Source organism: Treponema denticola, from assembly GCF_024181605.1.
Taxonomy (GTDB): Bacteria; Spirochaetota; Spirochaetia; order Treponematales; family Treponemataceae; genus Treponema_B; species Treponema_B denticola_B.
Map to the genome: position 1 here is coordinate 1,384,114 of NZ_CP054477.1, position 57,671 is coordinate 1,441,784.

51 protein-coding genes and 1 pseudogene (2 of these 52 only partly in view) are annotated in these 57,671 nt (G+C 37.8%); 26 read left to right on the forward strand and 26 right to left on the reverse strand.

All coding sequences use genetic code 11. The features are described from left to right. The 3 genes in view from pdxA to E4N80_RS06480 are tightly spaced (each overlapping or abutting the next) and all read right to left on the reverse strand, a layout consistent with a single transcriptional unit that may run on beyond the window. Positions 1-640, reverse strand: the 5' portion of a protein-coding gene (gene pdxA / locus E4N80_RS06470; RefSeq protein ID WP_253716067.1) for a 4-hydroxythreonine-4-phosphate dehydrogenase PdxA. 329 nt of this gene lie to the left of the window's left edge; 640 of the gene's 969 nt are visible here — the first part of the coding sequence; it begins with the start codon at positions 638-640; its stop codon lies beyond the left edge, outside the window. Next, positions 637-1,872 (reverse strand): four-carbon acid sugar kinase family protein, encoded by a 1,236-nt coding sequence (locus E4N80_RS06475; protein ID WP_253698350.1) that lies wholly within the window; start codon positions 1,870-1,872, stop codon positions 637-639. The genes pdxA and E4N80_RS06475 overlap by 4 nt, the downstream gene beginning before the upstream one ends. Then, positions 1,856-2,809, reverse strand: a complete 954-nt coding sequence (locus tag E4N80_RS06480; protein ID WP_253698351.1) for a 2-keto-3-deoxygluconate permease — start codon at positions 2,807-2,809, stop codon at positions 1,856-1,858. The genes E4N80_RS06475 and E4N80_RS06480 overlap by 17 nt, the downstream gene beginning before the upstream one ends. Before the next feature lie 186 nt (positions 2,810-2,995). Here E4N80_RS06480 and E4N80_RS06485 point away from each other — a divergent pair, with 186 nt between their 5' ends. After that, complete coding sequence (locus E4N80_RS06485; protein ID WP_253698352.1) at positions 2,996-3,697, forward strand: DNA alkylation repair protein; 702 nt, start codon at positions 2,996-2,998, stop codon at positions 3,695-3,697. Here the strand turns inward: E4N80_RS06485 and E4N80_RS06490 are convergent. After that, positions 3,694-5,313 carry a transglutaminase domain-containing protein gene (locus E4N80_RS06490; protein ID WP_253698353.1) on the reverse strand — a complete coding sequence of 540 codons (1,620 nt, stop codon included), beginning with the start codon at positions 5,311-5,313 and terminating at the stop codon, positions 3,694-3,696. The two genes, E4N80_RS06485 and E4N80_RS06490, sit on opposite strands and share 4 nt — an antisense overlap. Before the next feature lie 246 nt (positions 5,314-5,559). Between E4N80_RS06490 and purL the strand changes: the two genes are divergently transcribed. The 3 genes from purL to E4N80_RS06505 are packed head-to-tail and all read left to right on the forward strand — an operon-like array spanning position 5,560 to position 9,850. Then, entirely contained in the window at positions 5,560-8,406 is a 2,847-nt protein-coding gene (gene purL, locus E4N80_RS06495; RefSeq protein WP_253698354.1) for a phosphoribosylformylglycinamidine synthase subunit PurL, read from the forward strand. 26 nt (positions 8,407-8,432) lie between these two features. Next, positions 8,433-8,990 carry a TIGR01440 family protein gene (locus E4N80_RS06500; protein ID WP_253698355.1) on the forward strand — a complete coding sequence of 186 codons (558 nt, stop codon included), beginning with the start codon at positions 8,433-8,435 and terminating at the stop codon, positions 8,988-8,990. Beyond that, a complete protein-coding gene (locus E4N80_RS06505; protein WP_253698356.1) occupies positions 8,984-9,850 on the forward strand; it encodes a hypothetical protein in 867 nt (288 codons plus the stop codon). The genes E4N80_RS06500 and E4N80_RS06505 overlap by 7 nt, the downstream gene beginning before the upstream one ends. 32 nt (positions 9,851-9,882) lie before the next feature. On the opposite strand, the gene E4N80_RS06510 is transcribed toward E4N80_RS06505, so the two are convergent. Together E4N80_RS06510 and E4N80_RS06515 are read right to left on the reverse strand one after the other, a co-directional pair. Next, positions 9,883-11,490, reverse strand: coding sequence for an ATP-binding protein (locus tag E4N80_RS06510; RefSeq protein WP_253698357.1), 1,608 nt, complete (start codon positions 11,488-11,490; stop codon positions 9,883-9,885). Between the two features lie 55 nt (positions 11,491-11,545). Continuing rightward, positions 11,546-13,027, reverse strand: a complete 1,482-nt coding sequence (locus tag E4N80_RS06515; protein ID WP_253698358.1) for a 4Fe-4S dicluster domain-containing protein — start codon at positions 13,025-13,027, stop codon at positions 11,546-11,548. Between the two features lie 217 nt (positions 13,028-13,244). Between E4N80_RS06515 and E4N80_RS06520 the strand changes: the two genes are divergently transcribed. The 15 genes from E4N80_RS06520 to E4N80_RS06590 all read left to right on the forward strand — a co-directional run bounded on the left by E4N80_RS06520 (position 13,245) and on the right by E4N80_RS06590 (position 28,104). Continuing rightward, entirely contained in the window at positions 13,245-14,198 is a 954-nt protein-coding gene (locus E4N80_RS06520) for an ABC transporter permease (RefSeq protein WP_253698359.1), read from the forward strand. A gap of 9 nt (positions 14,199-14,207) precedes the next feature. After that, complete coding sequence (locus E4N80_RS06525) at positions 14,208-15,125, forward strand: ABC transporter permease (protein ID WP_253698360.1); 918 nt, start codon at positions 14,208-14,210, stop codon at positions 15,123-15,125. 17 nt (positions 15,126-15,142) lie between these two features. Then, complete coding sequence (locus E4N80_RS06530; RefSeq protein WP_253698361.1) at positions 15,143-16,738, forward strand: ABC transporter substrate-binding protein; 1,596 nt, start codon at positions 15,143-15,145, stop codon at positions 16,736-16,738. 52 nt (positions 16,739-16,790) lie between these two features. Further along, positions 16,791-17,777, forward strand: coding sequence for an ABC transporter ATP-binding protein (locus E4N80_RS06535; RefSeq protein ID WP_253698362.1), 987 nt, complete (start codon positions 16,791-16,793; stop codon positions 17,775-17,777). Beyond that, entirely contained in the window at positions 17,767-18,738 is a 972-nt protein-coding gene (locus E4N80_RS06540; protein WP_253698363.1) for an ABC transporter ATP-binding protein, read from the forward strand. Before E4N80_RS06535 ends, E4N80_RS06540 begins: the two co-directional genes overlap by 11 nt. A 17-nt stretch (positions 18,739-18,755) precedes the next feature. Next, positions 18,756-19,190, forward strand: a complete 435-nt coding sequence (locus tag E4N80_RS06545) for an OsmC family protein (protein WP_253698364.1) — start codon at positions 18,756-18,758, stop codon at positions 19,188-19,190. A 60-nt stretch (positions 19,191-19,250) separates the two neighbouring features. Then, the gene (locus E4N80_RS06550) at positions 19,251-19,940 is read left to right on the forward strand and encodes a hypothetical protein (RefSeq protein ID WP_253698365.1); all 690 of its coding nucleotides are present in this window, start codon (positions 19,251-19,253) and stop codon (positions 19,938-19,940) included. Between the two features lie 55 nt (positions 19,941-19,995). After that, positions 19,996-20,877 (forward strand): DNA adenine methylase, encoded by an 882-nt coding sequence (locus E4N80_RS06555; RefSeq protein WP_253698366.1) that lies wholly within the window; start codon positions 19,996-19,998, stop codon positions 20,875-20,877. A 14-nt stretch (positions 20,878-20,891) separates the two neighbouring features. Further along, positions 20,892-21,716 carry a type II restriction endonuclease gene (locus tag E4N80_RS06560; protein WP_253698367.1) on the forward strand — a complete coding sequence of 275 codons (825 nt, stop codon included), beginning with the start codon at positions 20,892-20,894 and terminating at the stop codon, positions 21,714-21,716. A 5-nt stretch (positions 21,717-21,721) separates the two neighbouring features. Next, positions 21,722-22,603: a DNA-methyltransferase gene (locus E4N80_RS06565; RefSeq protein WP_253698368.1), complete on the forward strand. Its 882-nt coding sequence runs from the start codon at positions 21,722-21,724 to the stop codon at positions 22,601-22,603. A gap of 136 nt (positions 22,604-22,739) precedes the next feature. After that, positions 22,740-23,141 carry a hypothetical protein gene (locus tag E4N80_RS06570; RefSeq protein WP_253698369.1) on the forward strand — a complete coding sequence of 134 codons (402 nt, stop codon included), beginning with the start codon at positions 22,740-22,742 and terminating at the stop codon, positions 23,139-23,141. A 153-nt stretch (positions 23,142-23,294) separates the two neighbouring features. Beyond that, on the forward strand, positions 23,295-24,608 hold the full coding sequence (gene purD / locus E4N80_RS06575; protein ID WP_253698370.1) for a phosphoribosylamine--glycine ligase: 1,314 nt from the start codon (positions 23,295-23,297) through the stop codon (positions 24,606-24,608). A gap of 26 nt (positions 24,609-24,634) precedes the next feature. Then, the gene (purM, locus tag E4N80_RS06580) at positions 24,635-25,735 is read left to right on the forward strand and encodes a phosphoribosylformylglycinamidine cyclo-ligase (protein WP_253698371.1); all 1,101 of its coding nucleotides are present in this window, start codon (positions 24,635-24,637) and stop codon (positions 25,733-25,735) included. Positions 25,736-25,822: 87 nt separating this feature from the next. Then, positions 25,823-26,986, forward strand: coding sequence for a (E)-4-hydroxy-3-methylbut-2-enyl-diphosphate synthase (ispG, locus tag E4N80_RS06585; protein ID WP_253698372.1), 1,164 nt, complete (start codon positions 25,823-25,825; stop codon positions 26,984-26,986). Continuing rightward, positions 26,983-28,104: a tetratricopeptide repeat protein gene (locus E4N80_RS06590; RefSeq protein ID WP_253698373.1), complete on the forward strand. Its 1,122-nt coding sequence runs from the start codon at positions 26,983-26,985 to the stop codon at positions 28,102-28,104. The genes ispG and E4N80_RS06590 overlap by 4 nt, the downstream gene beginning before the upstream one ends. A 35-nt stretch (positions 28,105-28,139) precedes the next feature. Here the strand turns inward: E4N80_RS06590 and E4N80_RS06595 are convergent, their stop codons facing one another. Genes E4N80_RS06595 through E4N80_RS06605 form a run of 3 tightly spaced genes read right to left on the reverse strand, consistent with a single transcriptional unit; the run spans position 28,140 to position 32,303 of the window. After that, the gene (locus tag E4N80_RS06595) at positions 28,140-28,943 is read right to left on the reverse strand and encodes a zinc dependent phospholipase C family protein (RefSeq protein ID WP_253698374.1); all 804 of its coding nucleotides are present in this window, start codon (positions 28,941-28,943) and stop codon (positions 28,140-28,142) included. Between the two features lie 4 nt (positions 28,944-28,947). Beyond that, a complete protein-coding gene (locus tag E4N80_RS06600; protein ID WP_253698375.1) occupies positions 28,948-30,516 on the reverse strand; it encodes a BCCT family transporter in 1,569 nt (522 codons plus the stop codon). Continuing rightward, the gene (locus tag E4N80_RS06605) at positions 30,516-32,303 is read right to left on the reverse strand and encodes a phosphotransferase (protein WP_253698376.1); all 1,788 of its coding nucleotides are present in this window, start codon (positions 32,301-32,303) and stop codon (positions 30,516-30,518) included. Before E4N80_RS06605 ends, E4N80_RS06600 begins: the two co-directional genes overlap by 1 nt. A 187-nt stretch (positions 32,304-32,490) precedes the next feature. On the opposite strand from E4N80_RS06605, the gene E4N80_RS06610 reads away from it, so the two are divergent. Beyond that, positions 32,491-33,915: an alanine/glycine:cation symporter family protein gene (locus E4N80_RS06610; RefSeq protein ID WP_253698377.1), complete on the forward strand. Its 1,425-nt coding sequence runs from the start codon at positions 32,491-32,493 to the stop codon at positions 33,913-33,915. Positions 33,916-33,983: 68 nt separating this feature from the next. Next, on the forward strand, positions 33,984-34,379 hold the full coding sequence (locus tag E4N80_RS06615) for a GrdX family protein (RefSeq protein WP_253698378.1): 396 nt from the start codon (positions 33,984-33,986) through the stop codon (positions 34,377-34,379). 41 nt (positions 34,380-34,420) lie between these two features. Here E4N80_RS06615 and E4N80_RS06620 read toward each other — a convergent pair. Further along, positions 34,421-35,232, reverse strand: a pseudogene (locus E4N80_RS06620) (hypothetical protein). A 49-nt stretch (positions 35,233-35,281) separates the two neighbouring features. On the opposite strand from E4N80_RS06620, the gene E4N80_RS06625 reads away from it, so the two are divergent. Then, positions 35,282-36,460 carry an HD-GYP domain-containing protein gene (locus E4N80_RS06625; protein WP_253698380.1) on the forward strand — a complete coding sequence of 393 codons (1,179 nt, stop codon included), beginning with the start codon at positions 35,282-35,284 and terminating at the stop codon, positions 36,458-36,460. Between the two features lie 44 nt (positions 36,461-36,504). Continuing rightward, on the forward strand, positions 36,505-37,185 hold the full coding sequence (locus E4N80_RS06630; RefSeq protein ID WP_253698381.1) for a hypothetical protein: 681 nt from the start codon (positions 36,505-36,507) through the stop codon (positions 37,183-37,185). 3 nt (positions 37,186-37,188) lie between these two features. On the opposite strand, the gene E4N80_RS06635 is transcribed toward E4N80_RS06630, so the two are convergent. The 8 genes from E4N80_RS06635 to E4N80_RS06670 all read right to left on the reverse strand — a co-directional run bounded on the left by E4N80_RS06635 (position 37,189) and on the right by E4N80_RS06670 (position 46,066). Then, positions 37,189-37,701, reverse strand: coding sequence for a Smr/MutS family protein (locus tag E4N80_RS06635; protein ID WP_253698382.1), 513 nt, complete (start codon positions 37,699-37,701; stop codon positions 37,189-37,191). A 17-nt stretch (positions 37,702-37,718) separates the two neighbouring features. Continuing rightward, positions 37,719-39,149, reverse strand: coding sequence for an SH3 domain-containing protein (locus tag E4N80_RS06640; RefSeq protein ID WP_253698383.1), 1,431 nt, complete (start codon positions 39,147-39,149; stop codon positions 37,719-37,721). After that, entirely contained in the window at positions 39,098-39,712 is a 615-nt protein-coding gene (locus E4N80_RS06645; protein ID WP_253698384.1) for a tetratricopeptide repeat protein, read from the reverse strand. Before E4N80_RS06645 ends, E4N80_RS06640 begins: the two co-directional genes overlap by 52 nt. Next, complete coding sequence (locus E4N80_RS06650; protein ID WP_253698385.1) at positions 39,696-40,664, reverse strand: vWA domain-containing protein; 969 nt, start codon at positions 40,662-40,664, stop codon at positions 39,696-39,698. Before E4N80_RS06650 ends, E4N80_RS06645 begins: the two co-directional genes overlap by 17 nt. Beyond that, positions 40,661-41,659 (reverse strand): VWA domain-containing protein, encoded by a 999-nt coding sequence (locus E4N80_RS06655; protein WP_253698386.1) that lies wholly within the window; start codon positions 41,657-41,659, stop codon positions 40,661-40,663. Before E4N80_RS06655 ends, E4N80_RS06650 begins: the two co-directional genes overlap by 4 nt. Continuing rightward, positions 41,652-42,587, reverse strand: coding sequence for a hypothetical protein (locus E4N80_RS06660; protein ID WP_253698387.1), 936 nt, complete (start codon positions 42,585-42,587; stop codon positions 41,652-41,654). The genes E4N80_RS06655 and E4N80_RS06660 overlap by 8 nt, the downstream gene beginning before the upstream one ends. Next, positions 42,572-43,516 carry a DUF58 domain-containing protein gene (locus E4N80_RS06665; protein ID WP_253698388.1) on the reverse strand — a complete coding sequence of 315 codons (945 nt, stop codon included), beginning with the start codon at positions 43,514-43,516 and terminating at the stop codon, positions 42,572-42,574. Before E4N80_RS06665 ends, E4N80_RS06660 begins: the two co-directional genes overlap by 16 nt. Positions 43,517-43,939: 423 nt before the next feature. After that, positions 43,940-46,066 (reverse strand): right-handed parallel beta-helix repeat-containing protein, encoded by a 2,127-nt coding sequence (locus E4N80_RS06670; RefSeq protein ID WP_253698389.1) that lies wholly within the window; start codon positions 46,064-46,066, stop codon positions 43,940-43,942. A gap of 191 nt (positions 46,067-46,257) precedes the next feature. Between E4N80_RS06670 and E4N80_RS06675 the strand changes: the two genes are divergently transcribed. After that, complete coding sequence (locus E4N80_RS06675; protein WP_253698390.1) at positions 46,258-47,247, forward strand: tetratricopeptide repeat protein; 990 nt, start codon at positions 46,258-46,260, stop codon at positions 47,245-47,247. A 56-nt stretch (positions 47,248-47,303) separates the two neighbouring features. On the opposite strand, the gene E4N80_RS06680 is transcribed toward E4N80_RS06675, so the two are convergent. The 8 genes from E4N80_RS06680 to tpiA all read right to left on the reverse strand — a co-directional run bounded on the left by E4N80_RS06680 (position 47,304) and on the right by tpiA (position 55,603). Next, positions 47,304-49,280 carry a tetratricopeptide repeat protein gene (locus E4N80_RS06680; RefSeq protein WP_253698391.1) on the reverse strand — a complete coding sequence of 659 codons (1,977 nt, stop codon included), beginning with the start codon at positions 49,278-49,280 and terminating at the stop codon, positions 47,304-47,306. 11 nt (positions 49,281-49,291) lie between these two features. Continuing rightward, positions 49,292-50,068, reverse strand: a complete 777-nt coding sequence (locus E4N80_RS06685) for a hemolysin family protein (protein ID WP_253698392.1) — start codon at positions 50,066-50,068, stop codon at positions 49,292-49,294. Positions 50,069-50,070: 2 nt separating this feature from the next. Next, a complete protein-coding gene (gene ybeY, locus E4N80_RS06690) occupies positions 50,071-50,538 on the reverse strand; it encodes an rRNA maturation RNase YbeY (RefSeq protein WP_253698393.1) in 468 nt (155 codons plus the stop codon). Then, complete coding sequence (locus E4N80_RS06695) at positions 50,531-52,834, reverse strand: HD family phosphohydrolase (protein WP_253698394.1); 2,304 nt, start codon at positions 52,832-52,834, stop codon at positions 50,531-50,533. The genes ybeY and E4N80_RS06695 overlap by 8 nt, the downstream gene beginning before the upstream one ends. Beyond that, complete coding sequence (locus tag E4N80_RS06700; RefSeq protein WP_253698395.1) at positions 52,821-53,762, reverse strand: PhoH family protein; 942 nt, start codon at positions 53,760-53,762, stop codon at positions 52,821-52,823. The genes E4N80_RS06695 and E4N80_RS06700 overlap by 14 nt, the downstream gene beginning before the upstream one ends. Before the next feature lie 144 nt (positions 53,763-53,906). Continuing rightward, complete coding sequence (gene secG, locus E4N80_RS06705) at positions 53,907-54,260, reverse strand: preprotein translocase subunit SecG (RefSeq protein ID WP_010696812.1); 354 nt, start codon at positions 54,258-54,260, stop codon at positions 53,907-53,909. Between the two features lie 78 nt (positions 54,261-54,338). Then, positions 54,339-54,707: a hypothetical protein gene (locus E4N80_RS06710; protein WP_253698396.1), complete on the reverse strand. Its 369-nt coding sequence runs from the start codon at positions 54,705-54,707 to the stop codon at positions 54,339-54,341. 143 nt (positions 54,708-54,850) lie between these two features. Beyond that, a complete protein-coding gene (gene tpiA, locus E4N80_RS06715; protein ID WP_253698397.1) occupies positions 54,851-55,603 on the reverse strand; it encodes a triose-phosphate isomerase in 753 nt (250 codons plus the stop codon). Between the two features lie 143 nt (positions 55,604-55,746). Here tpiA and E4N80_RS06720 point away from each other — a divergent pair, with 143 nt between their 5' ends. Next, positions 55,747-57,432 (forward strand): hypothetical protein, encoded by a 1,686-nt coding sequence (locus E4N80_RS06720; RefSeq protein WP_253698398.1) that lies wholly within the window; start codon positions 55,747-55,749, stop codon positions 57,430-57,432. Positions 57,433-57,607: 175 nt separating this feature from the next. Further along, on the forward strand, positions 57,608-57,671 hold the 5' portion of the coding sequence (locus tag E4N80_RS06725; protein WP_253698399.1) for a formylglycine-generating enzyme family protein. 2,036 nt of this gene lie beyond the right edge of the window; 64 of the gene's 2,100 nt are visible here — the first part of the coding sequence; it begins with the start codon at positions 57,608-57,610; its stop codon lies beyond the right edge, outside the window.

Here is a 57,671-nt window from a genome sequence, read left to right on the forward strand (position 1 = left end):
GGCCGGACTCACCGCTATGCGGATTTAATCCTGCCACGGCAATTCTTGGAGTTTTAACTCCCATCTTCTGTAAACCTTGCTGGGCCAACTCAATTGTATCAAAAACTCTTTCTTTTGTAGCTCTCTCACAAGCATTTTTTAATGAGCAATGAGTCGATACATGAATTACCGATAATTTTTCACTCCATAGCATCATTGCATATTTTTTAGTGTTTGTTAATTTAGCAAAGATTTCCGTATGACCCTCATAAGCATAGCCTCCTTTATTTAAAGCTTCTTTATTCAGCGGAGCAGTTACCACTGCTTTTATTCTACCATTCAATGCATCTTTAATGGCTTTCTCTACATACAAATAAGCACATCTTCCGCATATTTCAGACACATTTCCTATGGATATACTGTTTATATCCAAATCGACTACATTTATAATATTGATTTTTCCTTTTTGAAATTCATGCGGGTTTGTTATCAGAGAAAAATCAGAGGTAAGATTTAATATATTTTTATAATATTCGAGTATAGATATACTTCCATACAGAATAACCGAATCTTTGTACTCTTCATATTTATCCAATACTTTCAAAGATATTTCAGGCCCTATCCCTGCCGGATCACCTATGGTAATTCCCAAATAATTCAAATCATCACCTCTTTCATTTTAAACATACACCTATCGATAGTATCCTCTTCACCAAAGGAACCTGCTTTTGTCGTTATAACAAGCCCCTTGTATACCCCATCCAATAATCGTGAAACAATAACACCAGGTGAAACTTCATGTAAAATTTCAACACCTTGTGCATTTAAATTATGCATAATAGATATTGCAGTATCACCTCCCGTTAAAAAAAGACTTCCGATTTCTGAATCGGAAAGTATTTTTTTTGTAATCGCGCCCAATATGTTTCTAACAATACCTGCCATCTCTTGTTTAGTGATACCTTTCTTCATTCCATAATGGACAACCTCATCGAAAGATTTTTTAGAAAAACAAGATGTAATAATTAGATCCTGATTCTTCCGTAATACTGAAACGGCATTTTCACACACGGAATCATAAATACCTGATTCCAAAATCTTAGGAATATCAAGTTCTAATATATACCGCCCCTGTTTTTTTGCATAATTTAACTGTTCAATACTTTTTTGACTGGTACTGCCGACAATTAGCAGTGAAGGCTTTTGCGGATGTAAAACATTAAAAATTCCTTCAGCCAAACCTGCCGAACCGATCCATAATGTTTTTTTAATATTTGATAATCCGAGTTTTGCTATTTGCTCCATATCTTCAACAGTGTTTGCATCAAATGTATAATACGAGCAATCGTTATTTATAACCGTATCTTTTGAATACAGTTCGGTTAAACTTATATGCCGCACGGAACTCTTTGAAATTTCTTTTAATATATCAGTTATGTTATCGGATTTTATAGGATTTATAGGGTCTCTTACAAACTCGGTTTCCATAAGTCTTGTATCATTTATTTTCTGAATTCCATCTTGAGTAGTTCTACCCATTCTTGGAAGAGCCGGGGCAAACAAAACTATCTCAGGTTTATATACTTCCAATATAGCTAAAACCTCATCTACAATATTACCTCGTAACGCTGAATCTACTTTCTTATAAACTATATCAAATTTATATTTAGAAACTAATTCTGAAATATTATATTTTAGTTTTTTGTAAGCATCTTGTTTTGGTATGGCTCTAGTTTCAGTATCAAACACCAGACACTTATCGCCGTCATCAACGGAAGATGGAGAAAAAATAACTTTGGTTGCAAATCCTCTTTTTTTTAACTGAACTCCTGTATCGTTTGCGCCGGTAAAATCATCAGCAATGATTAAATATTTGCTATTCCTGTTTTTCATAATGTCTTTTTTCCCGTTTTGACAATATGGAAACTAACAATGGACATAAAATAGCTGTTACGATAATAGCAGCGGCAATCTGTGCAGTAGAAACTTCAACATACGGCAATAAATTAGAATCTGCTAAGGCCAAAACAGCAGGGGTTCCGACAGCGTTTCCGGCAGTAGTTCCTATTGCAGCTGAAACAGCCGTTCTTTTCCCTTTATTGTAAACAGCAGAAATAAAGTAGCCGCCTAAACCGGTCAGTAATGTGCAAACTACTCCAAGAACAATTCCAGGAAGTCCTGCTCCCACAATAGACTTAAGATCCAAACCGGCACCTAAAGGAAATGCAAAAAAGGGTATCAAAACAACAGTACCCTTAGCCAAAAATTTTCTCATATCTTCGTCTAAATTTCCCAAAATAAATCCGAAAACAATAGGAACCAAAACAGACACAAAAGCAATAAACGGAATATTAGCTATTCCCGTTATCCCAAAAGCTAGCATAGTAAAAAAGGGGCCGTCATTTAGTGATAAAATACTTACAGCACCTACATCGGATGAATCTCCATACTCACCGGCAAGAGCAGCGTACAGTCCTCCATTTGAATTTGTAAGAGCAGCAACGATAGCAAGCGGAGTGATACCTAAAATTCCTGTCATACCGAAAATCTTATTAATAATCCAGCCTATAAAAGCTCCCAAGAAAAATTTGACTGATGTCAAAGCAACCCCTTTTATAAGAGGCCTACCCACCTGCTTTACATTGATTTGAGCACCGTTACATAAAACAAAGAGTGCTATTAATGCTATAGCACCTTTTTTAAACAGTGCAGTTGTAAATCCCCCTATTTCAAGAGCACCTGGAACAAAAGTATTCATAACAGCCCCTATAAGCAAAGGAACAACCATTAAACCGCCTGGAATTTTTTGAATTGACGACAAAATTTTCATAATAACCTCCAAAATTTCACAAAAAAAATATTTGTGCTTTTATGTTCTTTTATGTGTTTTTATGTGCTTTAATTTATGCTAACACAGCTTTCCAGATCTGTCAAGTAAAATTTTAAAATTTTAAAATAATTTTCCCAAACATCCTTCTCCTCGACAAAAATAAAAAAAAGCGGTATAATAACTTCGATGAAAACTAAACAAACACTAATCCAAACTAAACTTTTTTCATTTGAAGATAAAAATTACAAAGACTTCAATAAAAAGCTGATTCCCAATATTGACGAAAATACGATGATAGGCATCAGAACTCCCGTCCTGCGTAAATTTGCAAAAGAGTTTTTTAAGACCGAGCCGGAACAAGTTTCGGACTTTATGAAGGATGTACCTCACAAATATTTTGAAGAAAACAACCTGCACGGCTTTTTTATCGAAAACATAAAAGATTTTAATGAAGTGCTAAAAGAGACCGAAAAATTTTTGCCCTACATCGACAACTGGGCAACCTGCGACAGCTTTTCTCCTAAGATATTCAAAAAGCACCATGAAGAAATTTACAAAAAAATTTTGGTATGGCTAAAATCGAAGCATACCTATACCATTAGGTACGCCATCGGACTTTTATTATCGAATTATCTCGATGAGCATTTTAGACCTGAAATGTTGGAGCTTGTTTCAAAAATCAGATCCGATGAGTACTATGTAAACATGATGATAGCTTGGTATTTTAGCTTTGCCCTCATCAAGCAATACAAAACGGCCCTCCCCTACATCAAAAACAAAAAGCTTGATACCTTTACCCACAACAAGGCTATCCAAAAAGCCATCGAAAGCTACCGCATTCCGAAGGAAGTAAAAGAGCTTTTAAGAGGGATGAAGGTGAAAAACTAATTTTTAGTTTTGCGTATTCGTAGACCTCGCAGTTCCGTATACAATTCCCTTGCTGCATGTGCATCCGGCTGAGCATTTTGTAACAGCTTCTCGGCTTTTTGTATGGCCGTAACAAAATTTCTTCTGTCAGGGTTTTCGGGAATAAAGTAATCTTCAGTTCCGTGATAGTACGCATCTTTCAGTTTTGACAGTAAAAGCTCTACCCGCAATGCAAAAGTTCCGGGCACCTCTCGTTCCGGTTTATCGATTTCATCCTTGAGCGGTTCTGACGGCAATGGAGCCGCACAGATTTTTTGTACGGACGAACCGTCATAACTCATTGCGTACAGGGTGTCAACATCGGTTCCATGGCTTTCGGCATAGTCTATAAAGTAGATTTTTTCTTTGCCGAATTCGATTCGGTGTAGTTTGGCATAATGATCTTTATAGAAAGCGCTATTTGTGTGATACATTTTTTGATACAGCCGTCTCTTATCGCTTCCGTCAAAGCGGCTGCGGTAAATACTCATATCCTCGTACGAAAAATAGTACCAATAGCCTTGATGATAAAACGGATCACTTTTTTTATCGCCGTTACGGAAAATACAATCGGTACTTTCATAGCGGACATCGTTTGCAGCCGGCACCGGAAGGTGTTTTTGATATATCAACGGATGATTTAACGCATCGGCGCCGTAAAAACGGCTGTCCGATGTTAAAAAATATTTTCCCTCGCAGTGTGAGCGCAGATATTGCCCTGCCCATTTGTAATCGTCCCATGTTGCATCTGCATTGTACCATTGACCGTCAAGGTTAATCCGGTTCCACATATGTGCAACGGTTGGTCCCGCATATACGGTTCGCTCTTTTCCTTCTACGCAAACCGTTTGAATCCCTGCGCCGTTCATCAGTTTTTTATAACTGAGACTGTAGTCCTCACATACGCCTTTGCCGTCCAAAAGCGCTCCTACAGCCGTCCTTTGGTATTGCGAACTTGAATTTACTTCATACACAATGTTTTTTTGCAGCTCGCGGTACAAGGCATAACTTATTTCCGCTTGCGACATACTTTCATGTACAACGCTATATAATTCTTCAAGAGCCTCGATAAGCCTTTGATAGTCTGCATCCGCTGCACCGCTTTCAATAAGAAAGGTAAGCTCATACGAAGCTGTTTCGTCTTCATTATCGTTTTTATATTTATATGCAATATCTTTTGACGGCGGCAAATGAAAAAGAAAGAGCGAATTTTCGTCCAGATAATCCAAAAAATCGGAATACAGCTTTTTACATTCGCTTTGTCCATTGCTGTCTGTTTTACAGCTTATGTGCAAATCGCAGACATCGACCGTTTTTTCAAAACGCAGAGCCGCATTTAAAAGGCGTTTAAAAAGTTCTTGTTTTTTTGCTTCGGCACCGGGTGTGCTTTCGGGCGGCGTATGGTTTTCTTCGCCTATTGGCGGAGTTGGAACTTCCGGCGGATTGGAAGGTTTTTGAGGGGGCTTGGGCTGTTGTAAAGCTTTGTCTTCGTTTTCGGGTAAAGCAAGCCTTCTATTTACATTATCCGAACAGGACATGGTGCATAGTATAAGCGCAGTTAAAAAAATATATGCTGTTTGTTTTAGTTGCTTTTTCATAAGTAATTTTAAATATACTGAAAAAACAGATTTTATTCAATATCTCTATCAACCACTCCATTCCTAATTAACCTTTGCTGTCTTGGCGAGCTTCGCTCTTAAATAAAATTATTGTTTGGTTACAACCTATCTGCAATCTCTCCCCAAAAAAATTCCCAAATTCAAGACCTTGAATTTTTCCCTCGCTTCAAGTATACTTAACAATATAGAATCGTTCAAAATCCATCGGAAGTTAAGGGGTTGTCTATGAATATTTACCGATTTTGTGTTAAAAGCAAAGAAGGCTTACACTTTCAAATACCCAAAAATGAAGAGCTCTTAAAGCAGGCCCATGTTCTCGGCTTTAAAACCGTTAAAGAAATAAATACCGAAGCTCTTTATTTTGTACGCGGAAATCTTTCAAATGAAGAAAAAAAGGTACTGGCCGACTTCTTGTTTTGCGATGAGCTTTATGAGTACAGCCAAACCGAAGGCTTTACAATGGAAGATAAAAAAAATATTTTCCATATCGAAACAGCTTTAAAGCCGGGAGTTACGGACTCATCTTCACGCGAAGCCTTGAGGGCGGTCAAAGAACTCGGTATTCTCGGCGTTGAAGAAATTACCAGCGGAAAAGCCTACGATATTCAGGGCGAACTAACCCAATCCGAAATAGAAAAGATTGCAAAAACCCTTTTATGCAATGACGTTATAGAACAGTATAAAATAGGCTTTGTAGAACCGGCATGGGCTCATGAACATGACGGAAAAAATGAACCTAACACAAAAGTTGAACTCATAGACATAGCCTCCATGAACGATGAGGAACTTTTAGCCCTTTCAAATGAAAGGCGGGCTACCTTGGATATTTACGAGATGAGGGCTATCAGGGAATTCTACAAGACGGAAAAACGGCCTTGTACCGATGCTGAATTTGAAACGATAGCCCAAACTTGGAGCGAGCACTGCGTTCATAAAACATTTAAGGCAAAAATAGACATTGACGGCACCTCTCTAACAGAGGAGCAAAAAAAAGCCTATCCCGGTCTTTGCGTAAACAGCATAATTAAAACCTATATCAAAAAGGCAACCGATGACATCAATGCTCCTTGGGTGCTTTCCTCCTTTGTGGACAATGCCGGTATTATCGAATTTGACGAAAAATACGAAGTTTCCTTTAAGGCGGAAACTCATAACCATCCTTCCGCCATTGAGCCCTTCGGAGGAGCCAACACTGGAGTCGGCGGCGTTATCAGAGATGTTATGGGCGTTTCAGCCCGTCCCTTCGCCGTAACCGATGTCCTTTGCTTCGGCCATCCCGACACTCCGGCAGAAAATGTTCCCAAGGGAACCCTTCATCCTAAACGCATAATCTCAGGCGTTATAGAAGGAGTTAAGGACTACGGAAACAAGATGGGCATTCCGACCGTAAACGGAGGCGTTCACTACCACGAGGCTTATGCTTCAAATCCTTTAGTCTACTGCGGATGTGCAGGCATTGCCCCCAGAGGCAAGCACCGCACAAAACCCTCGGCCGGAGATCACATTATTTCTTTAGGCGGAAAAACGGGACGGGACGGTCTTAGGGGAGCTACATTTTCTTCGATGGTAATGGATGCAAGCACCGGCGATGTTGCAGGCTCATCGGTTCAAATTGGAGAACCTATAATTCAAAAAAAGGTAGCGGAAGTTCTTATAGATGCCCGCGATCAAGGTCTTTATTCTGCAATTACCGACTGCGGAGCGGGAGGTTATTCTTCTGCCGTAGGCGAAATGGCTTCGACACTCGGCTGCGATGTAGACCTCGCAAAAATCCCCGTAAAATATCAGGGCCTTGCCCCATGGGAGCTCTGGCTTTCGGAGGCACAAGAAAGAATGGTTATCGCAGTTCCCAATGACAAACTTGAAGCCTTACAAAAACTTTGCGATGCCAACGATGTGGAATTAACAAACCTCGGCCGTTTTACCGGAGATGCCGTTTTAAGGGTACGCTTCGGTGAAAAGGAAATAATAAATCTTTCATGCGGCTTTTTACATTCAGGTCCGCCGCAGAGAAAACTAAAAGCGGCTCCTCCAAAAGATGGAAAACCTTTTATAAAATATCCTGAATATAAGGAACCCGATCTGAATGAGGCTCTAAAGGCTGTGATAAATCATCATGCCGTAAATTCAAAAGAAGACATAGTAAGACTTTACGACCATGAGGTTCAAGGCGGAACAATTCTACGCCCCTATGACGGCCCTGAAGGAAATGTGCCTCAGGACGCAGCCGTTATAAAGCCCATGGAAACGGAAGGAAAAAAAGCCGTTGCTATCTCAAATGCCTTAAATCCGAGGCAGGGGCTTTTGGATCCTTATGCAGCCGCAGCAAGTGCGATAGACGAAGCTGTCCGAAATGCCGTTGCAGCCGGAGCAGCCCCCGAAAAAACAGCCATCCTCGATAACTTTTGCTTAGGAGATCCCAACCGTCCCGAAACCATGTGGGCACTGATAGAGATGGCACGCTCTTGCTATGACACAGCCCTTGTCTTTAAAACTCCCTTTATTTCAGGGAAGGATTCCTTTAATAACGAATACCTAAGCTCGGAGGGAAAAAGAGTTTCCATTCCGCCGTCACTTTTAATATCGGCGATGGGGATAGTTCCCGACATCGGAAAGGTTCCGGGCTCGGACTTTAAAAAAGAAGGTTCGGCTATTTACCTCGTAGGTAAGCCTCAATTTTCTTTCGGCGGCTCGGTTTTTGCAGAACTTTTCGGCATTCCTTCAGGAGAAAGTGCTGCCGTTCCACCCTTTAAAAAAGAAGCGGCTGAGCTTTATAAAAAACTTCACTCCAATATAATGAAGGGCTTGGTACTTTCATGCCATGACCTAAGCGAAGGAGGCCTTGCTGCCGCTCTCTACGAAATGTGTTTAAGCGGCATAGGAGCCGAATTAAAAGAAGACTTCTACACAAAGCTGGGAGCTTCAAAGATTGCAAGCCTCTTTGGGGAAACCACAGGCTGTCTTCTTGTAGAAGTAAAAGAAGAAAACCGTTCTGCCTTTGAAAAGGCAATGGAAGGCGCTTCAATTTACGAGATAGGAAAAACCTGCGGAAAGACAGGATTAAAACTTTAACGAAGTTAATTTAAGGGCGAGAAAATATGAGCGGGATCGATTTAGAAAAAATAAAAGAAGAAACTATAGCCGCCTTAAATGAGCTTCTTGAAGCGGCGTCTTTAAAAGCCGGAGACATACTTGTCCTAGGCTGCAGCACCAGCGAGGTTTCGGGAGGAGTAATCGGTAAGGCATCAAATGAAGAAGCCGGAAGAACAATAGTCTCCGCCCTGCTTTCAGTCCTTGAACCGAAAGGAATTTTTTTGGCAGTTCAAGGCTGCGAACACATAAACCGAGCCCTCGTTATCGAAAAGGAATCTCAAGAAAAATACGGCTTTGAAGAGGTGTCCGTAGTTCCCGCCCTCCACGCAGGAGGAGCCGCTTCCCTCGCCGCCTACAATCTTTTTAAGTCTCCGGTTATGATAGAACATGTAAGAGCACATGCCGGCATGGACATAGGAGACACCGAAATCGGAATGCATGTAAAATTTGTGCAAGTACCCGTAAGGCTTAAAACCAAGTACATAGGCTCGGCGAGGCTCACAGCCCTAAAAAGCCGCCCCAAATTGATCGGCGGCGAAAGAGCCGTGTATGAAAAATGTTAGAACATCTCGATAAAAAAGATTTTGATAAATATTCGGACTTTGCTTATTCTCTGGCCTTGAATCAAAAAACTTCTTCATACCCAACTTACACCGATGGGATAAAAACAAAAAAAGATTTTATCTTACATGCAAAACGCGGAATAAACCATAAGACTCATCAAATCTTACTTTTTAAATATGAAAAAGAAATTACCGGCTGGATTCATTATTATGTTTTAGAAAAAGATAAACTCATAGCCTTTGAAGCTTTTAATATTCAACATCATTTTGAAACTGCTTTCGACGAGTTTATAAGGTATATAATTCATAAATATAAGGGGTATATGATTCATTTCGGATTTCCTGAAATAAATTATTCAGCAATCTCTTATTTAAAAAAATGCGAATTTAATTGTATCGAAAAAAGCTATGTAAATATTTTAAAGCTTAAAGACTATACAACAAAAGAAGAAGATAAAAATATTGTTCCTGTAAGCAAAGATAATTTTAATGAGTTTAAAAAACTTCATGATAATTATGATAATATGTACTGGAACTCCGAAAGGTTATATGATGCAATTATAAATCCAAATAAAAAACACAGGTGGTATATTTATCTTTATTATCAAAATCAAAAACTTACCGGAAATATTTATTTTATCTGCATAAATGATTTTATGGAAATATTCGGCATAGATTATGCGGATAAAAAATTTAATCCGGTTATTTTTAGAAACTTAACAATCAAAGCATTAAACAAAGCAAAGGAAATAAATGTTTTACACTTATATTTTTTTGCAGATAAAAATGAGCATTGTATTTTACAGGATTTAGGCTTCACTCATATCGGCAATTATGAATTATATGAAAAAGTATTATAAACAAAGCTGTAAAATAAAAACCTATACAAAATTTACCAAGATTCAACCAGCCAGTCTGCAATAGTCCTTTTTTCTTCATCAAAACTTGAACCGATTGCTATAATTTTTTTACCGCTGCCCGAATACTTGTCTGCATAACCTTTCTCTTTGATTTGTTTTACGGCATTTTCCGCCGTTTCATTTGAGGTAAGCTTAAATTCAAAGATATAAACCTTATCTTGAAATTCTACAACACAATCAGCCCGTCCGGTTGCACAATGCACTTCCGTATGCACAAACTGGTTCATAAGAGCAAACACAAGATAAACCGCTGTCTGATAGTTTTGTTCACGTAAGGCTAAATCTTTTTCGGTCAAATTGTCGTAGGGTATTCCTGAAATTATTCCCTTCATCTTTTGCATAAAGCCGTCTACATCTCCGGCTTCTATCTGCTCGTAGAATTCCCAAATCGAAAGCCCTGTTTTATCTGTTCTTATAGAAGTATAAGCCGGAAGCAAGTTATCCAAAAAGCCGTAACGCACTTCATCATTCGGAAAACCTAATCGGTAAAGCCTCGAAAAATCGTTATAATCTTTAATCGTCAAATACCCCGATTGAAAAAGAATGGGCAAAGGATTTATTGTATCTGCTCGGTAGGCTTCCAGACCGGACTCGTTCATCTTTACGTTTCCGTCAAGGTCGGGAATATTGTAATAAGCTTTTTTTAAGTACTCAACCAAAAAGGTCGGTGTACCTGTTGCAAACCAGTAGTCACGCATTCTTCCATCGGCAAAAACATTTAACAGGCTAAATGGATTGTACATATTTTTTCCGTCTTCGGAAAATTTATAGCCGTCATATCTTTGCTTTAATTTTGCAAGAGCTTCCTCATAAGTCAAGCTATTATTTTCTGCGAGGGCTTCAATCTCAGGCTTAAAATCGGTTTCAAGCTCTTCTTGAGAAATACCGCATACAGCAGAGTAATCCGACAATAGGCTTAAATCCCGTAAGTTATTTAAATCGCTGAATATGCTGACCTTACTGAATTTTGTAACCCCCGTCAAAAAGGCGAAGCGCAGGTATTGGTCTGCACTTTTTATAACGCCGAAAAAACCTTTGAGGATTGTGCGGTAGGTTTCGTTTAAAGCTTCATCCTTCCACATCGTTTGAAGGAGGGGTTTATCATATTCATCGATAAGAATAACAACCTGCCTGCCGGTTTTTTCATAAGAGCGGTTTATCACTCCGAAAAAACGCTCACTGAGAGTTTTTTCAGAATCCTTACTTCCGTAAAGCTCTTCCCACCTGCAAAGATGATTATTTAAAAGGCTTTCCAAGTCTTCTCTTGTTTCGTATTTTGCAAGGTTAAAATCCAAATAGAGTACAGGATACTCCTGCCAGATTTCACGTTTTTCCTTTTCGGCTTCTTCAAATTTCTCAATCGCTAAACCCTTGAAGAGTTCTTTTTGACCGAGGAAGTAAGCCTTTAATGTGGAAAGCAAAAGGCTTTTCCCGAAGCGGCGGGGACGGCTTAAAAAATATGGAGCCGGATTTTTAACAAGGTTCCACACATACTCGGTCTTATCAACATAAAAAAAACCGCTCGTTATAAGTTTTTCAAAACTTTGAATGCCGATGGGCATTTCTCTAATCGTACTCATGGTCATATTATATCAAAAAAATATAAAACCTGCAATCAAAAGCTGCGGGGAAAATCTACGTTAAATCTTTTTCTCTCGAATAAGAAAGTCCTTCATCTGCGTATTTTTTTAGTTGGCTTGCGGCAAGTTTTTGGTTTGTGATAACCGAAGGCCCGCCTATGCAGCCGCCTTCACATGACATAACTTCTACAAGGTTGGGCGTGGACGAATCATGAGGAAGCTCTCCGCTTTGAATTTTACCATAGGAGGCAAGCTGCTTCATTCCTTCTTTATTAAGGCCGTTTATAAGCACGGGCCGGAGGTTTTCAGGTTTTTTAAGACGAACTCTTACAGCTTCGGCAACACCGCCTGAGGCTGCAAAGCCCCTTCCAGAAGAGGTCGGCGTAATTTTTCCGGGCAAGGCTTCTTCCTTGGAAATATCTATTTCTTTGGCAGTAAGCAAGGCCCCCAATTCTTCTATCGACAAAACATAATCTACAAACTCATCTTCCAAGCCCTCCCTCCTCTTTGCAAGACAGGGGCCGATAAATACGGTAACACAGTCCGGATCTTCTTTTTTTGCCAATTCGGCCGTATAGTGCATTGGGCTTCTTGTATCCGAGATACAGGGAACAAGGGCCGGAACATGTTTTTTTACTGCCCTTACATAAGCAGGACAGCAGGAGGTAGTCATTAAGATATGGCCGTGTTCCATTCTCTCTTCAAACTCGGATGCTTCACGGTCAGCCGTTATGTCCGCACCTATAGCTACTTCCCAAACCTTATTGAAACCGGCCTTTTTTAAGGCAGACTCAAGCTGTCCAGGAACGGCCTTAAACTGAGCGGCAACCGCAGGGGCATAGAGGACGGAAACCTTTTTCCCGCTCATTAAATGTTTTATGACATCCACAATCTGCCCCTTATCCATCATGGCGCCAAAAGGACATTCCCTCATACAGTTTCCGCAAAAAATACATTTATGGTAATCGATTCTTTCTTTACCGTTTTCGTCTTTTGAAATGGCACCCACCGGACAGGCTTCTTCACACGGAACGGGAATTTTTATAACGGCATGGTAGGGGCAGTTTTTTAAACAGATACCGCAGTTTATACATTTTTCTTCATCAATGCGGGCTCTTCCTCCCGAAATCGCTATAGCGGTTTTAGGGCAGTTCATCATGCAGGGACGGGCAACACAGGCTTGACAAGCGTTTGTAATCATGTATTTGCTTTTTACGCAGGCATTACAGGCCTCATCCAAAACGGTGAGCATGGGCCATGTCGGTTTTTCTCTTTCTAAAGCTTCTTTTGCAAATTGAGCCAAGGTCTTTTCTTCATCATAATTTTCCAAAGAACAGCCGAGCCTTGCAATTACCCGATGCCTCATTATTTCCCTGTCATGAAAAATACAGCACCTTATAGGTGTACTGTTTCGCGGAACCATTTCTCTCGGAATATAGTGAACGCCTTCTTGAAGCTTACCTTCAAGTTGGAGCTTGGCAATGCGTACAAGAATTTCTCTTTTGATATTAGATGTGTTATTATTTATGTTAAGCATACTCTCCCCTAAAAAAACGGCACATTAAATATATATAAAAAAATATTTATGAAGTCAAGAGGGAGGAAGCAAAGGCGGGAAACAATCTGTAATTTTGTGAATTTAAAAATCAGTATTGACAAATACTAAAAATCCAGTTATCATAAAAAGCAGCGGTTTAAGAATAAAGATTCTATAAGCTTAGCACTTTTTAATATTTTTTAATAAAAGGCAAAATATGAAACTTAAATATGTCATTAAAAGATTACTCATAGCCATCCCCACTTTTTTAGGTATAACTTTTTTTACATATTTAATTCTTTCTATGGCCGGAAGTCCGCTTGATGCATACTTGGCAGATCCAAGAATAACGGTAATGGAGCTTGAAAGAAAAAGAAATTCCCTTGGGCTGGATCAACCAATAATCATTCAATATTTTATATGGTTAAAGAATTTTTTTAATATGGATCTTGGGTTTTCGTTTCAATCGCAAAGGCCCGTAACACAAATGATTTTTGAAAGAATGGGTATTACAGCTTTATTGGCAGGTTCTTCGCTGATTCTCTCCTTATTGATTTCCATTCCATTAGGAATATTCTCTGCATCTAAACCTAATAGCTTTAGAGACCATGCCGGCAGTGCATTTTCATTTATTTTAGTAGCTACACCTAATTTTTTTATGGGGTTAATATTAATATATTTTTTTGCAATTAAATTAAGACTTCTTCCTTCAGGAGGTTTGTTTGATGCAACCGGAAAGAAAACAGCCATTATGCTATTAAAACACATGATTTTGCCTACCTTAGTTCTATCATTCCAACAAATAGGTAGCTGGATGCGGTATATGCGGGGCAGTATGCTTGAAGTTTTACAAGAAGACTATATCACTACAGCAAGAGCAAAAGGTCTAAAAAGAAATCAAGTTTATTATACACATGCACTTAAAAATTCTCTTATACCTATTATAACGGTAGTAGGAATGTCAATCCCCTCATTGGTGGGAGGGGCCGTAGTTACAGAACAAGTTTTCGGATGGCCGGGGATAGGGACTTTAATGGTTCAAGCTATTAATGCTAAAGATTATCCTGTAATTATGGGAATTACAGTAAATATATCTATTGCCGTATTAGTAGCGAATTTAATAACGGATTTAGCTTATGGATTAGTCGATCCTAGAATTTCATATAAGTAGGTGTATACTATGGAAAACAATATGACAGATGACAAAACATATTTTTCAGAAAATGTGTCTGAAGAAAAAAAGAACACTTATTTTAATGAAGTTGTAGAAAAATTATTAAATAATAAATTAGCAATGGCAGGGTTAATATTTTTTTTACTTCTATCGCTTTTAGTAATTATTTTACCTTTTATTTTAAATTTAGATCCATATACATCAGATCCGGCGGCATTTAATTCTGCACCTACACATTCACATATTCTTGGCACTGATGCCATAGGCAGGGATTTGTTCGCAAGATTAATATACGGGGGCCGAACATCATTAATGGTCGGAGTTGTATCAACCCTCATATCTCTTGGCATAGGAGTTCCTTTAGGATTAATTGCAGGGTATTATAAAAAAATCTGGGAAGTATTTATTATGAGACTGGGAGATATATTTTTATCCTTTCCTTCAATAATTTTAATTTTAGTATTAGTATCCGTAATAGGCCCGTCAATATGGTCTGTTACCATTGTATTGGGAATTTTACAATGGACTGTATTTGCTCGATTAATATATGCAAATGTACTGAGTATAAAAGAAAAGGAATATATTGAAGCTGCAAAATCAATAGGCACTTCAAATTTTTCAATCATTTTAAAATATATTTTACCAAATGCTTTTCCGCCAATTTTAATAACCGTTACATTTAATGTTGCAAGAGCAATTTTAAGTGAGTCGGCTTTAAGTTTTCTTGGAATGGGTGTTCAACCGCCAAAAGCAAGTTGGGGTAATATGCTGTATGATGCTCAATCTATCACCGTCCTATCCAGATATTACTGGGTATGGCTTCCTCCGGGCTTGTGCATCGTCCTTACAGTATTAAGTATCAACTTCTTTGGAGATGGAATTAGGGACGCTTTGGATCCGCGTTTAAAGATCCAAGTAAAATAAAAAAGGAAGGTTTCAAAATGAAAAAAGAAATCAAGAAAATGAGATGGATTATGTATGCTACATTATTCATAATCACAATTATTTTATCTGCATGCGGGAACTCTGAAACTACAGATGTACAAACAAAAAAAATTGTTTCAGTAGCTATTACAAAGCCATGGGATTCAATGATGCCGCTTAATACAAACAGCAATTACAGCAGATTTGTTTATGATCAAATCTATGATAGACTGTTTATGTCAAAGGCAAACGGAGATTATGAACCTCGATTGGCAAAAAGTTGGAGTTTGAATGCAGACAGTTCTGCAATCACGTTTAAACTACAAGAGAATGTAAAGTGGCATGATGGAACACCATTTACGGCTGCAGATGTTGTTTTTAGTTTCCAAATGTACTCTAACCCCGAAGTAGATGCACTGAGCCGGTATCATTTGCAATATATCAAGGGTGTTGATTCATCAGGTGTTCAGATTTCAAATAAATCCATAGCAGTATTTGCAAATAGTGATTATGAAGTTACATTTGAATTTAAAAAGCCAATGTATTTCGGAAGTTTCATGAATGATTTAGACACAGTGTTTATTATTCCAAAGCATATTTTTGAAGGAAAAACTCCACAAGAAATAAATGCACCTGAATTATGGGCAAAAGCAATAGGCACAGGGCCATTTAAATATGAAAGCGAAATTAGCGGGGAAAGGATGGAGTTAGTCAGAAACGAAAACTATTTCCAAGGAGCACCCGATATTGAACGCTTAGTTATAAGAGTTGTAGATACTACAAGTTTGTTGGCTAACTTAATGAGTAAAGATATAGACATAAACGTATTAGGCTCTATCCCATTACAAGATTGGAGTGCCGCTGTAGAAGATAAAAATATCAACACAACTTCGGTTCCCACAACAAATTATACTATGCTCATTATCAACACCCAAAAACCATATATGACAAAACCGGTACGGCAAGCGATAAATATGGCTCTAAATAGGGGTATATATGTAAATTCTCTTTATCAGGGACAAGCTGTACCGATAGTAACGCCTATTTCACCTCTTAGCCCATATTACAACGAAAAGGTAAGTATTTGGTTTGATAAAGAAAAAGCAAAGCAAATTTTGATCCAAGAGAATTTTCCGTTTGATACAACATTAAAATTCTATACTTCAGCAGGAGGAGATAATCAACGGTTAGCTGCTTTAATTATTCAGGACTTAGAAGCAATTGGTTTAAAGGTAGAAATAATTCAAGCGGACTTTTCAAAGTTGATGGCTGATATGAGAAAAGGTACTCATGATTTCGGAACAATAGGCTCCGGAGGCTCAATGGATCCCGGAGAAAGCCGCGAAATGATTGCTATAGATAGTGCAGTAAACTTTTCACATGTTAAAGATACAAGGCTCAGCGATTTAATTGATGAAGGAAACGATAAGCTTGAGTTCAATGAAAGAAAGGTTATTTTTGATAAGTACCAAGAAACTGTAAAAGATGAGTCCGCTATTGCTTATTTGTTTACAAAAAATAGTCTGGTAGGTTATAATCCAAAATTGGATAATATTATCATTGAAGACTTTTCCAATCTTAACTGGAAAATTTGGACATGGAAAGTAAAATAATATTATGAATTAACAGACTTAAAAAGTCTGTTAATTCAACAAAAGGGAAAAAATGCCAAAACTTTTATCCGTAAAAGAATTAACTGTAAGATTTGCAGGAAAAAAAGGATATACTACAATTGTTGACAGAGTCTCGTTTGATGTTCAAAATGGGGAGATTCTTTGTGTTGTTGGGGAATCCGGATGCGGAAAAAGCACTATCGCAATGTCAATCTTACAGTTATTATCAATCAACGGGGAAATATCCGGAGGGCATATTATCATGGACGGACAAGAACTAACAAGTCTTACCGAAGATGAAATGTGCGAAATTCGTGGGAATAATATTTCCATGATTTTTCAAGATCCTATGTCCTCCTTAAACCCAACTAAAACAGTTGCATCACAGCTGATTGAGCCATATATGATACATAAGGGGATGAAAAGAAAGGCAGCCAGAGCTGAAGCTCTTAAAATGTTAAAAGATGTGGGGATTCCAAATCCGGAAAAAAGATTAGATGAATATCCGCACCAATTATCCGGCGGCATGAGGCAAAGGGTAATGATTGCAATGGCATTGGCCTGTCAGCCAAAACTATTGATTGCAGATGAACCGACTACAGCCTTAGATGTTACTATACAAGCTCAAATACTTGATTTGATGAGAACATTAAGAAAAGAAAGAGGAACTGCCATTGTTTTTATTACACATGACCTTGGTGTTGTAGCAGAAATGGCCGATAAGGTGCTTGTGTTGTATGCAGGCCATGCGGTTGAGTATAATACTGTAGAAAAAGTTTTTAACTCCCCAAAACATCCCTATACTATGGGATTACTAAAATCAGTACCTCCCGTAAACAAGCATATTGATTTTTTACCTTCGATTGAAGGAATTGTACCTACTCCGGGGAATATGCCTAAGGGTTGTAGATTTTATCCGAGATGTAAAAATAGAATGGATATCTGTAAAAACAGCGAGCCGAAAGAATATAATCTTGAAGATGGTTGGGTAAAATGTTTTTTATACGGTAATTTAAAAGAGGATAAAAATGAACTCTGAGTACCTACTGGAAACAATAAATTTAAGCAAGCATTTCTCTGAATCAAAAAGCCTTTTTAATTGGAATCCTAAATCAGTAAAGGCTGTAAACAACGTAAATATCAAAGTCAAACCTAAAGAGGTTCTTGGATTGGTTGGAGAATCAGGCTGCGGAAAAAGTACATTAGGCAGAACCATACTCCGTCTATTGCCTGCAACAAGCGGAAAAATATTATATAAGGGCAATGACATTCTAAAATATAATAATAAACAGATGTTTGAACTGAGAAAAAAAATGCAAATTATATTTCAAGATGTATACAGCTCTTTAAATCCGCGAATGACTGTCGGTGATATTGTTACAGCTCCCTTAAATGTTTTTAAAGAGGGAGATAAAAAATATAGGCAAAATAAAGTTATAGAAATGCTCGAAGAAGTAGGCCTTAGATCACAATATTTAAACCGATTCCCCCATGAATTTTCGGGAGGTCAGAGACAAAGGATTGTAATAGCCCGTTCTTTAATAATGAATCCGGAACTGGTGATTTGTGACGAGCCTGTTTCGGCACTTGATGTGTCGGTAAGAGCTCAGGTTTTAAATTTAATGAAAAAACTTAAAGAAGAAAAGGGGCTTACATATATTTTTATATCGCATGATTTAAGTGTAGTAAATCATATCAGTGATAGAATAGCAGTTATGTATCTTGGGAATGTAATTGAATTGGCAGAACGGGATGAGTTATTTAAAAATGCTTTTCATCCATATACTAAAGCTCTTTTATCTGCCGTTCCCATAGCAAGTACAGAAGCTAGAAAAAATAGAATTATTTTAAAAGGGGATATCCCTAACCCCTATGATCCGCCAAAAGGATGTTGTTTTAATACACGATGTCCAAAAGTTACTCAAAGGTGTAGAGAAGAAATTCCGGAATTAAAAACGCTGGCCAGTGATCATTTATGTGCCTGTTTTTATCCTGATTAAATATTTATGGAGGTTTTATGTCAACTTTTAGAGCGAAGGTAAGAAGAGAAGAAAAATTCAGAATGAAATGCGAATCCGGCAATCATACTATGCTGCTGGATGAACCGCTAAAAGCAGGAGGAACGGACTTGGCCATGAATCCTGTTGAAGCACTTTTATCAGCCCTTGGAGCCTGCAAATGTATAAATGCTTGGATTTTTGCCGACCAGTTCGGTATTAATCTTAAAGATATAGTTTTTGAAATGGAAGGTGATATAGGCGCACTGGAAAAGGTAGATAATTGCCTGCCTTTGATTTTTAAAAGCATTCATACTAAAATTACCGTGTTCTCAGATAATACGGAAGAAGAGATCAAAAAATTTATAGAATATATTGAACTTCGTTGTCCTGTAAGAAATACCATTATCAATCAAGTACCATGTACAAGTGAAATTGTAATAGGGAATCTCTAAACAATTGAAGTCTTCAGAGGTTCCCAATAAAACAATTTCCTTCACTAAGGAGTACTAAAAATGATTCTATTTAAAAATTATATAAAAAAAATAAGCTTTGTTTTATTTTTAAGCCTAGCCCTCTCCGCTTACGGATTTGACCTTAATTCTTATTGGTCCTTGGGAGATGCAAAACTTGGAGGCATCTTCCAAGCACAAAAACCTAAGGCTGCATGGGACTTAAATATTTCTGCCTTTAAGTTTTATTTTAAAGACTTGGATTCGGGGTTTAATTTATCTTTAAGTCCTTTTTATATGGATATAAAAGGAAACAATAAAGAAATAGAAAACATCAACGGAGAATCCAATCAAAGAACGGCTTTTTTTAAATACGGACTCTTTATTATGTCTTTTATAAATGCAGAATTAAGCTTCAATACTTTAAATTTTATATCCGACACTTTTGAACTTAATCTTTTTACAGGTATTCATGCTGTCGATCCTGTCATAATCTCAAGGTTTCAAATAAATGCAGGCTTGGAGTTTGCAATTACAAAAGAAATATATCCCTTCGCCGGAAGAAAATATCCTTTAAAATCAAAACTTTTAAGTGCAAGAACAGGATTCAGATACACCGACAATAAACCATTTTTCTTTTGCGACATAGGTTTTGACTTAGGTGCTATTTTATTTATTTTTAAAGGCGAGTACGAAAAAGCAAAAGAAAAGGCAGAAAAAGAAACCGTAAAGGATATTTTTGATAAGGATTAAATTTAAGATTAGTTGATTGGTAGAAAATTATTTGGGATTGTGGTAAAATCTACAAATGAATTACTTAACGGTAAAACCTTTTGTCAAATGGGCCGGAGGAAAAACTCAGCTACTAGAGAAGATTCGCACAAAATATCCTAAAACTATCGAAAAATATTGTGAGCCGTTTTTGGGAGGCGGAGCGGTACTTTTAGATGTTTTGGCTAATTTTACACCTAAAGAAGTACTTGTAAACGATATAAATAAAGACCTTATAAATACTTATAAACAAATTCAAAAAGAACCTGAACATATAATACAACAACTTTCAGAACTTCAAGAATTCTTCTGGAATGCAGAAGCTTCAGAACGAAAATCATTTTACCTTAAACAACGAGAAAAATTTAATACATTACAACTTGATACCGGAAAAAATATAGAAAAAGCAGCCTTATTCATTTTTTTAAATAAAACCTGCTTTAATGGTTTATACAGAGTCAATTCAAAAGGACTTTTCAATGTTCCTATTGGCTCATATAAATGGCCTCCAATCTGTGATGAAAAAAATATAAGATTATGCTCTCAATTATTACAAAATGTACAAATCAGTTGTGCGGATTTTTTTTCAGTCTTGGATTTCATTGATTCAAAAACATTCGTTTATTTGGATCCGCCATATCGTCCTATTTCGAAAACCTCTTTTTTTACAGCATATTCGGAATTCGGTTTTACCGACCAAGAACAACGAAAACTTAAAGACTTTGTCGATTCAATAACGAAAAAAGGAGCAAGGGCTGTTATAAGCAACTCTGATCCTAAAAATAACAATACTAACGATAATTTTTTTGACGATTTATATAAAATGTATAAAATAGATCGCATCGCAGCAAAAAGAATGATAAATAGCAGGGCCTCAAAACGAGGAAACATTAATGAGCTTTTAATTTATAACTTTTAAGTGGAGAAAATAAAATGATAAAAGGTTTCAAAAAATTTTTAGATACTTTAAGCGATACCAATGCAAGCTTAAATTCTTTTACCGACTTTTCTAAAGTAAGGGAAAATACTGCAAAAATAGAAATAAAATTAAACCAATTAAATTACTTAATAGGCAAAACCGACCTGCCAAAAGCAATAAAAGAAGTATATAATGAAAATCCTGCAGCATTTGAAGTGCTCGGTATACTCATTGCCGTCAGAGATAATAATAAAAAAGTTTTAAATGATGACGGAAAAACTGTCTTTTTAAAAACTTATTTTACATCACTTCAAAATATAATTGAATATATCGAGAAAACAGGATTAGCCTATATCCTAAAAAACAAATCGATTACCAATCTTGTTGACTATGTTTTCGGAATTGAAGTAGGCCTTGATACAAATGCAAGAAAAAACAGGGGCGGAGATAATATGGCAAATTTGGTTGCTCAAACCTTTATCAAATCGGGGATAACTTTTAAAAGAGAAGTAAACAGTTCTGAATTTGATGATATTAAAAGCCTTGGCCAAGATTTAAAAAGGTTTGATTTTGCCGTTTCATCAAAGAAAAAAACATATCTTATTGAAACAAATTTTTATAATGTAGGCGGTTCTAAATTAAACGAAGTAGCAAGATCCTATTCAGAGATTGCACCGAAAATAAATAAATATCCAAATTATGAATTTGTTTGGATCACTGATGGAACAGGCTGGCTCTCTGCAAAAAATAAATTGGAAGAAGCATATTCAATTATTCCAAGTATTTATAATCTTGCAAATATTAAGAATTTTATACAAAAACTAAAAAGTGAAATGTAAATATAATGTTAAAAGCCTTTTATAAATCAAAGAATCATGATTTTAATCTTCTACATGGAGACTGTATAGAACTGCTTAAGAACTTAGATTTTCAGTTTGACATGATTTTTGCCGATCCTCCTTATTTTTTATCCAATGACGGCATCTCTGTCCAAAGCGGAAAACAAGTCAGTGTAAATAAAGGACCTTGGGATAAATCACAAGGATTTTTCAAGGACAATGAATTCAATTATAAATGGATAAGTATTTGCAGAGAAAAATTAAAAGAAAACGGTACAATTTGGATTTCGGGTACATATCATAATATTTTTTCTGCCGCACAAGTACTTACAGAATTAAATTTTAGGATATTAAATTGTGTTACATGGGCAAAGACAAACCCTCCGCCTAACCTTTCCTGCAAATTCTTTACCCATTCTACAGAATTTATTCTTTGGGCAAGAAAAAATAAAAAAATTACTCATTTTTATAATTATGAGCTTATGAAGCAAATAAACGGCGGAACACAAATGAGGGATTTATGGAGCTTACCGGCTATAGCAAAATGGGAAAAATCATGCGGCAAACACCCCACACAAAAACCTCTTCATTTATTAGCAAGAATAATTCTTGCATCGACAACTCCTGCTGCATGGATTTTAGATCCGTTTACAGGGGCAAGCACGACAGGAATTGCATCAAGCCTATTGGATAGGCGGTTTTTAGGAATTGATAAAGAAATAGAATTTTTAGAAATTTCAAAAAAAAGAAGAGAAGAAATTGATGATGCTCAAATCAGAGAGGAATATAAAAAGAGGATTTACAAATACTCAAACAAGCCTATACAAAACATCATAGAAATAAAAAACAAAGAGCCGTATTACGGTATTGATTTACCTATAGTTTAAATTAATTACTGCTTTATCTAATGCTATATTATACATAAAATAATACCCCCATTAACATTAACCCTTGTATAAATATCCGTATTATGATACTATATATATAATAATAGCTGCAAGATTTTGCAGAAAGGAGTTTAATATGAACAAAAAAAGATTAGGTTTAATTCTCGGATTATTGGTTTTATTTACTCTTGTGCTCAGCCTGACAGGATGTGATCAAATTTACAAAGCATATAAAGGAGACTACGAAGGGATAATTCTGGGTGATTTATCAGGAACATGGTCAGGAACAATCGATAAAAAAGGTAATTTTTCCGGAACCTGTAAACTTTTACACGACACTGGACATGGAACAGAAACTTTAGTATATTCAATGTCGGGAAAAGTATCTAAAACAGGACAGCTTACTGGTACTGCAACCAGAACAGCAGCAAATTTTACCAAACTCGAATTTCAGGCTCAAATAAAACTTTCTCTCGTTACCGGCAAATGGAAAGAAAACGAAGGAGCAGAAGGTACCTTAACAGGAAAAAAGAAATAATCTTTTAAATTAAAACCTAAATTATTTAAAAAACGCATCTTTTGTGCTATGCCGCAAAGGATGCGTTTTTGCTTTCTCCCTCCCCTTGCCCCTCCCCCCTTATTTTGATATACTTAACACTCAAAACATCAGCACCTTATTTTGGAGGAAAAGATGAATATACTGCTTGTCGGATCAGGCGGAAGGGAACATGCAATAGCTTTAAAGCTAAAAGAATCACCTTCTCTCGGTAAACTTTTTATAGCACCCGGAAACGGAGGCACAGCCCTTTTGGGTGAAAACCTTCCCATAAAGGCCGACAATATCGAAGAACTTGCCGATTTTGCTCTTTCTGCCTCAATAGACCTTGTAATTGCAGGCCCCGAAATTCCTCTGTGTTTAGGCCTCGAAGACCTGATTAAAGAAAAAGCAAAAGCTCAAAACAAAAAAATAGCATTTTTCGGGCCGTCAAAGGCTTGTGCCCGATTGGAAGCCTCCAAAGATTTTTCCAAAGAGATGATGAGCCTTCTTTCCATTCCCACGGCAAGATATTCTTCTTTTACCGATTTTCAAAAAGCAAAAAAATATATTGAAGGCTTGGATTACCCATTTGTAATAAAGGCTGACGGCCTTGCGGCAGGGAAAGGTGTTATCCTGCCCGCCTCAAAAGAGGAAGGCATAGCCGAACTTAAAAATATAATGATCGAAAAACAGTTCGGAGCCTCAGGCGACAAGGTAGTCATAGAAGAACGCCTTGAAGGAGAAGAGGTTTCAATTCTTGCCTTTTCGGACGGAGAAAAAATAGCCGTAATGCCGCCCTCGCAAGATCACAAGAGGCTTAAAGACAATGATGAGGGACCCAACACCGGCGGCATGGGAGCCTACGCCCCCGCTCCGATTTGCTCATATGAAGAAGCCGAAAAATATGCCGCTCTTACGATTCTTCCCATTGTAAAAGAAATGAAAAAAAGAGGTACGCCCTACATCGGGGTTCTCTATGCAGGCCTCATGCTCACAAAGGACGGCAAGAGCTTTACCCCCAAGGTGCTTGAATATAACTGCCGCTTCGGAGATCCCGAAACCCAAGTCTTAATGCAGCTTTTTGATGGGGACTTAGCTCTAACCATGAGCTCTTGCGCAGAAGGAAGGCTCGAAGAAGCTATGCCTAAATGGAAGGAAGGCTATGCGGCAACCGTAGTGCTCGCAAGTGAAGGCTATCCTCTTTCTTCATCAAAACCGGTAGAATTGTCCGCTTCGGAATTGGAAGGTTCCCCTGAGGTGAGCGTAATACATGCAGGCACAGCCCTTAAAGACTCCAAAATTTTCGCATCGGGAGGAAGGGTTCTTTGTATAAGCTCAAATGATAAAAGCTTACAAAAAGCTATGGATAATATCTATGCAAAAATAAAAACCATACACTTTCCCGGAGTGCAGTACAGAAAGGACATTGCAAAACGCGGACTGGAACATCTAAATCAACTTAAATAAACATAAAACAAAAAGGAAGAAATAAAATGAACGAAATGAAAAATAAAAACCAAGAGCAGCCAAAGGGCAAGAGCGAAGAACTATCAAAAGATAAGAGCTCGGTATACAGTGCATCAGGCGTGAACATTGATGCAGGAAATGAGGCCGTCCGCTTAATGAGTGCAGCGGTTAAATCAACTTTTAATAAATCCGTTCTTTCGGATGTAGGCACCTTCGGAGGTCTTTTCGGCACCGAAGAGCTTTTTAAAATGAAAAAGCCCGTTCTTGTAGGTTCTACGGACGGGGTCGGAACAAAAGTAAAAATAGCGGCCGAAGCCGGTATATACACAACAATAGGCCAAGACATAGTAAACCACTGCATCGACGATATCCTAGTTCAAGGAGCCAAGCCCCTTTTCTTTTTGGACTATGTTGCAAGCTCAAAGTTGGATCCGCAAATGATTGCCGACATAGTAGGAGGCATGGCAAAGGCTTGTAAAGAATCGGGCTGTGCCCTCATAGGCGGCGAAACGGCGGAAATGCCGGACGTTTATATGGAAGGAGAATTCGACATAGCCGGAACCATTGTCGGGGCCGTCGATGAAGAAAAGATTCTTCCCAAAAAAAACATAAAAGAGGGAGACATCCTGATAGGCCTTGCCTCTGACAGTCCCCATACAAACGGATACTCATTGATTAGAACAGCCTTTAAAGGCGTAGACCTTAGTACCGTCTACCCCGAATTAAAAGCACCATTACATGAGGTTCTATTAAAACCGCACCGCTCCTATCTAAATGCAATCTATCCAATCTTGCAGGAGCATCCCGAAATCGTAAAAGCCCTAGCCCACATAACAGGCGGCGGTTTTATCGAAAACATTCCGCGCGTTATTCCTGCCGGCCTCGTCATCAAGGTAAAAAAAGGCTCGTGGCCCGTACCGCCTCTTTACCCCCTGATCCAAAAATTAACCGGTGCAAGCGGGGACGAAATGTACAGGGTCTTCAATATGGGTATCGGAATGATAGCCGTAGTTTCCCCCGACATGGCCGAAAAATACCGTGAGTTTGTCGGAGAAGAATCATGGATAATCGGCAAACTGGAAAAAGCCGACAATCAAACTCAAAAGCCTGTAACAATATTAGAGTGAAGGGTAAACCTCTAAAAACTGAAGTTTTTAGAAGTTCCCTATAATAAAACTTAGATTTTAAATAATTTATGCCGATAATGAACTGATATGAACTCGATAAAACTACCGCGGACAATTCAGATAGGCGGCAAAGGACAGGTTAAAAAACTTACTCTCGGAGGCACTTCACCGATTTTGCTTCAAACTATGTGGAAAGAAAGCCTATTGGGAGCTGATCTCCTTTCTATCGTAAAAAGCCTAAATGAATTGGAACAATTGGGCTGCGACATCGTGAGGTTTGCAGTTCCCGACATGGATTCTGCGGAGCAATTTGTCAAGCTCACCCGATTAACGGAGATGCCCCTCGTAGCCGATATCCATTTCGACTATAAACTGGCCCTGCGGTGCATGGACGGGGACACGGCAAAAATACGCATAAATCCCGGAAATATCGGTTCAAAAGAAAAAACTGAAGAAGTTATACGCAAGGCAAAGGATACGGTAACTGCTATCCGGATAGGGGTCAATTCGGGCTCTCTGCCTTCCGATCTAAAAAAGAAAATAGAAGAGGCAAATGCAAAAAGAAACTTAAGCGGCGACAAAAAGGCCTTAGATGATGAAATTTCCATTTTGAGAGCTGATGCTTTAACCGAGGCGGCGGCAAGAGAACTGGAAATTTTCGAAAAAGCCGATTTTAAAGATGCCGTAGTTTCTATGAAGGCCTCCGATGTGCAGGAAACGGTCATGGCAAACGAACTCTTTGCTAAAAAATTCGATAATCCCCTTCATTTAGGAGTTACTGAAGCGGGCCCCCTTATTCAAGGTATTGTAAAAAGCACAATAGCCTTTTACCGGCTTTTGGAACAAAACATAGGAAGCACCATAAGAGTGAGTCTCTCCGATTCTTGCGAAAATGAAGTTATAGCCGGAAGAGAAATATTAACCGAATGCGGTAAAAGGCAAGGCGGTATAAGGCTCATATCCTGCCCGCGATGCGGAAGAAAAGGCTTTGATGTTCAAGCCTTTGTAAAACGATGGCAGACAAAACTCTTATCCGAAAAGAAGGACATAAGCATTGCCGTTATGGGCTGCGTAGTCAATGGCCCCGGAGAAGGCAAACATGCAGACCTTGGAATTACCGGAGCAGAAGACTCCGTTATAATATTTAAACACGGAGCAATTACCAAACGCTTGGATTTAAAAAAATTAACCGAAGAAGAAAAAATTGAGGCAGTGGATAAAGCCTTTATAGAGGAGCTTCAAAGTCTATGAAAAAACAATTAAGAATTATTTTTATCGTACTATCTATTTTTTATTTTTACTCAAACCTTTTTTGTTTGGAAACTATTGATGAAAAAGAAAGGCCTTGGCATCTTTTAGAACAAGCAAAAATTCAAATGGAAAAAGGAGAGTTCGGCCTGGCCCTCCACTTAACAAATAAGGCACGGGATATTCATAAAGAACAAATGGAAGCAAAATATTCTTATATGTTTAATGCCTTAAAACCGAAAAGGGTAAAACTAGAGGGAGACAATATTTCGGAAGTCTATGCAATTTTAAATAAAAGAGAAGACCACGATGCTTGTAAAATTTTAGATGAAATCTTTTTAACTCATCCGCCCGTATTTTTTGATAAGTCTATTTCAAAATTAATGTCATGGCTCGAAAAACGCAAGGCCTTCCCTGAAACGGATTATTTGACAGGCCGAATTTATTTTGCAGAAGGAGATTATGAGCAAGCCATGCACTATTATAAGGAAGCATGGAATTCCCACAATTTCTTGGAAATCCCGGATGAAAGGTTCAATATAATTTACGCACTTGCCGACACATCAAAACTTTTGCGCAAATACGATGAACAGGAAAAATACCTCTTGCTTGTTTTAACCGAAGACCCCATATACGGAACTACAAATTTGGAAAGTGATGCTCTTCAGGCTATGATTAAAACAATAAGCTCGGAAAAAACAACCGAAAAATTCTTTTTGCTGTACCGAAACCGTAATCCGATAGCCTTAAAAGCCTACATGGATTTAACGGATATATATATGGAAGCGGGCAAAAACAGAAGAGCTCTTGCAACAGCTGTTTTAGCTTCCATAATAACTATAACGAACCTTGATGACCTTATCTCAAAAGACAATTACACTTATGAATACACCAACCTTTCCGACCTGCTCCATAGACTCAATAGAAAACAAGAAGTTATATTGTGGGCCGAAAAACAAAACTTTTGGAGAGCTTTTATGAATCTTGCAGATTGTCTTTCAAATAACGGTAATACGGAACAAGCTTCTTATCTCTATTCAAAACTGGCAGAATCAATTCCTTCGATTAAATATGCCCAAGAAGCTATATATAAAAAAGAGCAAATGATAAAAAATAAATAAAAGCATACCTGCATCTTTGATTGCTGATAAGATCTTTATGCAAAATTATAGCCGAACCTGTCTAAGAGCGGTTTATTTTCCGTAAGATTCTTATAAAAGTTATCCATAAGCTCAGCCGTTATTTCCACGGAATTATTATAAAGAGAAAAAAGTTTTTCGTTTGTTATTTTGCTCTTAGGATGATCGGAAGTCCTAATGATGTGTCCCTGCAAAAAATCATAAAGACCTAAGATTCTAATTAAAGAAAGTTTTAAAGTTTGAGATAATCTTGTAGGTGCATAGAAAAATTTTTTCCCCATTTTAAAACTACGAAAAGAACACAAAATATCTTCTTTTGTTATAGAAGGAAGAAGACATCTGTAGATATTGGCAACGGCTTCAGCTTCTTTTTCATTTATATCGATATAATTATGAGCCTTGTACTTAAGAGGATGGAGCCCGTCCTGCTTTAATAAAAATTTTTCAAATTCCATTTCGATCTCGGCATGGTCTCTTTTCATTTCCTCCACCATAGCATTTACATAAGGATGGCAAGAGCTATCCAAACCGAAGTGACCTATAAAGCCCATGATATATGAAAATTCATCGGTATTCGGCTCGATTTTTATCTTAGTTAATACGTCATTAAAAACATCGGTACAATTTGTATTATGAATATCCGTTGCAAGCTGCAAAACAGGATTATTATCCTTTTTAAAAGGTTTATGAAAATACAAAAAATCAGGTCCCTGTAAGCCGAGATTATATAAATTCTTATTTGAAATTCCGGCGGCAATTTCAGAAGACAATAGAGCAAAAACCCTTTGTCCATGCATATAATGTGCGTAAAAATCAGGCATAAGGCTACCTATACTCTCCGTTGTGTTTTAGTTCCTTAAAAAGACTTATAACTATCAGTATTATTATAATTCCTAAAGGAAAGGCGGCTATAATCGAAAGACTTTGAAGCTGATTTAAATTCGTTCCCACAAGGATTAAAGCTGCAGGAAGCATTACAAAGACTACCGCCCAAAATGCCCTTAAGCCCTTTTTAGGCTCCGAGTGTTTTTCAAGGTTCTTTTGAGAATAGGAAGCTATTACCAAAGTAATTGCATCAAAGGTACTGGAATAAAAGGCTATCATAGTAATTATTAAAATACCCAAAACAATTTTTGCGTAAGGAAGGGTGTTAAGAATTTGCAAGATAACTTGAGAGGCATCCGTTTCCTTTAAGGCGGAAGCTGCATCAAATATTCCGTGAGCCTGTAAATGGAGTCCGTAATTTCCAAGGATTATAAAAGAGCAATAAGTCCCCGCTATACCGCAAATAAGACCGCCGATTATGGTATTCTTTATTGTACGGCCTTCCGAAATTTTTCCTATAAAGAAAGGCGTTGCAACAAACCATGCTATCCAATAAGCCCAATAAAATATTGTCCAGTTTTGAGGGAAGCCGGCTCCTCCTTCTCCTGAAATACGCAATGGGTCCATCCATGTGGACATGCCGAAAAAGTTTTGAATAACCTTGCCGATACCGGTTATGCTTGTTTCTATTATGTAGATTTTGGGCGAGGCTATAAAGACAAGGCCTATAAGAACACAAAAAGAAACAACCGAAATCTTTGCAAGCTGAGAAATCCCCTTTAAGCCCAATAAAACGGCAGCCGTGTAGACGGCAGCTATTATCAGAAGAATAGAAAGGGTCAAAATCTCTCCTTGAGGGATCCCAAAAATAGTAGAAACAGCCAAAGACAAAAGAGGAGTTGCAAGCGAGAATGTTGTAGCAGTTCCGGCCAATAAGCCTATTACCGAAAAAACGTCTATCATCTTTCCTATAGGGCCGTCAATTCTGTCCCCAAAAATAGGACGGCAGCTTTCAGACAGCTTTTGTTTTGTTCTCCCTTTTACATGGAGCATGTAGGCAAAGGCTACGGCAGGCACTATATGAAAAGCCCACGGTGTTATTCCCCAATGGAATAGAGGATAGGCAGCGGCCCAATCCTGCCTTTCCGCCAATGAAAGAGAAGACAGTCCGAAGGGACTTTCCCCAAAATAATAAGCCCACTCTATAAGCGACCAGTAAAGAATATCGGCTGCCATAGTCGAGGTAAAAATCATAGAACCCCATGCAAAATTCCCGTAACGGGGTTTTTCAAGATTCCCAAGCTTTACAGTGCCGAAGCGGGAAAAGGCCAAACCTATAGCGGTAAAAACGAGGCCCAAGCCGAGCAGGATATAAAAGAATCCAAACTTGTTTACAAAAACAGACCAAAGGGCATCAACAACCTTCATCGATTCCACCGGAAAAAAAAGAACCAAACCCGTCAAGCAGATTATTACTGCAAGGGGCAATACGGTTATAAGCCAGTCAATTTCATTTTTATCTTTTAACTCAAGTTCCTGTACACCCAATTCATCTTCAGTATTCATCATCAATTATCTCCTCCTATAAAAACTTTTACCTTTTTATAATAATCCTTTGCATATCGGTACATCTTTAAGCCGTAATCTCCAAAGCTTACCCCCAAGGCCTCTTTATAACAAGTCCAAAGAGCCCATAAAAAACCCGAAAGAGCGACATAACAATAGATACGCAGCCTCTCATCTTTTTGAGGCTTTCTTTGAAAATAAAGCTCCATCAAATTTTCAAGTTCGGTATTGTCATAGTAGGCATATATGGCAAACATTGCTATATCTATCAGGGGATCACACATAGCGGCATACTCCCAGTCAATTAAATGCACATCATCACCGCTAATTATAAAATTGTCGGGAACAAGGTCTATATGACATAAAACACCGGGCTTTTCCATATTTTCGATTATTTCCAAAAGCTCATTCATCAACAGCCTAACCTCGCGGTAATCATTATAGAAGATACCGTTTTTTTCGTTTGCAATTTTTTCGTAATAGTCCATACGTTCACGGAGATTAAAGGAGTGATCAACCTTTAAGCCGGACTCATGCAGACGGCGGGCAACCTTAATACATTTTTTTAAGTCTTCAGGATTGCGGGCATCCGCAGTATGGGAGTTGGGAATAAACTTGCTAATCTTCACCCCATTTTCAGGATCAAAGTAAATAATAGAATCGCTCAAATGTAAAGGAGAAACAGCCTTGTAGACCTCATATTCTTCTTTTCTGTTTATAAGGGCTTCGGTTCCCTCTCCCGGTATTCTAAAAATATATTCTTCACCTTCAAATTCGAACAAAAAAGATTTGTTTGTCATTCCGAATTTAAGAGGCTTTAGATTTGTAATACTATGTTCAGGGCGTTTAAATACATCCGATATAAGCTCAAGCCATTTGTCATGGGATGAAATAAGATAAGATGAATCAAAGAGACGAATTTCGTCAAGGGATTCGAATTCATATACCTGATGCTCACCCTGCTTGTTGGCAAACATGGTTAGCGCTTTTATATTTCTCATATAGACATCTTCCCAGTACCAATCATCCGTATCATCTCTTTTATAGGCTTCTTCAATCAAGGGGCGAATCTTATCGGAAAATTCTTTTGAAAAATAAACAGGGCCGTACATAACCCAGCCGTTTCGCCCTCCGACCTTTACATCCATAATTTTATCATGCAGGCCTAACTTTAATATCCATTCTTTTGTTTTGCCGATTACCTTCACGGCCGAATACCATGAATCATACTCATGGGAATGGTACATATTTTCCCTAAGCCAATTATCGCTCGAAAGAATATAGGTGCTTTTAAGCTCTTCTCTTACATGGTAAAGGGTGGAAAGGTTGTTTTTATTTTTAAAGTCGGGATTATATACAAATTTTACACCATACTTATCTATCAGATATTCAAAGGTTTCCTTTAAATAGCCTACGACTATAGTTATATCGTTAATACCGGCCGCTTTCAGCTGTTCAATTTGCCTTTCAATCATCCTTTCGCCGAACACTTCCAATAATCCCTTAGGTGTTGCATAGGTTAAAGGAACAAAACGCGAGCCGAAACCGGCAGCCATAATAATAGCATTATCTACCCTACACTCTTCAAAAACGGTTAAAGCCTTTTCGGTAAGCCGTTTTTTCCCAAAAGGCGGAACACCCTCGGTATATAAAAAGCCGTCATGCTCCATATCGAATAAAATCTTATTTACGTAAGCCAAGGATATTTTTAACTGTTTTGCAATATCTCTTTGCGGAATATCCTTATCTTTTTGCATAAGTTTTATAATCTGAAAGTGTCTTCTCTTCATAGACATACATTATACAAAAATAGCGTTCAAAGTCAAGCTATTTTACATAAAAAAGTGAACATCATATAAAAGTATTTTAGTTTTGTCTATAAATATCTTGACAACTTACAATTTTGATTGTATAGTTAGACCGCTTGTTTTTAACAAGCCTATATCGCTATATGCGTAAAAGGAGTGTAATCGCACTATGGAACAATTTTTACAAAATCTTACAAGCTTAGTTTCTTCGGCTAACGGATTTATTTGGGGAGTTTACTTCCTCATTCCGCTTCTATGCGGTACCGGTTTGTTTTTTACAATCCGGTTAGGAGGAGTACAGTTTACAAAATTCGGAGCAGGCTGGAAACGCCTTTTCGGTAACTTTTCATTAAGCGGAAAAGAAGCCGGAAAGCACGGAATGAGCTCTTTCCAAGCTGTTGCTACAGCTATTGCAGCACAGGTTGGAACGGGAAACCTCGTAGGAGCCATGACAGCCCTCATCATGGGCGGTCCCGGAGCTATTTTCTGGATGTGGCTTGCAGCCCTTGCCGGTATGGCAACAAACTTTGCTGAAGCCTCCATCGCTCAAATTTACAAGACAAAGGATGACTCGGGCCAGACAGTAGGAGGTCCCGCATACTACATTTCCGAAGGTTTAAAAAATAAGGTTGGAGACGGCTTTGCAAAATTCCTTGCAGGTTTCTTTGCCATAGCCATCATTCTAGCCCTCGGATTTATGGGCAATATGGTTCAGGCTAACTCAATTTCGGATGCCTTCCAAAATGCTTTCCATATTCCTACATGGGTTACAGGTGCAGTTCTTGCAGTAATCGCAGGTATTATCTTTATGGGTGGAGTTAAGCGAATTGCTTCGGTTACCGAAAAAGTAGTTCCCATCATGGCTATCGTTTACATTGTAGTAGGTCTTGTTGTTGTTATTATCAATGCTGCTCAGATACCCGAAATGTTTGCTATGATCTTTAAGGGAGCATTTAATCCCAAGGCTGTTTGGGGCGGAGCTCTCGGTTTCGGAATGGGACGAGCCGTACGATACGGTGTTGCCCGAGGCCTTTTCTCTAACGAAGCTGGTATGGGTTCTACACCTCATGCCCATGCCGTTGCAGATGTAAAACACCCCGTAGAACAAGGCGTTTTAGGTATTGTTGCCGTATTTATCGATACATTCATCGTTTTAAATGTTACGGTATTTACCGTTTTAAGCTCAGGCGTTGTACAATTTGAAGGAAGTGAGCCCACAATGAAGGGAATTAAGCTCGTTCAAGAAGCTTTCTCACAACACTTGTTCGGCTCCACATTCGGCTACCTTTTCATTGCCGTCTGTCTTCTTTTCTTTGCATTCTCCACAATTATCGGTTGGTACTACTTCGGAGAAACAAACATCAGATACTTATTCGGAACAAAGGGACTTATTCCCTATCAGCTCCTGGTAGTTATCTTCATCTTTGTAGGGAGCTTGCTTAAGATTGACTTAGTTTGGGAATTAACAGACTTCTTTAACGGAATTATGGTTATACCGAACCTTATAGCCTTGCTATTCTTAAGCGGAACCGTTGCTAAGGTCTTACGAGACTATAACAAGGGTCTCCCCTATGACGCAAGCCAGTATAAATAAGCACTAAAAAAGGGCAGCTTAAGCTGCCCTTTTATCTTTACTTTTATTTTCCAAAACAAACACAAAATATGCAAAAAGATTCACAAACTAACAAAAGACTTATTATTACAAACAACCCTAAGGTTAGAACCTTCTATGAAGAAGATAGGACGGGCTTAAAAAACCGATATGAACTTACCTTTTTAGATTCCCGAGATGAAGTTTTCAAAACGGTAAGAGATTTAATACATTCTAACTGGAAACTCTTAAACCATGCCATGGCAGGAAACATTCCGCTTCATAAGCACCCATATAGAAGCATGGCTTTAGAACAGCAAGAAAATCTTGACACAAATTCCCTTATTCTGTGGGAATCGGCAATGGAACGCGTAAAAAGAGGCAAAACACCGCCCTACCCCGATGATGTTTTAGAAGATTTTCAAGAATTAGACTATAATTTGTTTTCGGGCTCGGTAAAATTTTAAAAAATCTTCTAAATTTATAGGGTGAAGACAACTTGGTGAATTTAGAAGAAAAGCCACGAGCTGACATCATCTATTATTTTTGTTAAAATCATTACATGTATTTCTTGTTTTTCAGACTCCGTATAAGCCTTCCATGACTCATACGTATAGTTTTTATTTATCTTGAACGCAATAGAAGGGCTTTTTCTTTTATTTCCTCTTCAGTCAACTGTGAATAGGTTTGTAAAACATTAACAACAAAATATGTACTGAGACACTTAACTAGAGGATTTTTTGTCGAGTCCGATACTTTAGTGAATAAAGCGGCACTTTTTTCATAATTTTTCATCATTTGAAGGGAAAGAGCCGAATAAAACACAATCCATTCACTTGATTCTGTTTTTAAAACAGGCAAAGCCGAACTAAATTCAAAAACATCTTGATAATCACCGGAAATCATCTTTGCTGCTGCAAATTTCGGCCCCAGCTTTGACACATATTTTGGCTGATTATCCTTCAAAAAGTCACAAAATTTATTCATAGAAGCAAAATCACCTAAAAGAAGGAGAGATTCCGCTAAAAGAAGCGAATTTTTATAGGTAATCCGTTTTTTTGTATATATACTTTTCTCCAGTAAGGAGGCCAAAGAAGACCAATCCTCGGATTCAATATATTTGATCAAGAGTCTATTTTTTAAGAACATTATATTTACAAATAAAATGAGAATTAAAAATACAGGCCCGAAAAACCAGTTAGTATTCCAAAATTCCCTCATAAAAGAGCCGTCAGCATAGAATAATGGGAGAAAAAAAACGGTAAACAATAACAAAATTAAGACGATATTAAATATAACAAATAGTACTTTTAATTTCATATAAAATCCTTTATAATGATATTATATTGTATCACAGGAGAGAAAATAAGTGAATACCTACAATGCAGAACATACGAAAGATTTATCATTTTTTAATAAAAATGTCTATTTGGATAAAAAATTTTTGCTTTTAATCCCGGAAACGCCTCTTACTGCAGAGCTAAAGGCTATTTTAAGCGACTGGGATTTTTCTCTCCTTTATTCTGACGGAGAACCTTCAAGTTTTATGAGTGTAAGGACGGATACTTCCGCAGACAAGGATGTTCTGGACTCAAGCAAAGAAAACGAAATAATTTCCGACAAACTGAAAAAACAAAAGGAAATTATGGAAGAAACGGAAAATAAATTCTGGGATTTTTTACGATTTACGGATAAAATTTTTACCGATTATACTATGAAAAAGATTTTGGACCCCCGTTTAGTTTTTGATAAAATAAAAGAACTATGCGATTTTGTAAAAACCGATAAAAAAAATATTCTTCTAATAGAAATGCAAAAATACAGTTCACCCACAAACTATTTGGTCATGCACTCTCTGCGGTCTTCAATTTTTGCCATAATTATAGGACTTCAGCTTAAAATGCCGCCTCATAGGCTAATAGAGCTTGGGGCTGCCTGTCTTTTACACGAAATAGGTATGTTCAGACTTCCGCCTCAATACTATATGTATGATGCACCCTTGAGCGAAGAAGGAAAAAAGGCCTTATTTACACATCCTGTCCTGTCATACAATATTTTAAAAACATCTTCTTTTTCTTTGCCGATATGTTTGGGGGTTTTGGAACACCACGAAAGAGAAAACGGGCATGGATATCCAAGAGGCCTTACAAAAGAAAAAATTTCAATGTACGGCAAAATAATCGCCGTTGCATGTTCTTATGAGGCTGCTACAGCTCCACGGCCTTACAAAGAAGCTCAAGATGCCTCATCAGGCATTGTAGAGATGATAAAAAATACTAATGAACAATATGATGAAACCATTTTAAAGGCTCTGCTTTATTCTCTATCCTTTTACCCTGTCGGAATGTATGTTCATCTTTCTAACGGAAAAATAGCAAAGGTAATAGATGTTAATCCTGATGATCCAAGATTTCCTATTGTACAAATTTACGGCCAAACAACTCCCACCGGAGATCCGGTTATTGTACAGACAAAATCAAATAACGTAACCATAAAAAGACAATTATCCAAAGAAGAGCTAAAAAATATCGACCGAAATACTATATAAAAAAGTAAATTTAGTTTATAATCATGAAAATAAGAGGTAAGTAAATGAAAAAAAATAAGATTTTGTATTCCATATTTTTTTTATCTGTTGCAGTTTTTAACCTTTGGGGAAATGAAGGAACAAAACTTTTAGAAGACTATGAAACCGTTCTTATGCGAATAAGATATTCAAAAACTTCAGGGTTTTGTCATGACGGCAAAACAGAAATCAGGGAAGAAAAGGTAAAGGGTTCTGAAAATTCTTTTTTTACCGAACAGAGAAATATTTATTTAAAGGTAAAAAACATAAAAGAAAACAAGGTATATTATACAAGGTGCTTTGAACTACAAGAAGATAACGGGAAATTAGCAGCTGCTGCAAATTATCAAATAGAACCGGCCGTCAAAATAACGGGACATTGGAATTTTTTCAAAATAGGGAAAAAATTAAATATAACGGTATGCAGCGGTGAAAAATGTAAAAATACCGAGATGACTCTTTATGAAATAAATGAAACGCCTCTAAAGATAAAAGACGGCATATTTTTTGAATTCGATGAATCAGAAAAAAAGGAAGCATTAAATTTTAGTATAAGTCTTAACGCAAAGCCTATGCCTATCATAGATATTAAAGCAGAAGAAGCAAAAATGAATGAAATATTAAAAAAAATGGAAAAATATTTTACGGCAGCTCAAATTAAAGAAAAAAAAGACGCTTTTTATAAAGCCTTGTCATCTTTAAAATAATTTCTATTTTAATATAACCCAAGTGGAACCGGTGCCGCCGTCTGCATTTTTAGGATGACCGGTTTCGCCTGCCCTTTTATGCTTTTCAAGATAGCTGCGGACAAAGGGAGCCAAGACGGCACCTCCGCCGGAGTGGTTTCCCTTGCCATGAATAATTAGAATTTTTTTTAGACCGCGGCGTATGGAATTTTCAAAAAAAACATTTAAAGCGGATTCGGCTTCATCGCAGGTCATGCCGTGTAAATCGATTTCGTCCTCACATCTCATATCCCGCAGTATTTTTCGTTCCCTTGCATAGTCTATATGGTTCAAGGACTCTTGTGCATCCTTATCTTCTACACCATAGCGTCTTAACCACATTTCCATGGGGTTTATCTTTTTTTTATTTTCTTCTTTTATTCTGATTGATTGCTTCGTTTTATTTGAATGTTCATCTTTTTTTATTTGCTTTTTTCCGTAGGGCTTTCCCGTTATTTTATCCCACTCGTCCAAGATGTCGCCGAAATTTTTAGTCATACAAGTCTCCCATCTTCCTAATCCGTTATAACAAAGCCGTTCTTTTTTTGCCAGCCGCCGGTACCGTCTTTTTTTTCTATAAAAAACCATTCTGAAGTTTTTTGTTTTATAATAACGGTTTCACCAATTTCCAGGGAGCTTACAACAGTTCCGCTTGTTTCGGGTATATGATAAAGCAAATAAGACTCATCATAGTTTAGAGGTATATAAACGGCTCTTTCATATTGCCGCGAATACAAAAATATAAGAGCGGAAATCAAGCCAAGACTTAAAATTAAAAAAATCTTAAACCCGATATTTTTCTTTTTATACAAGAAAAAATAGCTTGAGAGCAGCAATAAAATAAAAAATAAAAACCATAATATTTTTTTTAGGATTGCAGACCTGACGGCAAAGCTTTCCTTTAAATTAAGGTCTTTTTCATATTCAAGTCTTTGATTTTTTATCTTTCTCGGAAAAAAACTGCCGGCTTCCTTTTTACGCAGCTCTGCAATTAGTGAGGCTTTTTCTTTTTTCTCTTCAAAATTTTCTTTATGATTTTTTAGCTTAGTTTTGCTAAGTTCGTTTTTTTTAGTGTTTAATGCAAGGCCCAAACTTTCATAAGCTTTTTTTTCGTCATCGCTTATTTTTTCTTGTTCAATACTTCCCTCTATTACATTTACTCTTTGCTCTCTAACATAAATTTTACGGGAATCTTTTGATTCGGAAGTTATACTTATTTGCGGTACAGGAAGACTTATATCGCCCGCTTTTAAGGGTGTCCACAAAAAGAAAGCAACAGCCTTCCAGCCTATTTCATCGAGAGTTGTACGCTCTATTTTTGAAGTATCGGATTCTTTAATGTTGACACCGGTTTCCAAAATGGAATCTTCAGGAGCCTGACAGTTTATATCCAAACCGGAAGCCCTCCCCTCGCCTTTAAAATGATCATAAAAAAAGCCCATCAAAACTATGAGATATTTTTTCCCCTGCACAATCTTTTTTGCCGGAGAATACGAAACTGCGTCCAATATTTTCCATTTAAACATTGTATCCTTTGATAAGGCCGGAGGTTCCACCTGAATAGAAAAATTTTTAAGTTTAGTCTGTTTCTTGCCCAAAGACAAATAAGGAATAAGTTCAAAGTTTCCTATTTTTTTTAATCTATACTTGTTTGTAATTAAAATACCGCCGTATAATGAATTTATACCCGAATCTAAAAATTCAAGAGCTTCACCTTCATCCAAAATAATCAGTTTCGGTACATCCGATGACCTAAAAGAATATTCATCCAATTTGATTTTTACTTCAAAAAAGGAATCTATAAATAGAGGGCTTGAAGAAAAAGATAATTCCAAATCCTCTTCTACCTCGGCATAGGTATAACCTGAGTAAAAAGAAAAAAGAAAAAAAAGAATTAATAATCGAATGCCTGAGGCTGCTTGTTTTCTTGCTCTTTCTTTTGCCATTGCTCTTTCTCCTTTTTTCGTATTAAATTTAAAATCGTCTTTTCCGATAAATCGGTTTCCTTATCTTCAATAACGGCAGCACTTTTAGAATTAGGAAGCTTTTCTTTTTCTTTTTTTTGGTAACGCATACTCAGCTCGAAATTAATCTTAGCATCAACACTATCAGGCTTAAGCTCCAAAGATTTTTTAAAAAGCCTTACAGCGTTTTCATATTCATGATTTTTAAATGCTATTATTCCTTTTTGATAATAAATATAGGAATCCAAATTTTTATCAGTATTTTCATTGATCGCTTCAAAACGGGAAAGAGCCGAAGCATCTTCATTTTGCATAAGGTAGATGGAGCCGATTGCAAAGTCCGAATAGTCTTTTATTTTTACATCTTCAATTTCTTCACTTAAGTCTATCGATTTAAAAAATTTTGATGCAGCCTTATTCCAATCATTCTGTTTCCATGCAATATATCCCGAAAGAAAATTAAGTCTAGCCACATCCAGTTTACTGCATGAGGATATCAAAAAAATAAGGATACTTATACAGATTATTTTATTTATTTTTACCATAAAATGAGCCCCCGCCTAAACATAAAAAAATAAAAGCAAGTAAAAGCATTTCAAAATTCCTTTTTACAGGCTCCTGTATATAAACCATTTTTTCAACTCCCTCTACACCGGTATCTATTATTTTTAAGATACTTTCTATAGACCCGGAACCCAAAGCCGAGATATACATACTTTCACCTCCTGCTATACTTGCAGCCTTTTGCAAAAAGGCCTCTTCCAATCTTGCATCCTTTAATTGGGTATTTCCCTTTTCATCAAGAACTTTTATTTTAGTTTCTTCAAGAGTACCGAAGCCCACAATAATTAAAATTGCATCCGTCTTTTTTATTTTTTCTGCAGCATGTAAAAGAGAGCCTGAGGTTTCCCCGCCGTCCGTGCATAAAACTATTATTTTTGAGTTTCCCCTGTTTTCTCCAAAAGAATCCAATGCCCGTAAGACGCCGGCTTCAAGGTTCGTGCCTGTAGAAGAAAGAATTAAGGGAGATAAGGCATCTATTGCAGAGGATAGGGCATTTTTTTCAAAGCTTAAAGGCACCGATAAAACTCCCTCGCCCTTTGTAATTACAAGCCCTACTGCAGACTCAGGTGAGGTTTTATGCATTCTTTCAAGCAATATTTTTAAAAACTGTCTTTGTACGGCAATCCGGCTGGGCTGAATATCTTGAAGGCTTATACTTTTTGAAATATCGGAAACAAACATAACCGATACTCCCCTTCGCCTTACTGAAACGGGTTTGGAGCCCCAAAGCGGACAGGCCAAGCCCAAAATCAAAAAAATCCATGCAGCGGAAAAAAACAAGGCTCTTATTTTTGCCTTTTTGATTATCTTTTTTGTATTTTCCAAGCCTGAATAAGCTTTTTTTATCTTTTTTAAGTTTATATAAAAAATAAACCAAACAGGAAGCAAAAACAGGATAAAAAACAAGTAGACCGAATTTTCAAAACTTATCATAGATATACCCTCATAAAAATTCGGCGCAAAAGCCACACAAGCACAAATGAAAAAATTGAAGCCGATAAAAAGTACACATATAAATTTTCCTCGATAATCTGAGTAAAATTAGACTGTGCAGCAGGCACCTGCTTGGATATTGTGTTAAATATATCTTCAAGTATTTCGGGTGAAGAAGCGGAGGCATATTTTCCGTTTCCGTATTGAGCTATTTTTTTTAGCTCAACCTCATCAAATTTGGAAAAAATAGACCCAGAGTAAGTTTTTCCCGTTTTTCGATCGGTGTACTCCAAGGTAGTATATCCCGAGCTTCCTATCCCTATAACATAAAAGCCGATGTTTTTATTTACTAAAACTTCAGCCGCAGTTTTCGGATTAATTTCGCCGGTATTATTTTCACCATCGGTAAGTAAAACAATGTATGAAGAGTTCAGCTTAGTCCTTGTCATATAGGCGGAAGAAACCGCAAGCCCCATGCCGATTGCAGTTCCATCTCCTAATTCTCCTATACTCAAAGAATCGAGGCGGGATAAAAATACCTTATGGTCGATCGTAGGCGGAAGAATAAGAGCTGCAGAACTTGAAAGAGCCGTCAAGCCGAAAGAATCCCCGGGATACTTTGCAACAAATTTTCTTATAATTTTTTTTGCAGCTGCGATCCTCGTTTCTCCGTTCATATCCTTTGCTGCCATAGAAGGACTTATGTCCAACAAAAACATAATGGAACTTCCGGCATCGGTATAAACCTGTTTGTTTTTAAAAATAACAGGTTCCGACAGGGCTATTATTAAAAAAATAATTCCGCAATACCAAAAAAGGTAACATAAGAGATTCCCGAATTCCATAAGCTTATTTTTTTTAGGAAAAAAGCCCTTCCAATTAACCAAATTTAATTTTAATTCGGGGCTTGCAACAAGGCCGCTTTTTTTTAATATAAGAAACAAGAAAAAAAATAAAATCAATAAAAGCATAAGGGGATGGTTAAAGCTAATCATTTGTATCCGCCTTGTATTTTAATTTTTCTTTTTGAGCGGCATTTATAATTTTTTGAATTTCGGATTCTGCTATTTTCATAAGTTTAAATGTTTGATTTAAAAAATAAATACTTTCCATTTCAAAGTTTATTTCTTTTAGATCCGCAGCCCCAAAACGGAGAGCTTGAAGTTTAAAAAAGATTTTTTCAAATTCAAAGTAAACTCCGTAGGTGCTTTCAAACTTCCGCTTAAGGTTTTCTAATATTTCCGAGTATGTAAGACTCTCGCCCTCAGCCGATTTTAAAACCGCTTCCGATGAGGTCAAACTGAAACAATAACTTCTAAAAGCAAATTCAAATTTTTTTAACCAATCCTTTCTTTTTGTAATTGCTTCAAGGCTGTCGGAAGAAGAAACGGAAGACACTTGCCGCTTTAACTTTCTCAAAGATTTATTCAAGGCTTTAATTCTTATTCTTTGAGCCCTCGAAAAAGAGTAAACAAAAAAATATTTTTTTACCGCAGAAAAAACCATTATGGAAGTAAAAATAAATACGGCACTTACGGAGGCTATAAGATAAAGCAAATAACTCGTACCCGGAAGTAAAAGAGGAGGACGCGGAGGCTGTATGACCTCAACCTTTGCCGTTTCCAATATTGAAGAAATAAAAACTTGGGGTATTGAATCATAAATACCGGCCTCAGCCAATGAAGGAAAAAATACGGGACCTGTTTCCCATGGAGTAAAATTTATGGATATGTATTCTTTTGTTTTCTGTTTTTTAATTTGAATGGAAGTTATATCCATCATAGTATTTTGTTTTATCTTATCAATTTTAAAAGAGCCGGACATTAAAATAGAAGGATCAAAAGATTGCAAATCATCTATAGGAAATAAAAATTCTGCGGAGTCGCCTACAAAAACTTGTTGAGGAATTAAAATGCCTTCCATCCATCCGCTCCGAACTTAGCTAAATTATTTTTTAAAACACGCTGATTGCTTTGTTTCGATAAAAAGAAGTCTCCCAATACTTTTACGGTATCATCATTTACATCGAGTAAAACAGGATTTGCAAGGGAGTGCTTACAGGTATTTTCCCACCTTGATATTTCTTCACTAAAATTCTTTTTATATTCCATCTGAAAAGTCTTAGAGCCCGTAGGCAAAAGCATTCTAAAATTGGTTTCAGGGTCTTTAAATCTTATAGATCCGGCTTCCGGCAAAAAAGAATCCATAGATCCGCTTATCTTAAGGCAAACAACATCATGTTTTGCCGCCAAAAGTCCAAGCTCCTTTTCATAACCCTCAACCTTAAAATCCGAAATGATTATTACCAAGGAACGTGAACGCAAAATCTTAGAGGCGGCTGTCATCGCAGACGCAATCTGTGTTCCCCGTACCGGTTTTCGATTTTTGCAAAAGGCAAAATCTTCCATAGATTTTAATATGGTCAAAATATGATCTTCTCCCGTTCTAGGAATAAACAATGGGCCTTTTTCTCCATCAAAAAAAAGAGCTCCTACCGGAGAAAATATATTCCTCCCCGCAAAGGCCAAAAGGGCTGCCGTTTCGATAGCTTTTTCCTTAGGACTGATTTTATCGAGCCCCGGCTCCATCGAAAGTGAAAAATCCACACAGATAAAAATGCTTAAATCTCTTTCTTCACGGTACATCTTAACATAGGTCTTACCGCTCCGCGCCGTAAGGTTCCAATCTATAGAGCGTACATCATCTCCCGTTTCATATTCCCGCACCGAGTCGAATTCTATACCCTGCCCGCGAAAAGCCGAACTGAATCCGCCTGAACGTAGACCTTCGGAAATCGAAAGAGAAGAGATTTTAAGCTGTTTTGCCCTTTCTGCGATAAAACCTGTTTTCATAACGTTTTATTTTATTACGAAAATCAGTTTTATTCAAGACAGTGCATTGCCTTACGCTGTAGGACAGTCCCGCATTAGTGTGAGGTGCCCACCCGCCTTAGTGTGAGGTACGCACCCGCATTAGTGTGAGGTACGCACTCGTCCGAGTGTAGGGTGCCCACCCGAGCGATACGAGCGGCTCGACAGGCATGGAAATCAATTTTTGAAAAACACAGTGCTGCGGTGTATATAACTTTCTACAGGCAGCCTCGTGTAGTGCTGAAACATGCCGTCTATTGTAGCCGTAATAGGGCATCGATTGTAGCTACAATAGGTGACCTATTGTAGCCGTAATAGATCACCTATTGTAGCCTTATACTTGCAGCTTCCACTGCCATCTATGGCAGGAGTACCAATTATACATTAAACCCCATTCCCCGGTATCTAATATTTTGGTTTCAAAAATCCGAAGCTGTTTACTTCCCATTGCTGGTTGCCCTTCGGCATTACCTCAAACTTGCCGTGTTGCGAGTTTAAAAGTGCAGTGCTACCGTAAAGCACTTGGGTACTCGTCGTGTAGTTGTTCTCCGGTACCTTAATGCGGGCGACGGTACCGGTAGCGGTCAAGGCGTTTTCAACAGAAATACCGGAACGGCTGTCCAAATACACATCATTGTATACATTAATTCGTGTGCCGCCTTGCATACTTACTGTTGCGTTATTTGCGGCGTATACGCCTTTGCCGTTTGCTGCCCTATTGCCGGTAATCAGTACGCTCTGCGCACCGGAACCTGTAGAGTCTTTCAGGTTCAAGATGCATGATTGGCCGACATAGATGCCGCCGCCGTTGCGGGTCGCTTCGTTTGCCTGTCCTATGACGCCGCCTATAGTGCCGCCGCTGATTGTTACCGCAGGGGTGGAGCTGCCAGTCTTGTTGATATAGATGCCGCCGCCGTCTATTGCGGTGTTCCTCGTAAAGATGCAGTTTGTGATGGTAGTAGGTGTGCTCTCAACATAAATGCCGCCGCCGTTTGTCTCTGCTTCGTTGCCCGTAATGATACAGTTTTTTATTTTGATGTCGTTTGCATCTCTTGCGAAGATTGCCCCGCCGCTGCCTGCATCTTCGTCCCCGTTCGCCTTTCCGCCTGTAAGCGTTAGGTTTTCGAGGATGAGATTTGCGCCGTTCTCCACTTTGAAGATGCGGCTCATCTTGCTTGCGTCAAGTATGTCATTTTCGGCTCCGGTTTTGCCCTTTATCTTAAGGGGTTTGTTTATTTCGATTTGGCCCGAATTGCCTATTGACGCCGTTATTTTCCCGTCTATGGTGATGGTGGAGTTTGGATCAGCTACTTTGACAGCATTTTTTAACAACGTCCACGCGTTCATATCGCTTCCTGCTACGGTTCCCACCTTCTTAAACTTGACCGTTACGGTTTCATCGTCGCTTACGTTGGAAAGAGTTGCCTTTTTGTTGTCGCTTGAGTCTACGTTTACATTACTGCTCCAGCTGTCAACTTTCCAACCGAGAGCGGGCGCCGCGGCAAAGGTTACATTTTCGCCTCGCGGTACGGTAAGGGTTGCAGTACTGCTTCCGCTTGCTGTTTGGGAAGTAGAGCCGTATGAGCCTGTCAGTGTTCCGCCCTCTTCGTCTACAACCTTGAATGTTACGGTGTGAGTTGAACTGTTCGCTTCTATCGTTGCGGCAGCCCCATCCGAAGTAACGCCTCCTTTGTCGCGCAAGGTTACGGTGTACGATGTTTCCAGGTTGCCGAGTCCTATTTGTATTTCCGTTTTGTAGTATAAAACCCACGCTCCTGACGGCAGCGATTCAGTGCCGTCCGGCGTAAGCCCTGTACCGTCTGCAAGAAATGAGGGTGCCGCCGGTTTTTTGCTAAAGCCGTTATGAGTATCGTTCATTTCTAAGCCGTATGATGTTCCGTTTACGGTAACGTATGCAATATCATCATGGATATATTTTCCGCCTACCATGTCAGACAAATCTTTTGTATCTATGCAGAGCACGTAATAATTAGGAGAAGTATTAGTCTGTTTTGCAAGCACGACTGCCGGTTTTGGCGGCGGGGTGTTCGATTTTATGCCGAAGGTGTAGGTTTTCTTAAATACCCTGCCGTCTGTAGCCTTAAGGGTGATAGTCGGGTTTAAACTGCCTGAACCTTGTTCGTAAAAGGCTTCTTTATATGTAAGCTTCAGCCTGCCGGGAGCGGTTTGCCCCAGTACATAGTGGGTTCCTTCCGTAGGCTGTTGGGAAAGTTCTTTAAATTCGACAATGCCCGCAGGTTCCCAAGAAGTCGGCATAACGAGCGGAAAGTTTTTCGGGTTATGCACTGTAAGCATAATATGCACCTCGGGTGAAGAGCTGACACAAGGCACACCCGCTTCGTCCGGTCTAGCTACCGCACCTATGCTGTGGTCTTTGATAAAGGCTTCGCTCGCCCAATAACTTAAAAAATCCTCTGGATCTTTCAGAAATTGCTCGCAGGCTGTAAAAAGTACAATTACGGCAACTGCCGCTGTTAAAGTTGTCAAAAAAGTTAAAAGTTTTCTCACCATATCCTCCTTATTTTAAGGAAAAAAACACCCTGTAGGTCTAATCTTAAGTATATAATATCACAATTTTAATGTTTTATCAATAATAGCGGGCTCATATTGCTAAAAAGAACCAAGGTTACTCGGTGTCTATATACAAGAGAAACCGTATCGGGCTCTTGATTTTTTTTAAAAAAAGGCCGAAAATATAAGATATGAAGAAAGGGTTTATTATATTTTTATTTGTTGTATCTTTTTGCTTTGCAGAAAAAGCCGCTTTTGCCGAGGAAAGCCTTGTCGGCGAAAATGAACTATCGCAAATTTTGCCGGATGTAAAACCCGATAAAACGGGTTCGGAAAAGATAGAATTTGCGGAAAATCCTCAAGCGCTGCAAAAAAATGAGGACTTTGCCTTTCTCTCATTTTCGATTCTTACAAGAGAAAAATCCGTAATGATCAGCTGGAAAGCAAAACCGGAAGGAAAAAATCTAATTCTTTACAGGTCAACAACGGGCTTTTTATCAATAAGCTCTCTCGCCGAAGCCGTACCTATTGCAAATATAACCGATGACGGACTTCCATTTTTTGACTACCCTATTCCCGGAATTCCCTATTACTATGCCATTGCCGAAGAAAACGAAATCGCTTCAGGTAAAATTCAATTTATAAACGGAATAAATACAATCAACAGCCCTGTCGAAGTCTTCGCTTCTCCTGAAGAACAAGAGAAAAAAAGTATTGCGCTTCAAAACCGCCCTATTCCTCTGCCTTTTTTAAACCCTGAAAAGCAAATAAAAAAAAGAACCGAGTTTTTTTCTTCTCAAACTGAAACCCTTATAAATGCTCTTACGGCAGAAAAAAGGGATTTTAGAGAATTTATTATTTCTTCTCAAAGGCTTGAGCCCTACGTCTTTCCTGATGACAAAAGAACTCCTGACGGCGGTGAGAGCATGGAATTACAAAGAATTCTAAAAGAATATTTTTATACAAAAAACTGGCAAAAATGTAATGTTGAGCTGACCAATTTTTTAAGAATACGCAGAACATCCAGAGTTTCCGCGAGAACGCATTTTTATATAGGACAGACCCTCTTTTTCCAAAACCTCTATGACAAGGCTCTATTGGAATTTTTAACAGCCCAAGACCTCTATCCGTCTCAGGCAAAAGAATGGGCACATTATTGTCTTGTAGAGCTGGCGAACTGAATTAAATTCTTCGCCAGCGAATTGAATTAGTTCAGTTCTTCGCCGGCGAATTTTTGCTAGCGAATTCTCCTAAGAAGTAAAAGCAATAAAGAATTTTTTTGAGTGGAATTCGTATAATCTTCCGCAGCTTTTTCTTTTGCATTTTCGCTAAAAAGAATTATTGAATCACCTGCATTCATTCTATCATAGTAACCGTTTCTCTTTAAGATTCCCTCGGACAAATTTTCCTCCGACTTTGAAGGCTCAAAATAACCCAAGAGATCGGACGGATCAAAGACCATACCCAGACCTTCTTTTTCGATAACCAAGCGGTCCTTGCGTATAACGGCAATTTTTAAATCCTTAAAATCCGAATCATGTTTTCCTATGTCGATAACGGCTTCATTTTGATAGCGGTTTATGAGCTTGCCTACGATGGGCATCGCCTCATTAAGCATTGAAGAAAGCCGCCTTATGCCGTTTGAAAAACGGTCATTGCCTGAACGGTAAACGGTAAATGTTTTTGCCGGAGAACCGGTACGCGAAACATAAAGCTCCAATATGATTTGAATATCCCTTCTATTCTCTTTGAGCCTTATAATGCCGAAATAGTCCTCATTTGCCGTACGCGATTTTTTCGAAGCCTCCCTATAAGTTACAGGCTTATCCGAATAAGAAGTTATTTTGATTCTGGGATTATAAGAAAAAATATCCGAAGTAAGAATTTGAGTTATACGCTCGGCTTCAGGATGCAAAACGTTTGAGCTTTCCATAGCGTAAAATAAACCTATGGATATGTGTGCCTTATCCAAATAAAGGGGATCTATACGCCACTTTGATTGAATGGAACTTAAAAGATGTTTTTCATAAGCTTCAACTGCATCATTTACCTTTGTATTGCTCTTTACTATGGACTGAATAAAAAGCATTTGTTCCAAATATCTTTCGGGATAACCGAGACGGAGCAAAATACCGGCATAGGCTTCCCTGCTTTCAACATCATAAGGATATATCTTCAAGGTTCGCCTATACTCATAGAGGGCTTGCTCAGTCATATTTCGGCGGAAAAATCCGAGAGCTTTTTCTGCGTGGTATTTTGAAAGCTCCATACGGAAAGAATCTTCAAAATTCAAATTTTCTATGGCAAGCTCTTCTAAAAGACAGCGCATTATTTCATCATCGGCATCCAAGGAAAGCCCCACCTTAGCAGCATTTATGGCCTCACCGTATCGTGCAAGCCGCCTTAAACTCAAAGTTTTTAAGTACCAAGCATCTGCCCTGTCTCTTTTTTTTGAAATTCTCATATCGGAAATCTTTATAACTTCTTCATAACGCTTTTGTGCATATAAGACGGAAGCAAGCAGGGCATAGGCCTCATCATAATCTTCTTTTAATTTAAGAGCCGAATAAATACGCCCTTCGGCCTCTTCAAGTTTTCCGTCAAGGGAATGTAAATAGGCTGCAAAATAATGAACCTGAGGATTATCGCCATGGTATTTTAAGGCTCTGTTTATGTAATCTTCGGCCTGCTTAACATTTCCGGCCTCATAACTTACGAGGGCTAAAGAAAGAAGAGCCTTTCTGTTTTCGCCCTGACGCTGCAGGTTTTGCTTATACATCTCGGAAGCAAGATAGAGCTTTCCTTGGGAAACCTCTATTTCTGCCAAACCAAAACGGGCTTCGGGATTGTTGGGATATTTTTTTAAAACCCCATTAAAAAGGGTCTTTGCCGCATCGATTTTTCCAAGACCTACCAAAATAAAGCCGTGGAGGTTTTGTAAATCGGGATCATCTTTTTTATATTTTCGGGCTGACTCTACAAAGGATAAGGCTTGGTCATATTCGTCGAGGGCATAAAAACATTCTGCTAAGCCCTGATATACCAAATTATAGGAGGGGTTTTCCTTTAAAGCGGATTGGTACATTTCAATTGCACCATACCAATCTTCATTAGCCTGATATTCGGCACCCTTTTGATACAAATCTGCAGGGTTGCAGAATAAAGAGGCCGACAATAAAACAATAAACATAAATCCGAAAAAAGGCTTTTTCATACATTCCCTCCCTAATTTTGCATAGAATTCTTGTTGTGAACAATTTTAACGGTCTTAACCTTGTGGCCGTCCATATCTTGAACAATAAAGTCAAAATCATTCCAAGCTGTTTTTTCATATTTGGCAGGTATTTTTCCGAAAAGATCGAACACAAAACCTCCCAATGTTTCAAACTCATCTACAGGTAAGGCATCGCTTTTAATGGTTTCGGCGAGGTCGTCCAAATCGACACGGGCATCGCAAAGCCAAACCCCTGAGGCGATTTCGGTAATATCCTCACCCTCATTGTCAAATTCATCCTGTATATCGCCTACAATCTCTTCTATGATATCTTCCATACATACAATGCCTGAAACACCGCCGTATTCATCAACAGCAACGGCAATATGAATATGGCGTCTTTTAAATTCGGCTAAAAGAGCGTCAATTCTTTTTGATTCAGGAACAAAAAATGCTCGGCGTACTATCTTATCAAGCTCAATTTTTTGATTTTTTGTTAAAAGTTTTATTATATCCTTAACATAAAGAATACCTATAACATTATCGATTGACTCATCGTATACGGGAAAACGGGAGTGACCGCTTTCCGATATTCTGTCTAAAATTTCATCGCCAGGCGTATCAAGGGCTAAAAAATCAACATCAATACGCGGAATCATAACCTCTTTTACCGCCGTATCGGATAAGTCGACAACACCGCGTATCATATCCCTTTTTTCATCGTTTAATCCTTCTTTTAAAATATTATTTACATTTCCCTTCTTTTTAAATAAGTTTATTATACCCATAACTATACCCGATAAATTTCCATATTTTTATATTGCACAAGTAATTCTTCCTGAAATTTAAGCATTTCTTGTTCCGGAGAATTATCCGAATGATCCATTCCGTTCAAATGCAAAATACCATGCACAATCAGTCTTTTTAACTCTTCATTTATTTCTACATTAAATTCTTCGGCATTAAAACGGAGACTGTCAAGGCTTATAACTATGTCTCCGGCCATAAACCTTGTTTCACCGGCATCGTCAAAATATTCATCCCCCTGCTCAAAGGAAAGAACATCTGTCGGCGAATCGATATCCCTGTATTGTTTATTAAGGTTTTGAATAAAAGCATCATTACAAAACAACAAAGAGATATCCCAATTTTTCAAGTTTAGATCGTTTAGAACTTCAGATATAAAATTTTCAACTCTTACAGGGTCTATAGACCCCGGAGGTTCATCATTAAATGACACACTAATCGAATTAGACATTATTATTTTCCTTTTGAGGCTGTACCTGAGTGGTTTCAGCCTCTAATTTTTGACTGTTTTTATTCTGGGGCTTTGTTTCCTCATCTTCATCAACATTTTTTTGATTCGGATATTCTATTCTGGAATGATAATAACCTGCTAAAATTTTTACAAAGGCGGCCTTGATTATTCTGACTTCGCGGAAAGTAAGTTCCGAGTTATCAAGCTGACCTGCTTTTATCTTTCCGGAAACAAGCTCATCTATAAATTTTTCCAAACGGGGAACCGAGGGTTTTTCCAAGGTACGGCATGCAGCCTCAACTATATCGGCCAGCATGACAACAGCCGATTCTTTTGAGCGCGGAGGTATTCCGGGATAACAAAAATCTTCGATATCTACATTGGGATCAAGTTCTTTTGCCTTTGCATAAAAATAGGATATACAGCTGTTTCCATGATGCTCGGCGATTATATCTATGACGGGCTGAGGCAGCCGTAATTGCTTTGCTTTTTCTATACCTATTTTTACATGACTTCTTATTACAGTAGCCGAAAGGCGGGGATTTATATCCATGTGCTTATTATAATTTGTCTGATTTTCTACAAAGTATTCGCCCTGCTCCATCTTTCCTATATCGTGATAATAAGCTCCTACACGGGCTAAAATCGAATTTGCTCCTATTTCACGGCAGGCACTTTCGGCCAAGGAGGCAACCATCATCGAATGGTTATAAGTTCCCGCAACACTTATGAGCATTTTTTTCATAATTGGAGAATTAAGATCGGACAGTTCCATCAGTCTAAAACTTGTAGGAACATTCATCAAGGTTTCTAAAATAGGCAAAAAGCCTAAAACCAAAATACCGCTTATAAAACCGCTCCCTGCAGTGCTCAATAAAAGCACCGATTTATCGCTTGCAGAGTCCGGAAAAATAGCAAACATACAGATTAAAATTATAGGCTGCACCAAGACTAAACCTAAAGCAGTCTTAATCAGGTCCATCCTTTGTCCCTTAATATTTACCATACCGGCTCCGGCAAGACCTGAAAGGATAGCAAATAGGGCCGGCTGAATTTTAAAACCTGCCGCACCGAAAACGGCAAGTGAAAAAATAAAAACCGCGAATACCGAAATTTTTCTTGAAATTAAAGCTGCAATCAGCATAGTCAAAAAGGTAACCGGCAATATGGGAACTATATCAAGGGAATATGAAAATATCGAAAGCCTTGAAAGAAAAAGAATTAAAATATATATCAAATCAAAGGAAATTAAAATAAGTAAATTGAATTTAAAATCCAAACTTTCCCCGATAATTTTTTTAGAAAACAAAAAAAGACTTATTATAAGAGATAAGGTTAAAAAAATTAAGGATGCCGCAATTTGTATAAAATCTATATATCTTCCGTCTCCTGCGTAAGCTTTTAGACGTGTATAGGCATCGTCGGATATTATAAAGCCTCTCTTTATAATCTTTTGATTTTTTTCTATATTTATTTTTACAGGAGTTACCTTTTTTAAGGCCTCGTCCACCCTTTTTTCGGTCTCTTCACCATCAAATAAAATATTAGGCTGGGCAAATGGAAGCACCATACTCAATACATAAGTTTCAAGCTTTGATTTTTTTACATCGGAAAGGAGGCTTTTAATCCGGTCTCTCACATTATAAAATAAAACAAGGTTTGTAAGAAATACGTTTGTATATGACAGCTTTTGATTTTGAGTTGTCCCCAGACTTATCTCGGCATCATTTAATTCTCCAAGACCTGTAAGAGGCATCTCTATAATGCCGATATCAAAAAGCTGTTTTAACATGTTGAGAGAAATAGAGGTAATCTCATAAAAATCATCAGTCTTATATATGTTTTCCAAATCATGTTCCGAAAGGAGAACTGGGTATTTTTCCATAACCATAAATTTAAAGGCCGTAAAACTTTTTGCAGAATCTTTTAGACCTATTATATAACTCGCAAATTCGGAGTAATCTCTTATCATTTTTTCCGAAACCGAGTTATCCTTATAAAAAACGGCCATAACGGAATGTTTAGCTGCAACTTTTCTTATTTCCGTAGCTTTTTCATCAATCACTTCAATATTACGGTTTGATATTATATCTCTGTCGGAAACCATTCCGACTTCAAAATCGGAAATAGTCAATTTGGAAAATCCCGAATTCTCATAAGCATTGATATAAATCATTACAGCTAAAACCAAAAAGCTGGCCGCAACCGCAATCACAAAGGCCTTATTTCTTTTAAATATCACACTGAGAGAAGATATTTTTTGTTTAAATTTACTTTCTTTCTTATTCTTTATCATAGGCTTTAATTATTTTTTGAACAAGGGAATGACGTACAACATCTTCCGGAGAAAACCGAACGATACCGATCCCTCGAATTTTCGATAAAAGATTTGCAGCATGCACCAGACCGGAATTTTTTGACGATGAAATATCGGATTGTGAAGGGTCGCCTGTTATAATGAGCTTGGAACCCTCACCCATTCTCGTTAAAAACATCTTCATTTGCTCTTTGGTAGTATTTTGAGCTTCGTCTAAAATTACAACGGCATTATGCAGGGTTCTGCCCCTCATATAAGCCAAAGGAGCCACCTCAACCATATTGGACTCCTCCATTTGTCGTATAAGCTCAAAAGGCATTAAGAGCTCTATAGAATCATAAAGAGGCCTTAAATAGGGAGTAATCTTTTGAACAAGGTCGCCGGGTAAAAAGCCCAGACTCTCGCCGGCTTCAACCACAGGTCTTGTAAAAACAATCTTACGCATTTGACGCGACATAAGCATTTGAAGGGCACAGGCAACAGCCAGATAGGTTTTTCCCGTACCGGCAGCTCCAAGGCCGAAACTTATATCGTTATTACGGATAGAGCTAATGAATTCGAGTTGATGAGGATTTTTAGGGTACACGGAACGCATTCCTCTCGGAATATGGATACAGCCTGAGGAAAGATCCTGCGTATCGGAAATATTTATGGTAGAAATCAGAGATTCGATATATTCCGATGAATTTTCGGACTTGATTTCCGATGAATTTACAGCCTTATCAACCACATGTTGAAATTTCTTGCAAACCTCATCATCGGCATTTAAAACACTTACCTCATTACCGCGGCACACGACAGGAACTCCAAGATATTGTTCAAGAAAACCCAAATTTCTGTCATTGGCACCGCAAAAAGCGGAAAGCACTTGTTCATCTTTTAACACTATTGTATATGCGTCTTCCAAATATAAACCTCTAGTAGTCTATTGTAAATGGAAAAAAGCAGTTCCGTCAAGACCTTTAGACCTTATTTCTTTCAATATTAGGTATAAAATACATAAATTCACGCAAAAAAAAGAGATACCGGATTTATCGGTATCTCTTTTAAACTACTCACCGTCTTTTTGGGTTTCGCCGCCGGCATCATCCGTACTGCCGTCGTTTTTCCACCATTCGGTTGATGTTTCGGTCTGTTTTTTCATTGCCTCTTCGGATAAACCTGAATCCGATGGGCTTTTTGTAATAAGGGCCAATAAAAAGGTCGTTACAAAAAACAGGGCAACAACAACATAAGTAGCCCTTGTTAATACATTGCTCGATTTTGAGCCGAAGGCTGAGTTGCTTCCGCCCGAAAAAAGGCCGCCCAAACTATCGCCTTCTTCGTTTTGTAATAAAACCAAAAAGATAATAATCGCACAAATTATGACAAAAAGTACTAACAAAGCAATACCTAAACCACCCATAATCTAACTCCAATTATAAAAATATACCCTACAGAGTACACTAAAAACGGAAAAGTTTCAATAGCTCTTATTAAATTTTTAGCGGACTTTTCTAAAAATAACGCGTTTTACTACGGTTGTCTTTGTTTTTCCTATTGAAGCGGCTTTTAGATCTTCAACTTCAAATTTTGAAAAAACGTTAGTTCTTTTATATTCAGCGATAAATTCCATAATAATTTTTTCGCAGACAGCTTCATCATAGGTATCGTTATTTTCTTCATATGTAAGGTAAAACTCAACCTGGTTTTCCAATCCGGGAACATCCATCTTCGTCCAATACATTACGGCAGACGGCCTGTCTTTAACCTCAATTTTCTGTGTTTTGGCCGTTACATTTGCCGCATTTTCGGCAAAAACAGCCAAAGCCAATAAAGCCATAATACTAATTGCAAAAAATTTCTTTTTCATGTTAATAACCCTCCAACTCTAAGTTATTTTATTATACTGTAAAGCTAAACAACTATCACAGCTCTTAAGATACTAGCATTTTATTCTCATTTTTTCAAGTAGAGAACCAACATGTTAATCAATCGTTTTCAGTTTTGCCTATTTTACTCGGAAAACAAGGCTATAGGCAAAAATGTTTCCGTTTTAAGACCGGCTCCGCCTATTAAGCCCCCGTCAATATTGGGCTTTTTTAAAAGCCCCGCGGCATTGTCAGGCTTCATAGAGCCTCCGTATTGGATTATCATATCTTTAGCAGCCTTTTCACCATAAAGAGCGGCTAAGGTCTTTCTTATTGAAGAATGGATGGCATCAGCATCCTCAGGGCTTGCATTTTTTCCCGTTCCTATTGCCCAAACAGGCTCATAAGCAATCGTTATCTTATGCAAATCTTGTGCAGAAACCTCTGCGAGCCCTTTTTTAATCTGCCTTTCGCATACGGCTTCGGCATGACCTGCTTCGCGTTCTTCGAGAAGCTCCCCTACACATAGGATAACCTCAAGGCCGTGTTTTAAGGCAAGTTTTACCTTTTTATTGATAAGATCATCGGTTTCTTTATATATGTGGCGTCTTTCGGAATGTCCTAAGATAACGGTTTGAACACCTGCATCCAAAAGCTGAAGAACGGAAACCTCTCCTGTATGAGCCCCTTTTTCTTCCAAGCCCATATTTTGAGCACCCAGCAAGATATTGGAGCCTTTAAGCACGGACGCAACATCTTGCAGAAGAGTAAATGAAGGAGCTATCATGTACTTGTTTTTTCCGTCTTTTAGGCCGGCCTTCATTTCTTCTGCAAGGCTTTTGGCCTCAGCCCTATTCATATTCATCTTCCAATTTGCCGCAATGTAAAACTTTTTCACTTTTTCTCCTTTCTTACGGATAGAATTTAGGTCAAAAGACCTCATTCATATTAAACAGCTTATCCTTTTATGACGGAGTTGTCAAGGCTATAGTTGAATTTTATGTTTTATTGTGGTAAAATGCCTAAATATACGAGGATCTTATGAAATCTAAAAAATATATAGTAATTCTTTTTCTTGTTATATGTTTGATAACCAAAACAGCCCAAACCGGTTTCGCAACTGAAAATGAATCGGAATATGATATACCTTATGCAAAAATTTTTTATGAAAGAAATACTGATGTTTATGACTCGGTATATTTTTTGGCTATCGAAAACGGATTTTCCCCTCTTTCCTATAAAAAACCGCAATCTGCAGCTGAGCTTTATAAAACACTAAGCCTTATTGATAAAGATACTTTAAGCACTATAGGCTTACAGGTATATGAAAATACAAGAAAAACTTTAACACAGCCTAATTATCTTCTTAAACAAAAAATACTTAAATTCAATATAAATGGAGAGCTAGCAATTCAGGGACGGCTTCCATACAATGTTAATAAATATACGCCGCGTATAGACCGGTTTTTATCTTACAATGATATGCCAGCTCCTCTGGCGGTACCTATCGAATTTTTAATCTCAAATTATTTTTATACTTACTGTCATTTAAGCCTTCATAAGAATTTTGCCGCAAGTAAATTTTCAAATACTTTTTTAAACATTCCGTTAAAATTAAAAGACATGGATTTTCATTTTCCAAAACAAGCAGGCATAGCCGTAGGAGGTTCTTTTTTTAACATAAATATCGGCAGAGGCTCTTTAAATTTAGGTAGAGCCTTGGGCGGCAGTATGCTTATAGCAGATACTGTTGACCGTTTTGATTATTTTTCAGGAACTGTGTTCACAAAAAACTTAAAACTGGACGTAACGGTTCTGGAATTAAATCCTACCAGATTTTTATTTACACATGAGGTAAGTTTTAGACCGATAAAACAAATTTCAGTAACACTTCATGAAGGTGTTTTAATAAATTCTTTTTTTGATCCGCGATTTTTAAACCCTGCAATGATTTTTCACAGCCACGCTGCATGGAAAGAAGATTATCTGCCTGGGACTAAACCGGCATCTGAAAATGGAGCAGTAGGAAGCCAATTCGGGATTACGATAGATGCAGTTCCTATAAAAGGATTGAGAATATACGGCCAATTCGGAATGAATCAGTTTCAAACAGCTTCAGAATTAAAGGGCCTAAACGGGAAAAATTATACCCCAAATTCGTTAGGAGGTCTTTTCGGTATTGAATATGTTTACCCTACAAAAATAGGTTATATCATATCTTCAATCGAAGGTATTTATGCAAACCCATGGTATAATATTCTTTCAAATAAAAAAATAAGCTATTATCATTACAGAAAAGAAATGGCTTCTTCGATTTTAGGTGATAGCGGTTCTCAAATAAATACTTGGATTTCAAATCCTTACGGTCCTGATACAATCACTGGTATAGCACAATTCGCTCTTGTAAATCCAAAAAAATATTCGGCAACCCTTACTTATAGACTTGTGTGCAAAGGCGAAAATGAAGATAACTTTTTTGATAAAAATAAAGAAAACCCTTCAGGTGTATATTATCCGGAAGCTGAGGGTAACAACCATCCGGAATGGGTTAATTGGAGAAGTCCAAGCGGTAATCCGATCTTTTTTAACACTATCAAAATCTCAGGATCATACCAAATATTGCATAATTTACTTACACGTGGGAGCTTTGTCTGGACAAATGCATCGGGAAAAATAAAGGGAAATGCGATTGACTTTTCGTTATCTTTAGAATATAGCATACGCTGATTCAAAATTTTATAAAATTTAGGCCGAAATGCCCTCATTTATGTTAAACAGCTTATCCTCCTATGGCAGAGTTGTCAAGAAGGCAATTTTTCGTTTACTTGACATTTTAGAAAAAATTCACTACATTTACTGTAACTAATCTGTGTGAATTAACCTTAAAATATAGAGAGTAAATATGAAAAATATAACTAAACTGATATTGTCGGCAGTGTTGTTATTTGCAAGCTGCACAAATCCTG

What these genes read in the sequence shown, in the direction of transcription:
- E4N80_RS06475 (WP_253698350.1), bottom strand. Translation starts at nt 1,872, where the DNA reads ATGAAAAACAGGAATAGCAAATATTTAATCATTGCTGATGATTTTACC.
- E4N80_RS06480 (WP_253698351.1), bottom strand. Translation starts at nt 2,809, where the DNA reads ATGAAAATTTTGTCGTCAATTCAAAAAATTCCAGGCGGTTTAATGGTT.
- E4N80_RS06485 (WP_253698352.1), top strand. Translation starts at nt 2,996, where the DNA reads ATGAAAACTAAACAAACACTAATCCAAACTAAACTTTTTTCATTTGAA.
- E4N80_RS06490 (WP_253698353.1), bottom strand. Translation starts at nt 5,313, where the DNA reads ATGAAAAAGCAACTAAAACAAACAGCATATATTTTTTTAACTGCGCTT.
- purL (WP_253698354.1), top strand. Translation starts at nt 5,560, where the DNA reads ATGAATATTTACCGATTTTGTGTTAAAAGCAAAGAAGGCTTACACTTT.
- E4N80_RS06500 (WP_253698355.1), top strand. Translation starts at nt 8,433, where the DNA reads ATGAGCGGGATCGATTTAGAAAAAATAAAAGAAGAAACTATAGCCGCC.
- E4N80_RS06505 (WP_253698356.1), top strand. Translation starts at nt 8,984, where the DNA reads ATGTTAGAACATCTCGATAAAAAAGATTTTGATAAATATTCGGACTTT.
- E4N80_RS06510 (WP_253698357.1), bottom strand. Translation starts at nt 11,490, where the DNA reads ATGAGTACGATTAGAGAAATGCCCATCGGCATTCAAAGTTTTGAAAAA.
- E4N80_RS06515 (WP_253698358.1), bottom strand. Translation starts at nt 13,027, where the DNA reads ATGCTTAACATAAATAATAACACATCTAATATCAAAAGAGAAATTCTT.
- E4N80_RS06520 (WP_253698359.1), top strand. Translation starts at nt 13,245, where the DNA reads ATGAAACTTAAATATGTCATTAAAAGATTACTCATAGCCATCCCCACT.
- E4N80_RS06525 (WP_253698360.1), top strand. Translation starts at nt 14,208, where the DNA reads ATGGAAAACAATATGACAGATGACAAAACATATTTTTCAGAAAATGTG.
- E4N80_RS06530 (WP_253698361.1), top strand. Translation starts at nt 15,143, where the DNA reads ATGAAAAAAGAAATCAAGAAAATGAGATGGATTATGTATGCTACATTA.
- E4N80_RS06535 (WP_253698362.1), top strand. Translation starts at nt 16,791, where the DNA reads ATGCCAAAACTTTTATCCGTAAAAGAATTAACTGTAAGATTTGCAGGA.
- E4N80_RS06540 (WP_253698363.1), top strand. Translation starts at nt 17,767, where the DNA reads ATGAACTCTGAGTACCTACTGGAAACAATAAATTTAAGCAAGCATTTC.
- E4N80_RS06545 (WP_253698364.1), top strand. Translation starts at nt 18,756, where the DNA reads ATGTCAACTTTTAGAGCGAAGGTAAGAAGAGAAGAAAAATTCAGAATG.
- E4N80_RS06550 (WP_253698365.1), top strand. Translation starts at nt 19,251, where the DNA reads ATGATTCTATTTAAAAATTATATAAAAAAAATAAGCTTTGTTTTATTT.
- E4N80_RS06555 (WP_253698366.1), top strand. Translation starts at nt 19,996, where the DNA reads ATGAATTACTTAACGGTAAAACCTTTTGTCAAATGGGCCGGAGGAAAA.
- E4N80_RS06560 (WP_253698367.1), top strand. Translation starts at nt 20,892, where the DNA reads ATGATAAAAGGTTTCAAAAAATTTTTAGATACTTTAAGCGATACCAAT.
- E4N80_RS06565 (WP_253698368.1), top strand. Translation starts at nt 21,722, where the DNA reads ATGTTAAAAGCCTTTTATAAATCAAAGAATCATGATTTTAATCTTCTA.
- E4N80_RS06570 (WP_253698369.1), top strand. Translation starts at nt 22,740, where the DNA reads ATGAACAAAAAAAGATTAGGTTTAATTCTCGGATTATTGGTTTTATTT.
- purD (WP_253698370.1), top strand. Translation starts at nt 23,295, where the DNA reads ATGAATATACTGCTTGTCGGATCAGGCGGAAGGGAACATGCAATAGCT.
- purM (WP_253698371.1), top strand. Translation starts at nt 24,635, where the DNA reads ATGAACGAAATGAAAAATAAAAACCAAGAGCAGCCAAAGGGCAAGAGC.
- ispG (WP_253698372.1), top strand. Translation starts at nt 25,823, where the DNA reads ATGAACTCGATAAAACTACCGCGGACAATTCAGATAGGCGGCAAAGGA.
- E4N80_RS06590 (WP_253698373.1), top strand. Translation starts at nt 26,983, where the DNA reads ATGAAAAAACAATTAAGAATTATTTTTATCGTACTATCTATTTTTTAT.
- E4N80_RS06595 (WP_253698374.1), bottom strand. Translation starts at nt 28,943, where the DNA reads ATGCCTGATTTTTACGCACATTATATGCATGGACAAAGGGTTTTTGCT.
- E4N80_RS06600 (WP_253698375.1), bottom strand. Translation starts at nt 30,516, where the DNA reads ATGATGAATACTGAAGATGAATTGGGTGTACAGGAACTTGAGTTAAAA.
- E4N80_RS06605 (WP_253698376.1), bottom strand. Translation starts at nt 32,303, where the DNA reads ATGAAGAGAAGACACTTTCAGATTATAAAACTTATGCAAAAAGATAAG.
- E4N80_RS06610 (WP_253698377.1), top strand. Translation starts at nt 32,491, where the DNA reads ATGGAACAATTTTTACAAAATCTTACAAGCTTAGTTTCTTCGGCTAAC.
- E4N80_RS06615 (WP_253698378.1), top strand. Translation starts at nt 33,984, where the DNA reads ATGCAAAAAGATTCACAAACTAACAAAAGACTTATTATTACAAACAAC.
- E4N80_RS06630 (WP_253698381.1), top strand. Translation starts at nt 36,505, where the DNA reads ATGAAAAAAAATAAGATTTTGTATTCCATATTTTTTTTATCTGTTGCA.
- E4N80_RS06635 (WP_253698382.1), bottom strand. Translation starts at nt 37,701, where the DNA reads ATGACTAAAAATTTCGGCGACATCTTGGACGAGTGGGATAAAATAACG.
- E4N80_RS06640 (WP_253698383.1), bottom strand. Translation starts at nt 39,149, where the DNA reads ATGGCAAAAGAAAGAGCAAGAAAACAAGCAGCCTCAGGCATTCGATTA.
- E4N80_RS06645 (WP_253698384.1), bottom strand. Translation starts at nt 39,712, where the DNA reads ATGGTAAAAATAAATAAAATAATCTGTATAAGTATCCTTATTTTTTTG.
- E4N80_RS06650 (WP_253698385.1), bottom strand. Translation starts at nt 40,664, where the DNA reads ATGATAAGTTTTGAAAATTCGGTCTACTTGTTTTTTATCCTGTTTTTG.
- E4N80_RS06655 (WP_253698386.1), bottom strand. Translation starts at nt 41,659, where the DNA reads ATGATTAGCTTTAACCATCCCCTTATGCTTTTATTGATTTTATTTTTT.
- E4N80_RS06660 (WP_253698387.1), bottom strand. Translation starts at nt 42,587, where the DNA reads ATGGAAGGCATTTTAATTCCTCAACAAGTTTTTGTAGGCGACTCCGCA.
- E4N80_RS06665 (WP_253698388.1), bottom strand. Translation starts at nt 43,516, where the DNA reads ATGAAAACAGGTTTTATCGCAGAAAGGGCAAAACAGCTTAAAATCTCT.
- E4N80_RS06670 (WP_253698389.1), bottom strand. Translation starts at nt 46,066, where the DNA reads ATGGTGAGAAAACTTTTAACTTTTTTGACAACTTTAACAGCGGCAGTT.
- E4N80_RS06675 (WP_253698390.1), top strand. Translation starts at nt 46,258, where the DNA reads ATGAAGAAAGGGTTTATTATATTTTTATTTGTTGTATCTTTTTGCTTT.
- E4N80_RS06680 (WP_253698391.1), bottom strand. Translation starts at nt 49,280, where the DNA reads ATGAAAAAGCCTTTTTTCGGATTTATGTTTATTGTTTTATTGTCGGCC.
- E4N80_RS06685 (WP_253698392.1), bottom strand. Translation starts at nt 50,068, where the DNA reads ATGGGTATAATAAACTTATTTAAAAAGAAGGGAAATGTAAATAATATT.
- ybeY (WP_253698393.1), bottom strand. Translation starts at nt 50,538, where the DNA reads ATGTCTAATTCGATTAGTGTGTCATTTAATGATGAACCTCCGGGGTCT.
- E4N80_RS06695 (WP_253698394.1), bottom strand. Translation starts at nt 52,834, where the DNA reads ATGATAAAGAATAAGAAAGAAAGTAAATTTAAACAAAAAATATCTTCT.
- secG (WP_010696812.1), bottom strand. Translation starts at nt 54,260, where the DNA reads ATGGGTGGTTTAGGTATTGCTTTGTTAGTACTTTTTGTCATAATTTGT.
- E4N80_RS06710 (WP_253698396.1), bottom strand. Translation starts at nt 54,707, where the DNA reads ATGAAAAAGAAATTTTTTGCAATTAGTATTATGGCTTTATTGGCTTTG.
- E4N80_RS06720 (WP_253698398.1), top strand. Translation starts at nt 55,747, where the DNA reads ATGAAATCTAAAAAATATATAGTAATTCTTTTTCTTGTTATATGTTTG.